Below are 57671 nucleotides of genomic sequence, written 5' to 3'. Positions count from 1 at the left end.
CAGCGGCCTCGACGTGATCGAGGCAATACGCGGCCGGCGCGACGACACAAGGATGATCGTGCTGACCGGCTACGGCAATATCGCCACCGCCGTGAACGCCGTGAAGCTCGGGGCGCTCGACTATCTCGCCAAGCCGGCGGATGCGGACGAGATTTTCGCCGCCCTCGTGCGGCGCGAGGGCGAGCGCGTCGAACTGCCGGAAAACCCGATGTCGGCCGATCGCGTCCGCTGGGAACATATCCAGCGGGTCTATGAAATGTGCGAGCGCAACGTCTCGGAGACGGCTCGGCGCCTCAACATGCATCGCCGCACGCTGCAGCGCATTCTGGCAAAACGCGCGCCGAAGTAGCTAATCCCGCGCGCCGCTGACGATGTCGCTGATCGACTGGCCGAGTTCACCATTGCGCTCGGCCGCCCATTCGGCAAGCATCAGCCGCTGCGCCGCGGTGCGTGCAAAGGCCTGGGTGACCGATTTGCGGGTCGCCGGCGCCAGGCGATGTTCCGGCGCTTCGCGCAGCATATGCGCGTCGTAGCCGTCGGAGAGCAGCAGTCCGCACTCCTGGGAGAAGATCTCTAGCGGCACGTGCGCGTGGGTGGCGAAGAACAATCGGTCGCAATGGAGGCGGTATTCGGGCCACTTGCGGTCGACGCGGAAGTCTTCGATCGACGTCTTGATCTCGACGATCCAGATCTCCCCCTTCGGGGAAATCGAAATCAGGTCCGCACGGCGGCCGCTGGCGAGCGTCAGTTCCGGCAGCACCGCGTGGCGCAATTCCAGGAACAATCGCTGTACGCCACGGCGCACCTTCAGCGCCCGCTCGGACTGACGCCCGTCGGAGAGCGGATTGTCGCCATGGATCGATAGGATCGTCATCGGCTATCCCAACCTCTCTTCCCCTTGTTGCAAAAAAACCATCGTCACGGAATTTGCACATTTCGGCCGAATTGCGGCGGCGCGATCTATTGCGCCATGCACGGCAATCGCAAATAAGCTGGCGGCCGGGCACCTCCCCCCGATTTCCTGATTCCCTTTTACGAGACCCCCATGCGCTTCCGCAACGCTCTCCTTTTGTGCAGTCTGGCGGCGACCGTCTTCATCGCCGGCTGCTCGCAAACGACGTCCACCGCAGGCTCTGCTCCCGAGGGCCAGAAGGTCGCGACAAATCAGATCTTTACCGGCAATTACGGCGCCGTCGAGGACCACGGCTATCCCTTGCCGGCCATTCCGATCAAGCGCCTTGACGAGCGCTTCCACCGCCAGATCGTCGATTACGACACCAAGGAGCGGCCGGGAACCATCGTCGTCAACACGCCGAACCGCTTCCTCTACTACGTGCTGCCGGGTGGCAAGGCGGTGCGCTACGGCATCGGTGTCGGCAAGGCCGGTTTTGCCTGGGAAGGCGAGGCCTATGTCGCCTGGAAACAGGAATGGCCGACCTGGCACCCGCCGAAGGAAATGGCCGAGCGCAAGCCGGAAGTCGCCAAATATGTCGAAGAGGGCATGGGTCCCGGCATCACCAATCCGCTCGGCGCCCGCGCCCTCTATCTCTTCAACGAGGAAGGCAGGGACACGCTCTTCCGCCTGCACGGCACGCCGGAATGGGCCTCGATCGGCACCGCAGCCTCCTCTGGCTGCATCCGCCTGATGAACCAGGACATCATCGATCTTTACTCGCGGGTCCGTCCTGGGCGGAGTGCACGCGTCGTCGTGCAGCAGTAACGGCTGGAAACGAGCGAGAGCTTAAACAAAGGGCCGCCGGTTTATGCCGGCGGCCCTTTCGTTTTGCTATCGCTGTGCCGCCTGCTTCGCCTTCAACTCCAGCCGCCGGCGATGCAGCACCGGTTCGGTGTAGCCGTTCGGCTGTTCCCGGCCCTGGAGCACCAGGTCCAGCGCCGCCTGGAAGGCAATCGAATCGTCGAATCGGCCGGCCATCGGGTGAAAGTTCGGATCGCCGGCATTCTGCCGGTCGACGATTTCCGCCATACGCTTCATGGTTTCGACGATCTGCGCCTCGCTGACGATGCCGTGGTGCAGCCAGTTGGCCATGTGCTGCGCCGAGATGCGCAGCGTCGCGCGGTCTTCCATCAGACCGACATTGTTGATGTCGGGAACTTTCGAACAGCCGACTCCCTGGTCGACCCAGCGCACGACATAGCCGAGAATCCCCTGGGCGTTGTTGTCGAGTTCGCGCTGGATTTCCTCTTCCGTCCAGTTCGGCCGTCCCGCCACGGGCACCGAGAGAATATCCGCGAGCTTGGCCCGCGGCCGGCTTTTCAGACCTGCCTGGACCTCGGCGACGTTGACGCGGTGATAATGCGTTGCATGCAGCGTCGCCGCCGTCGGCGAGGGAACCCAGGCGGTGTTGGCGCCGGCCTTCGGATGGGCGATCTTCTGCTCGAGCATCGCCGCCATCAGGTCGGGCATCGCCCACATGCCCTTGCCGATCTGGGCACGTCCGGAAAGCCCGCAGTCGAGGCCGATATCGACGTTCCAGTTCTCGTAGGCGCCGATCCAGGCGGCCTGCTTCATGTCGCCCTTGCGGATCATCGGCCCGGCCTCCATGGAGGTGTGGATCTCGTCGCCGGTGCGGTCGAGGAACCCGGTGTTGATGAAGACGACGCGCGCGCGGGCGGCGCGGATGCATTCCTTGAGGTTGACGGTGGTGCGTCGTTCCTCGTCCATGATCCCCATCTTGATCGTGTTTTCCGGAAGCCCAAGTGCGGCCTCGACGCGCGAAAAAATCTCGCAGGCGAACGCCACTTCCTCGGGCCCATGCATCTTCGGCTTGACCACATACATGGAGCCCGAGGGCGAGTTTGCCCGCCGGCCATTCGGGCCGATGTCGTGCAGCGCGATCAGTGCCGTCACCATGGCGTCCATCAGGCCTTCGGGCACCTCGCGGCCGTCCTGGTCGAGGATCGCCGGGTTGGTCATCAGATGCCCGACATTGCGCACGAGCATCAGCGAACGGCCCGGCAGCGTCAGCGTTGCCCCATCCGGCGCGGTGAAGACGCGGTCGGCGTTCAGGGTCCGGGTGAAGGTCCGGTCGCCCTTGGCGACCTCTTCCTCGAGGTCGCCCTTCATCAGCCCGAGCCAGTTGCGATAGACGACGACCTTGTCCTCGGCGTCGACGGCGGCGACCGAATCCTCGCAATCCATGATCGTGGTGATCGCCGATTCGAGGATGATGTCGGAAATCCCGGCCGCATCGGTCTGGCCGATCGGCGTCTTCGCATCGACGACGATGACGATGTGCAGATTGTTCTGGGTGAGAGCGATCTCGGAGGGCGCCGCTGCGGTGCCGGAATAGCCGGCGAACTGCGCCGTATTGCGAAGCGTCGTCCGGACGCCGGTCATCAAGGTCAGCGAGAGAGTCGACCCGTCGACCGCAAGCGCGGCGACGTCGCTCCAGCGGCCTGTCGCGAGCGGCGCGCTCGCATCGAGAAAGTCCCGGGCCCAGGCGATGACCTTGGCACCGCGCGCCGGATTATAGCCCTTGCCGCGCTCGGCCCCGTCCGTATCGGCAATGGCGTCGGTGCCGTAAAGTGCGTCATAGAGCGAGCCCCAGCGCGCATTGGCGGCGTTCAGCGCATAGCGGGCATTCATCACCGGCACGACGAGCTGCGGACCGGCAATGGTCGCGATCTCGGCATCGACATTGGCAGTCGAGACGGAGAAATCCGGTCCCTCCGGCAGGAGATAGCCGATCTCTTTGAGGAAGTTCTGGTAGGCCTCCATATCGACCGGCGCGCCATGCTCGCGATACCAGGCATCGAGCTTCGCCTGGAGTTCGTCACGCCGCGCGAGAAGGGCGCGGTTCTTCGGCGCGAGATCATGCACGAGAGCCGACAGGGCGGCGAAGAAACGGTCAGGATCGACACCGGTCCCCGGCATCGCCTCATCGACCAGAAAGCGGTGGAGGCCCGCATCGATCTTCAGATCATGTTTCTCAATGCGGTCCATGCGGCAGCTCCTGAATCACTCTATGCCCGAGTTCAAATAGATAGGAGCGGGATGCATGCGGAAAAGCAAATTCAGCTTTTCCCATCCGCTCACGCGCGCGGACAGTCTCTCATCAATGGGCTCCCTGTCAATTCGACAAGGATGCGAAGAATTATTTCCAAATCGGAAAAAAATAGTTGAATTGAGGCGGGGGATGCGGGCGGAAAACCGCACACACTTTTCCTCATCCCGCTCTATGTGCGATGCGCGGCCTGCCGCTTGCCGAAGCGATGAAGCGCGCCTCGACCAGCTTGCGCCCGCCCTCTACCTCCGGTGCATCGATCTCTTCCCAACTCGTCGCGGCAGGTTCCTCCGCGCCGTTGGCGCGTGCCGTCTGCAGCGCCATCACCTCGGCGCGGCGGCGGGCGGCACCGAAGGCCGCCTCCTGGTCGAGGAAGCGCTCGCTCGCGCCGGCGCCGTTGACGATGAAGATACCCTCCTCGGGTGTCGTGACGAAGACGGTAACAGTGGCGCGCACCTGGCCGACGACGGCGCCGACGGCATTGGCGACATCCGCCTCCGCCGGGATTGCCGCTTCCGTCGCCAGCATCGCTGCGATCGCCGGATAATAGACCGGCGCCGAGGCTCCAAGGCCGACGAGCGGCCGGTCGAGGCCGAGCGAGAAGCGGACGATACCGGGCTTGCGCTTCAATGCCCGGTCGACGGCAAGCGAAGCGGCCGGATCTATGGCGCCGGCGCCGTCCTCATGCAGGCAGGCCTGGAGAATCACTTCCGAGGACTGCCGCGTCAGCCGGTCGACGATCATTTGCGCCAGCATCTCGGCGGAGCGGGCAATCGGCTGGCCCGAGCCGTCCTTGGTTCGGGCGGCGATCTTCAAGCCGAGCAGCGCGGCCTCGCTGTTCCACTGCGACTGGCGACCGAGCACGTGCATCGCGTCGGACGGCGTGAGCGCGCAGATATGCACCAGCCCGCGGGCGACAAGCCGGTCGAGCGTCGCCTTCTGCGGCGTGCTGAGGATCAATTCGGCAAGCGCCACCGGCACCGTGCCGATCCGGTCGTAGAGCGCCTGCTCCTGCGGCTGCAGGCCGCTTGCGAGATGGTCGGGCAGGCCGGTGCGGACCGCAAGGCGGCCGTCGTGGCGCCCGGCATGAGTGGCACGCAAATGCTTGTCGAGCACCGAAATGACCGCATCGCCATGCAGCGCCGCCGCAAGGCTCAAGGGCAGGACGCGGCGGGGCCCAAGATCGATCTTCGCCTTGAGGCCGCGATCGTTGATCTTCACCTCCGAATCGCCGCCGAGGCCGTAGGTGCGCATCGCGACCGCCTCGACCATGGTGCGGAAGCCGCCGACGACGGCGCCATCCGCATCGAGCCGCGGGCGGCCGGCATCGAGGACGGCGACATCCGTCGTCGTGCCGCCGATATCGGAGACGACGGCATTTTCCAGCCCCGTGAGATAACGTGCGCCGACCAGGCTGGCGGCCGGCCCGGAGAGGATCGTCTCGATCGGCCGCAGCCGCGCCTCGGCGGCCGAGATCAGCGCGCCGTCGCCGCGCACCACCATCATCGGCACGTCGATGCCGCGCGCCTTCAGGAAATCTTCGCAAGAGCCGACCAGGCGGTCGATCATCGAAACCAGCCGGGCATTGAGAAGCGTCGTCAGCGCCCGGCGCGGACCGCCGAGCTTGGAAGAGAGTTCATGGCTGCAGGTGACCGGCAGGTGCGAGACTTCGCGGATGCGCTCGCGCACGCGTTTCTCGTGGTCCGGGTTGCGCACGGCGAAATAACCGGCGATCGCGAAGGACGATACTTCCGTGGCAAGCCTTGGCAGCGCCTCGTCGAGCATGCTCATGTCGAGCGGCGTCTCGCCGCCGTGGACGTTGTGGCCACCCGGAAGAAATATCACCGGATCCGAGCCCAGCGCCTCCTGCAGGCCGTCACGCTTCAGGTCCTCGGACCCGAAGCCGATCATCACCAGCCCGGCGCGGCCGCCCTGGCCCTCGACGAGAGCGTTGGTGGCGAGCGTCGTCGACAGCGAGACGAGGCTGATGACGGAGACCGGAACCTTGGCCTTCTCCAGGACGGCTTCCACCGCCCCGGAAATGCCTTCGGCAAGATCGTGCCGCGTCGTCAGGGCCTTGGCCTTGGCGACGACACCGGCCGCTTCGCTGAAAAGGACCGCGTCGGTATAGGTGCCGCCGGTGTCGATGCCGAGAAGAAGATGCGAGGTCAAGGTCTGCTCAGTCCGGTGTTGGAAATCGGGCGAGGCCCGGATGGGAAAGGATCGCTTGGTGATAGGGCATAATTCGGCGAAAGACCATCGTGGCGCGGCGACCTTTGCGCGTCGGATCAGTGCGGAATTCAGTTAGCAGCGAAGGGGGTGACGCTACCCCCCTCTGCCCTGCCGGGCATCTCCCCCAGAAGGAGGGAGATTAGCCAGATGCAAAGGCGCTGCCCGACAGCGAGCTCGCGAGCGCCGAACTCGCTAAATTGGTCGCGCTCAGCAGGATTGGTGGCACGAGACATTGCCGCTTGCCGATCTAGTGGGGGAGATGCCCGGCAGGGCAGAGGGGGGTGCCTCTCCCGGCATGACGCAGAGATTTTACCTCTCCCGCACCGATACCTTCATCGGAAGACCCCCTTTGGGCTGGGTCGTCAGCCTCTGCACCGGCCAGGGATGGGTCGCCTCGGTCAGGTCGAAGCGGAAGCGGTGCATCAGGACCGCAAGGGCGATCACTGCCTCCTGCAAGGCGAAGGTCGCGCCGATGCAGATGCGCGGGCCGGCGCCGAAGGGGAGATACTGGAAGCGGTTGATCTTGTCGCGGTTTTCGGGGAGGAAACGCTCGGGCATGAAGGCGCGCGGCTTCTGCCAGTAGAGCACATGGCGATGCAGCGTCCACGGCATGATCAGCACGGATATGCCCTTGCGGATCGGCACGCGCTCGCCTTGCGGCGAGGTCCACTCGTCCGCCTCGATCGCGGCCCGGTTGATCGAGGGGGCCGGTGGATAGAGGCGCAGCGCCTCCTCGAAGGCGGCGAGCACATGCGGCATCCGTTCAAGCCATTCGACCGGCTCGGCGCCGGTCGCCAGCACCGCGTCGATCTCTCTTTCCATCGTCTCGCGATAGGTCGGCATATTGGCAATGCAATAGAGGCACCAGGCGAGCGCCCGGGCAGTCGTCTCGTGGCCGGCGCCGATGAAGGTCAGGATGTTGTCCTCGATCTCGGACGTCGAAAGCCCCTCGGGACCCTCGAGCTGCAGCAGCAGCGTCAGGAAATCGTTCGGAACCGCGCCGGGCTCCGCCGCCATCAGCCGCCGGCGCTCTGCCATCGTCGCGGCGACGACGCCGCGAAAGCGATCGAGCACTTTCCGGCCGCCAATCCGGGTGAGACGCGGCACCCATGGAGGTGCCACGAGAAGATCCATCGGATCGACACGGCCCATCCGCTGCAGCAGTTCCTCGACATTGGCGGCGAACCCCTCCTTCTCGACGGCGATCTCGCCGGAGAAGAGCGTCTCTGCGAGGATCTCGAAGGTGAGTTCCGTCATGTCGACGGCGACATTGGTGGCGAAGGACTCGGAAGCGGCGCGCTCGTAGCGCCCGACGAAATGCTCCGAGACACGCAGCATCTGGCCGGCAAAGCCCTTCGCATGGCGGGGCGTGAAGACCGGCGCCATCGCCTTGCGCGACCGTTTCCACACCTCGCCTTCCGCCGTCAGTAATCCATCGCGAAGGATGGGGCGGAGGATCAGTCGCCGGACGTTCGACATTTCGTAGTTGGAAGCATTCTCGACGAGAATGTAGCGGATGAGACCCGGATCGTTGACGATCAATGTGCGCTGGTTGATGAACTTCGTTTCGATCCAGGGGAGCGCATAGGAGGGCTCGCCCCAGAGCTCGAGCGGGTTGCGCAGCACCGTGCGGATGATCTCCAGCCGCGAGGGAATGTGAGTGCGCGGGACGGGCGCGGGCGGCTCGAACGGCTCCGGTCGCGTGTCCATGATCATGCCTTTCCTGATGGCCTAACGTTTCAGGTTTTTACGGCGCAATCAAGAAGATGATTCACCTGAAGCAGGCGGGAATTGGCGGAATTTTCGCCCGCGATCAGAGCAGGGCCTCGAGCTCGGCGAGCTTGTCATTGACCAGCCAGCCATAATAGTTCTCTTCCGGCCAGTGAACCTCGCCGCCGGCATTCTTCGCCGCGAGCGCGGCGGCGCGCTCGTCCGGGCTGCCGACATTGTAGAGCGTCGCCGTCAGGCCGGGATTGTGGGAGATGTCCATGCCGGCGATCGATCGGTAAGCGTCGATGGAATGGCGGATCGAGGCGGCCATATAGGCGAGCGAGACGTCCGGATCGATGATCGCCTCATAGACGGCACCGGCATTGTTCTCATCGAGACGATCATAACGGGAGACGCGCGACACCATGTCGGTCAGCATCAGGGCCGTCAGCGGGTTGATCTGGCCGAGGCCGAAGGTCTGGCCGGCGAAAAAGGGCTGGAAGAAGACGGCGCTGAAGCGGTTGTTCGGGAAGGTCTGCCCGCCGACGGTGCGACCGCGGAACTCCTTCTCCCACACCCGCTCGCGGCAGCTCCATAGTGCATAGGAAGATTTCTCGCGGGCGCAGTCGGCGAACTGCGCACGCTTTACGAATTCATCGACGGATTCGCCGTCATAGCCGAAGTGGAAGCTGTTGCCGGCATAGGCGGCCGCCTTGACGTAATAGGCCTGCAGTCGGTCATAGGCATCGACATTGTAGGTGTGCTCGCCGACGATGGCGCCGATCATGTGGATCGGTGCGATGCCATAGGCGGCGGCGGTCGACTTGATCTTCGCCACGAGATTGCGGTCATTGGCGAGCAGTTCGCGTACCTTTTCGTACTTCGCGTCGAAGGAGGTCCGGCCTGCCTTGGTGCGGCGAAGCGAAGCGCCGGGAACCCGCGGCTGCTCTACATGCCGGTTGCCTTCCGGGACCATGCGGATTTCGGCCGCAGCCGGTTGCGCCGCGGAGAGGCAAAGCGTGGCGATAAGAAGCAGGCAGGCGGTCAGACGCACGATCAATTTTCCTGTGAAATTCGGGTCCCGATTCGTCCGGGCGCGGCCCCCTAGGGCAGAATCATGTCGGAATCATGCCCCGTTTCGACCGATCACTGATCGCTCTAGATAAAATGAGGGCGCCTGTCGAGTGACAGGCGCCCCACAAGGCGGTGATCGGCACGATTTGGCGCGCGACTGCAGCGCCGGCGTCACAGAATGTAGCGTGACAGGTCCGTGTTGGCGGCCAGATCTCCAACATGCTTGCGGACATAGTCGGCATCGATCATCAGCGTGTCGCCGCCTCGATCGGGCGCGTTGAAGGAGATCTCGTCGAGGACACGCTCCATCACCGTCTGCAGGCGCCGGGCGCCGATGTTCTCGACATTGGCGTTGAGCTGCACGGCGACCTCGGCGAGGGCGTCGATTGCATCCTCGGTGAAGTCGAGCGCCACGCCCTCGGTCTCCAGCAGCGCCTTGTATTGGCGGATGAGGCTCGCCTCGGTCTCCGTCAGAATGCGGCGGAAGTCCTCCTTGGTGAGCGCCCGCAGTTCGACCCGGATCGGCAGGCGGCCCTGCAGCTCGGGCAGCAGGTCCGACGGCTTCGACACGTGGAAGGCGCCGGAGGCGATGAAGAGGATGTGATCGGTCTTCACCGGCCCGTATTTCGTCGCGACCGTCGTACCCTCGACCAGCGGCAACAGGTCCCGCTGGACGCCCTCGCGCGAGACGCCGGCGCCCATGCCGCCGTCGCGGGCGGCGATCTTGTCGATCTCGTCAAGGAAGACAATGCCGTCGTTCTCCGCCGCCGCCATCGCCTCGCGCTGGATCTGCTCGTTGTCGAGCAGCTTGTCGGATTCGTCGTTGACGAGAAAGTCATAGGAATCCTTGACCGTCGTCTTGATTTTCTTCGTCCTGCCACCGAGCGCCTTGCCGAACATTTCGGAGAGGTTCAAGACGCCGATATTGGCGCCGGGCATGCCGGGGATCTCGAAGCCGCCCGGGGCGCCAGTTTCGGCCACGTCGATCTCGATCTCCTTGTCGTCGAGCTCGTTGGCCCTCAGCTTCTTGCGGAAGGAATCGCGGGTCGCCGGCGACGCCGTCGTGCCGACCAGCGCGTCGAGCACGCGCTCCTCGGCGTTCTGATGCGCCTTCGCCTTGACTTCGGTGCGCTTCTTCTCGCGCACCAGCGTAATGCCCACCTCGACGAGATCGCGGACGATCTGTTCGACGTCGCGCCCGACATAGCCGACCTCGGTAAACTTGGTGGCCTCCACCTTGACGAACGGCGCGCCGGCAAGCTTGGCGAGACGGCGGGAAATTTCCGTCTTGCCGACGCCGGTCGGGCCGATCATCAGGATGTTCTTCGGCATGACCTCGTCGCGCAGCTCGTCGCTGAGCTGCTGGCGGCGCCAGCGGTTGCGCAAGGCAATGGCGACGGCGCGCTTCGCGTCCTTCTGGCCGATGATGTAGCGGTCGAGCTCGGAAACGATCTCTCTCGGGGAAAAATTGGTCATGAAGTCCTCTCAAACTCGGTCCGCGTCAGTTCCATCAGCAGGGTGCGACCGGACTCGTCTATCCATTCGGCGAAGGGCACGAAACCGGCCTTCGCATAGGCTCTGACCGCTCGGCGGTTGCCGGCATCCGGATCGATGACGATGCGGGCGGCGCCCTTTTCGAACAGTCTTCCGGCAAAGGCCTTAAGCGCGAGGGCCGCGACGCCCTTGCCGGTCATTTCAGGGGGGCCGATGAAGATATCGACACCGGGCGTGTCGGACGACAGGTCCCTCGCCCAGGGTTCCTCGTCATATTGCGAGGGGGTCCAGGACTGAATGTAACCGGCCGGTTCGCCGCTCAGGCGGAAGATGAAGCCGTCGACCTCTCCGGTGGCGCAACCCTCGCGGATCAGTCCCAGTTCCACGTCCGGGTCGCCCCACCATTGTCGGACATGCGGCTCCGAAAGCCAGGCAAGGAGCATCGGCAGGTGGCGCTCGGCCACCGGCTCGAAGCTGACCTCTGCCCCGTCAGTCGGCATCCAGCGTCTCCATGACCACATTGTGGTTGGTATAGACGCAGATGTCTCCGGCGATCTGCAGGGCACGCCGGGCGATCTCCTCGGCCGACTTGTCGCTGTCCATCAGGGCGCGCGCCGCCGCGTAGGCGAAGTTTCCGCCGGAACCGATGGCGATCGTTCCGTGCTCGGGCTCGAGCACGTCGCCATTGCCGGTGATCGCCAGCGTCACCGACTTGTCGGCGACCAGCATCATCGCCTCGAGATTGCGCAGATATTTGTTGGTCCGCCAGTCCTTGGCGAGTTCGACGGCGGCCCGCATCAGCTGGTCGGGATACTGTTCGAGCTTCGCCTCGAGACGCTCCAGAAGCGTAAACGCGTCCGCCGTCGCGCCGGCAAAACCGGCGATCACGTCGCCCTTGGAGAGGCGCCGGACCTTGCGCGCATTGCCCTTCATGACTGTCTGGCCGAGGCTCACCTGACCGTCGCCCGCCATCACCACCTTGCCGTCCTTGCGCACCGTGATGATGGTGGTGGCATGCATCGTTCCGTAGGGATTGTGTTCGCTCATCAAATACCTGTCGGCCCCGGAGGCGAGGCGTTGCGGCTCAAGAAGAACCTGGTTGCTTGAGGCCTATGTAAGTCGGCTCTGCGCGATTGCAAATGGGCAGGAGAAATCACCGACAGCGGCCCCTTTCCATCCGGATCGCGCCCGCCGGCTGACGCCGATCGAATCTCCGTCGCAGTTCTGGATATTTCGCGCCCCGCCTGATATGGAGCGGCTCGGGAACGGACCGGTCGGCGGAAGGCTCGCCGCCCGCTCCGATCTATCGAGTGCAGACAGGAGAGCCTGATGGCAGACGTGACGCTGAGCCGCACCGGCCAGGTTTCGCGAAAGACGAATGAAACGGCCGTGTCCGTCTCCGTCAATATCGACGGCACGGGCGTGTCGAAGATTGCGACCGGCGTCGGCTTCTTCGATCACATGCTCGACCAGCTCGCGCGCCATTCGCTGATCGACATGGAGATCAAGACGGAGGGCGACCTCCATGTCGACGATCACCATACCGTCGAGGATACCGGCATCGCCATCGGCCAGGCGATCGCCAAGGCGCTCGGCGATCGCCGCGGCATCACCCGCTATGCCTCGCTCGATCTCGCCATGGATGAGACGATGACGCGCGCCGCCGTCGATGTCTCCGGCCGGCCGTTTCTCGTCTGGAACGTGACCTTCATCTCGCCGAAGATCGGCACCTTCGACACCGAGCTGGTGCGCGAATTCTTCCAGGCGCTCGCCCAGCACGCCGGCATCACGCTTCATGTGCAGAACATCTACGGCGCCAACAACCATCATATCGCCGAGACCTGCTTCAAATCCGTCGCCCGCGTGCTGCGCACGGCAACCGAAATCGACCCGCGCCAGGCTGGACGCGTTCCCTCGACGAAGGGCACGCTCGCCTGAGCCGGCCAAGACTGGCTGAAGACCATGGCCTCCTACCTGATCATGACCCCGCCCGGTGCCGCGGCCGACGACGAGAGGGCGCGGTTCATCGCCGACGGCTTTTCCTGGGCGGCGTTTTTCTTCCCGGCCCTCTGGCTGATCGCCAAGCGGGCCTGGCTCCTCGGAATCTCCGTTGCCGTTCTGCAAATTGTGTTCATCCTTCTGTCTGAGGTCCCCGGATGCTTCACCGCCGCGCTGATCATGCAGCTCGCGCTCAGCCTCCTGGTATCGCTGGAGGGGCCGCTTTTTGTCGCCCGAAAACTCGCGGCGGAAGATTGGACGCTTCGTTCGATCGTTCCGGCCCGCAACATCGAGACCGCCGAGGAGATCTACTTCTCGAACGCGACGGCGACGACGCACCACCAAAGCGCAACTCCGTTGCAGTCGAACGACTGGTCGAGCTCCGGACGGCCGGAAAGTGCCGCCGGACTGGGCTTCTTTGAATCCTATGGAGAGCGCTGATGCGGGTCGCCATCATTGACTACGGCTCGGGCAACCTGCGCTCGGCCACCAAAGCCTTCGAGCGGGCGGCGCGCGAAGCCGGCATCGACGCCGACATCGACCTGACCGACAGGCCGGAACGGGTGGCCTCGGCCGATCGGATCGTGCTGCCGGGCGTCGGCGCCTATGCCGATTGCCGCCGTGGCCTCGACGTCGTCGAGGGGATGGAAGAGGCGCTCAAGCAAGCGGTCGAAGCGGCCGGACGGCCCTTCCTCGGCATCTGCGTCGGCATGCAGCTCATGTCTTCGCGCGGCCTCGAAAAGACGATCACTGAAGGGTTCGGCTGGATTCCCGGCGATGTCGTGGAGATGACGCCCGCGGACGCGTCGCTGAAGATCCCGCAAATCGGCTGGAACACGCTGAGACTCCATCGGCCGCACGCGCTCTTCGAGGGCATTCCGACCGGGGAGACCGGGTTGCACGCCTATTTCGTGCATTCCTATCACCTCGCTGCGGAAAACCCCGAGCACATCATCGCCGAGACGGAGTATGGCGGGCCGGTGACGGCCTTCGTCGCAAGCGGCAACCGGGCCGGTGCGCAGTTCCACCCGGAAAAGAGCCAGACCCTCGGCCTCGCCCTCATCTCGAATTTCCTGCGTTGGAAGCCCTGAGGCTCCCGCCACCTGATCGGACGAACCAAATGATTCTCTTCCCCGCGATCGACCTCAAGGACGGCCAATGCGTGCGCCTGAAGCTCGGCGACATGGATCAGGCAACCGTCTACAATCCTGATCCCGCCGCCCAGGCCCGCGCCTTCGAGGAACAGGGCTTCGAATGGCTGCATGTCGTCGACCTGAACGGCGCCTTTGCCGGCGAGACGGTGAACGGGGCAGCGGTCGACGCCATCCTCAAGGCGACCAAGAACCCGGTGCAGCTCGGCGGCGGAATCCGCACCCTCGATCATATCGAGAACTGGCTTTCGCGCGGGTTGAAGCGCGTCATTCTCGGCACTGTCGCGGTGCGCGATCCGGCGCTGGTGATCGAGGCCTGCCGCAAGTTCCCCGGCCGGGTGGCGGTCGGTATCGACGCCAAGGGCGGCAAGGTGGCGGTCGAAGGCTGGGCGGAGGCCTCCGAACTCGGCGTGATCGAGCTTGCGAAGAAGTTCGAAGGCGCCGGCGTTTCGGCGATCATCTATACCGACATCGACCGCGACGGCATCCTGACCGGCATCAACTGGGATTCGACCCTGGAACTCGCCAACGCAGTTTCCATTCCGGTCATCGCCTCCGGCGGCCTCGCCTCGATGGACGACATCCGCCGGTTGACGCAGCCAGATGCCGCAAAGCTCGAAGGAGCGATCTCCGGCCGGGCGCTCTATGACGGGCGGATCGATCCGAAGGAAGCGCTAGACTTGATCCGCGCCGCGCGAAAGGGATGAGACCATGACCCTCAAAGCCCGCGTAATCCCATGCCTCGACGTCAAGGACGGCCGCGTCGTCAAGGGCGTCAATTTCGTCGACCTCATCGATGCCGGCGATCCGGTGGAAGCGGCAAAGGCCTATGACGCCGCCGGCGCCGACGAGCTCTGCTTCCTCGACATCACCGCCTCTTCCGACAATCGCGAGACGATCTTCGACGTCGTCGCCCGCACCGCCGAGCAATGCTTCATGCCGCTGACCGTCGGCGGCGGCGTGCGCCAGGTGGCGGATATCCGCAAGCTGCTGCTTGCCGGCGCCGACAAGGTGTCGATCAACACGGCGGCCGTGAAGAACCCGGATTTCGTCGCCGAGGCCGCCGACAAGTTCGGCAACCAGTGCATCGTCGTCGCCATCGACGCGAAGAAGGTCTCGGCTGCGGGCGAAATGGACCGCTGGGAGATCTTTACCCATGGCGGGCGGCAGCCGACCGGCATCGACGCGATAGAGTTCGCTCGGAAGGTCGTCGACCTCGGTGCCGGCGAAATCCTGCTGACCTCCATGGATCGCGACGGCACCAAGAGCGGCTACGACATCGCGCTGACGCGCGCCATCGCCGATGCGGTGCGGGCACCGGTCATCGCGTCCGGCGGCGTCGGAACGCTCGACCACATGGTCGACGGCATTCGCGACGGCCATGCGACGGCGGTGCTTGCCGCCTCCATCTTCCACTTCGGCACCTACAGCATCGGCGAGGCGAAGCGCTACATGGCCGAGCGCGGCATCGCCATGCGACTCGATTGAAGGAATTTCGTGATGAGCGAATTCACCCTTTCAGACCTCGAAAAGATCGTCGCATCGCGCGCCAAGGCGGCGCCGGAGGAGTCCTGGACGGCCAAGCTGGTGGCGGCCGGGCGGCCGAAGGCGGCGAAGAAACTCGGCGAAGAGGCGGTCGAGGCGGTGATCGCGGCGGTCACCGGCGACCGCAAGAATCTGATCGATGAGAGCGCCGATCTCCTCTATCATCTTATGGTCGTATTGAATATCGCCTCCGTCCCGTTGCAGGATGTGATGAGCGAACTGGCCAGGCGGACGAGCCAGTCCGGCCTGCAGGAGAAGGCAAACCGGCAGAATCCATGAGCATCGCCGCGAAAGACTTTGAATCGGCCGACATCCCCGGCAATCTCACGGGGGGTGAATTTTCCCCCTACCACGTCTTCTCCGCCGAGGAATGGTCGCGCTTTCGCGCCGATACGCCGCTGACGCTGACGGCCGAGGAGGTCAAGCGGCTGCGCTCGCTCAACGACCCGGTCGACCTCGGCGAGGTGCGTCGAATCTATCTGTCGCTGTCGCGGCTGCTCTCCGCCCATGTGGAAGCGTCGCAGATCCTCTTCCAGCAGCGCAAGCGGTTCCTCAGCATGTCGGACGAGACGAAGACCCCTTTCGTCATCGGCATTGCCGGCTCCGTCGCCGTCGGCAAGTCGACAACCGCCCGTATCCTCGCCGAACTCCTAGCGCGCTGGCCCTCGAGCCCGAAGGTCGATCTGATCACCACCGATGGCTTCCTCTATCCGAACGCGATCCTGCAGCGGGAAAACATGATGGATCGCAAGGGCTTCCCGGAGAGCTACGACATCGGCGCGCTGCTGCGCTTTCTCTCGGCGATCAAGGCCGGCCGGCCGAACGTCAAGGCGCCGACCTATTCGCACCTGACCTATGACGTCATTCCCGACCAATTCCAGGTCATCGACCGGCCGGACATCCTGATCTTCGAGGGGATCAACGTGCTGCAGTCACGCGACCTGCCGGCCGACGGCAAGATCGTCCCGATGGTTTCGGACTTCTTCGATTTTTCGATCTATATCGACGCCGAGGAAAGCCTGATCCACAACTGGTATGTGAGCCGCTTCATGCGGCTGCGCGAAACGGCCTTCCAGAATCCGCAATCCTTCTTCCATCGCTATTCAACGATCAGCGAGGACGCGGCGCGGGCGATCGCCGAGGGCCTCTGGCACAACATCAACCTGAAGAACCTGCATCAGAACATCCAGCCGACCAGGCCGCGTGCCGATCTGATCCTGCAGAAGGGCCCCAATCACCTGACGCAGACGGTGGCGCTGAGGAAGCTCTAAACCGTCACGACAGGTCGAAATAAGTTCCCCTCCCCAACAAGGGGGACGGGCTTTGCGCCCGCTGCCCCCGACCGCCATTTTCCCGGGGCTCGACCCCGCCGCAATGTTGCAGAGGGCGCGGCAGGTTAAGCCCTCCCCCTTGTGGGGAGGGGTTGGGGAGGGGTCTTGTCAAGAGCTCTATGGATTGACCCGCCGCAGCGTCAGATTGAGGCGGCCGCCGTTCTTCAATAGCGTCGAGGTGTTCGGATAGATGCGGTCGACGCCGTGAAAGGCCAGCCGTCCCTCGCCGCCGAGGACGACGATGTCGCCGCTTTCGAGCTTGAACGAGCTGGTCTGGCCGCCGCGCGTCCGGCCGCCGACGCGGAAAAGACAGCTATCGCCGAGCGAAATCGAGACGACGGCCGTTTCCAGGTCGCGCTCGTCCCGGTCCTGATGCAAACCCATCCGGGCCTCGGCGGAATAGAAGTTGACGAGACATGCCTCGGGCTGTTTGTCGCTCGCCGAAACCGCCCGCCAGATGTCGATCAGGGCATCGGGAATCGGCGGCCAGCGCTCGCCGGTGACCGGATGATGCGGCTGATAACGGTAGCCGCCGTCGCGATCGGTGACCCAGCCGAGCGAGCCGCAATTGGTCATCCGCACCGACATAGGCTTACCGGTTTTCGGCATTTCCGGAATATAGAGCGGCGCCGCGGCGACGACGTCGCGGATGGCCTCCACAAGCTCCTCCTGGCGCGACCGGTCGAGATAGCCGGGAATATGCCTGACGCCTTTCGGCAGCACCTGCATTGCGATACCCCTGTCGGTCAATATCGTGGCTCGTTCGCCCGCGGAGGGCCACGCGAAGCGCTCGATAGGATGTAGCGCCCGCTGTTCCTGAGGACTACCCGAAAGCTGCGATGTCTGGGCGGCCTCAATCGCCGGCCGGGCGGCCGCGCAGCTTCTTGATCTCGCCGCGGCCGGATTTCTCCTTTAGCCGCCGCTCGATCGAACCGCGCGTGGGCTTGGTCTTCTTGCGCGGCGGGGGCGGCGGTTCGGCGGCCTTCAGGATCAATTCCTTCAGGCGGTCGCGGGCGTCCTCGCGGTTGCGCTCCTGGCTGCGAAAGCGGCTGGCCTCGATCATCAGCACGCCGTCCTTCGAAACCCGGCGGCCGGCAAGCTTCAGGGCATTGGCCTTGACGCGATCGGACATCGATGGCGAGGCCTGGATGTCGAAGAAGAGCTGGACGGCGGTCGACACCTTGTTGACGTTCTGGCCGCCGGGGCCGCCGGCCAGCACGAATTGCTCCGTCAGCTCCCAGCCGGCAATAACGATGTTTTCGCTGATGTAAAGCGGTTCGCTGGCCATGTCTGCTCCTTACCGGTCTATCGCACAGAGTCGTGCGTTTGAGAACGGCTCGGAGACAAAACGTGAAACCCGGCCACAAGGACCGGGTTTCACGTGAATCATGGCCAAGAGTCTTATTCAGCGGCGAGCCTGGTGCCGGGAGCCGCATCGCGCACGCTGCCGTCGACATGGCTCTCGAACTTGGCGAAGTTGGCGATGAACATGTCGACCAGCCGGCGGGCCTGGGCATCATAGGCCGAACCGTCAGCCCAGGTGGAACGCGGGTCGAGAATGCGGTCGTCGACGCCAGGCACCGCGACCGGCACCGCGAAGCCGAAATTCGCGTCCGTGCGGAAGGAGGCGCTGTTCAGCGACCCGTCGAGCGCGGCCGAAAGAAGGGCGCGCGTCACCTTGATCGGCATGCGGCTGCCTGTGCCATAGGCGCCGCCAGTCCAGCCGGTGTTGACGAGCCAGCAGGTGACGCCGTTCCTGGCGATCAGGTCTTTGAGCAGGTTGCCGTATTCGGACGGATGGCGCGGCATGAAGGGAGCGCCGAAGCAGGTCGAGAAGGTCGCCTCCGGTTCGGTCACGCCCTTTTCCGTGCCGGCCACCTTGGCGGTGTAGCCGGACAGGAAGTGGTACATGGCCTGTTCCGGCGTCAGCTTGGCGATCGGCGGCAGGACGCCGAAGGCATCCGCCGTCAGCATGATGATCGTGCGCGGCTGCGGCGCCGTGCCGGTCTCGCTGGCATTCGGAATGAAGTCGAGCGGATAGGCGATGCGGGTGTTTTCCGTCAACGAGCCATTGTCGAAGTCGGGTGCGCGCCGCTCGTCGAGAACGACGTTTTCCATCACCGTGCCGAAGCGCCGCGTCGTCGCGAAAATCTCCGGCTCGGCCGCTTCCGACAGGCGGATCGCCTTGGCGTAGCAACCGCCCTCGAAATTGAAGACGCCCGTTTCGCCCCAGCCATGCTCGTCATCGCCGATCAGCGTGCGGTTCGGATCGGCCGAAAGCGTCGTCTTGCCGGTGCCGGAGAGGCCGAAGAAGATCGCCGTGTCGCCGGCCGGGCCGACATTCGCCGAGCAGTGCATCGGCATGACGTCCTTCTTCGGCAGCAGATAGTTGAGCACGGTGAAGACCGATTTCTTCATCTCGCCGGCATAGGACGTGCCGCCGATCAGCACGAGGCCCTTGGTCAGGTCGCAGGCAATGATCGTCTCGCTGCGGCAGCCATGGCGCGCCGGATCGGCCTTGAAGCTCGGCAGATCGATGATCGTCAGCTTCGGCAGGAACGTCGCCAGCGCCTGGCGCGGCGGACGGATCAAGAGATTGCGGATGAACAACGAATGCCAGGCATATTCGGTGACGACACGCGTCGGCAGAGCATTCTCTGCATCGGCACCGCCGACGAGGTCTTGCACATAGAGCGACATGCCCTTGGCATGCGCCAGCATGTCCTGGCGCAGAAGCTCGAATTTCTCCGGCGAGATGGCGCTGTTGTTATCCCACCAGATCTGATCGGTTGTCGCCGCATCGCGCACGACATACTTGTCCTTGGGCGAGCGGCCGGTGTGCTGACCGGTGCGGGCGCAGAGCGCCCCATGGGACGTCAATTGCGCCTCGCTGCGGCGAAGGGCTTCCTCATAAAGCTCCGCTGCCTCGAAGTTGTAGCGAACGACCGAGAGGTCGGAAAAACCGATCGTTTCCAATCCGTTCGAGGGGTTGCGGGTGCCGAGTTGCTCCATGGTCAAGCTTCCTTCGTCTCTGGCCAATGGCGTTGAATTTCCTTGGAACATACCGGCTCGGTTTGCTCAAGACAAGATAGCTAAGCCTAAAAGAATAATGATATCAGTATATTAATCGATTTAAAGAATATTATGCGTTTTTTAATCGGTTGAACCGCGACTTGCTGATGTCAATTCGGGACGTTCCCCGCAGGCCGTGCCGGTCCGCGCTTTTTGCGCTTCGCCACAATTTGTTCCACCTTTATACTCAAGTAACGCAGCCGTGACTCGCGCGGCCGCCGCTTCGAAGAGCGGATGCCGGCGCCGGACCCATAAAGACGGAGTTGAAACACGATGCAGACCATCGCGCTTGTCGATGACGACCGCAACATCCTGACATCGGTATCCATCGCGCTGGAAGCCGAGGGCTACAAGGTCGAAACCTATACCGATGGCGCTTCCGCGCTCGAGGGCCTTTTGGCGCGCCCGCCGCATCTGGCGATCTTCGATATCAAGATGCCGCGCATGGACGGCATGGAACTCCTGCGGCGGCTCCGGCAGAAGTCCGACCTGCCGGTGATCTTCCTAACGTCGAAGGACGAGGAGATCGACGAGCTCTTCGGCTTGAAGATGGGCGCCGACGATTTCATCACGAAACCCTTCTCGCAGCGGCTGCTGGTCGAGCGCGTCAAGGCGATCCTGCGCCGCGCACCGGCCCGCGACGCTGCAGCAGCCGGGGCCGTTGGCCTCGCCAAGACCGCCGATGCGCCGTCGCGCTCGCTGGAGCGCGGGCAGCTGGTGATGGACCAGGAGCGGCACACCTGCACCTGGAAGAGCGAACCTGTCACGCTCACCGTCACCGAATTTCTCATCCTGCATTCGCTGGCGCAGCGCCCCGGCGTGGTGAAGAGCCGCGACGCGCTGATGGATGCCGCCTATGACGAGCAGGTCTATGTGGACGACCGGACGATCGACAGCCACATCAAGCGGCTTCGCAAGAAGTTCAAGATGGTCGACGGCGACTTCGATATGATCGAGACGCTCTACGGCGTCGGCTATCGCTTCCGAGAGACCGCCTGAGGGCGGGGCTTGCCTTCGCGTCGAATGTGGATCATTGAGAACCGGCGCGGCGGCCGAACGCGGTTCTGGATCGCGCCAAGCCGCCTCGAGCGGTTCTGAATCGCAAGTTGCGACCATTTCCGCCAGGGCCGTCGGCTTTGCCGCCAGATGTTTGACCTCAAGCCGTAACTTCGGCGCTCCGATCGCGGCAACGGCGGGCGGACGGCCGGGGATGCGGTGAGGGGCGGCAGGTCGGCCCTGGCCGGCCCCGCAAAACGAAACGGACGGCGAAATTCGTCGCGGGAGCAAGAAGACTTGGTAGAAGTCTTGCAGGGCGAGATCGAAGATTCGGACGGGCGGTCGTCGGCGCTGCGCGGGAAGCGTCGATGGGCGCATCCGTTCACGCTGATCCGGCGGCTGTTCGGCAATGCGGTCTTCTCCAGCCTGACGCGGCGCATCGTCTTCTTCAACCTCGTCGCACTCGTCGTCCTGGTCGGCGGCATCATGTATCTGAACCAGTTCCGCGAGGGCTTGATCGACGCCCGCGTCGAAAGCCTGCTGACCCAGGGCGAAATCATCGCCGGCGCCATCTCCGCCTCGGCCTCGGTCGACACGAACTCGATCACCATCGATCCGCAGAAACTGCTCGAACTGCAGGCCGGCGAGAGCATCACCCCGCTGCCGAGCGACGAGGATCTGGAATTCCCGATCATCCAGGAGCGGGTCGCGCCGGTTCTCAGGCGCTTGATCTCGCCGACGCGGACGCGCGCCCGCCTGTTCGATGCCGACGCCGATCTTCTGCTCGATTCGCGCCACCTCTATAGCGGCGGCCAGGTGCTCCGTTTCGACCTGCCGCCGGTCGATCCTGAGACGTCGAGCTTTTCGGAGAAGTTCAGCACCTGGTTCAACCGCCTGCTGCAGCCGGGCGACCTGCCGCTCTACAGGGAGCCGCCCGGCGGCAACGGCTCCATCTATCCGGAGGTGATGAACGCGCTGACCGGCGTACGTGGCGCCGTCGTGCGCGTTACCGAAAAGGGCGAGCTGATCGTGTCCGTGGCAGTACCGGTGCAACGCTTCCGCGCGGTGCTCGGGGTGCTGCTGCTCTCCACCCAGGCGGGCGACATCGACAAGATCGTCCATGCGGAACGCCTGGCGATCATCCGCGTCTTCGGCGTCGCAGCGCTCGTCAACGTCATTCTGTCGCTGCTCCTGTCATCGACCATCGCCAATCCCTTGCGCAGACTGTCGGCCGCGGCCATACGCGTGCGTCGCGGCGGCGCCAAGGAGCGCGAGGAAATCCCGGACTTCTCCTCCCGTCAGGACGAGATTGGCAATCTCTCGGTGGCGCTGCGGGAAATGACGACGGCACTCTACGATCGTATCGCGGCGATCGAGAACTTCGCCGCCGATGTCAGCCACGAGCTCAAGAATCCGCTCACCTCGCTCCGGAGCGCCGTCGAGACCCTGCCGCTGGCGCGCAACGAGGACTCGAAAAAGCGGCTGCTCGATATCATCCAGCACGACGTCCGGCGCCTCGACCGGCTGATCAGCGACATTTCCGACGCTTCGCGGCTCGATGCCGAACTGGCGCGCAGCGACGCGAAGAAGATCGACCTGGAAACGCTGCTGGGCGACCTGGTCGACATTTCCCGGCAGATCCGCGGCAAGAAGAAGCCCGTGCTCTTCGACCTGGTCGTCGACCGCAAGGACAATCCGAAGGCAAATTTCATCGTCAGCGGCTATGAGCTGCGCATTGGACAGATCATCACCAATCTCATCGAGAACGCCCGCTCCTTCGTGCCGGAGCCAAACGGCCGGATCGTCTTGCGGCTCACCCGTTCGCGATCGCGCTGCCTCGTCTATGTCGAGGACAACGGCCCCGGCATCCAGGCGGAAGACATCGACCGGATTTTCGAGCGCTTCTATACCGACCGGCCGGAGGGTGAGGATTTCGGCCAGAATTCCGGCCTTGGCCTGTCCATTTCGCGCCAGATCGCCGAGGCGCATGGCGGCACACTCAAGGCGGAAAACATCGTCGACAGAAGTGGAGCGGTAACCGGCGCCCGCTTCATCCTTTCCCTTCCCGCCGAGCCGCACGCGTGAACGGCCCGGCCTGCAACATTCACGGCACCGCGATCGTGCTCGGCACGACCGGCTTTCTCATCACCGGCCCTTCCGGATCAGGAAAGTCCGCCCTGGCGCTCGCCTGCATCTCCGAGGTCAGGCGCCGCGGCCGCTTCGCGGCCCTCGTCGCCGACGACAGGGTGGACCTGACGCTCGCAAACGGGCGGATCGTGGCGCGCTGCCCGCCAGCGATCCGCGGCCTGATCGAGGTCCGCGGCAGCGGCATAGCGGAGGTCGAAACCCTCTCCGCCTGCGTGCTCGACTGGGCGATCCTGCCGGTGCGCGCGCCTTTCGATCCGCGCCTGCCGCCCGAACAGGAGGAACTGCAGCTGGAGATTGGAAGGAGCCTGCCGATGCTGCGCGCTCCGATTGAAGCCATGCTCTCGCCGATGGATGCCCTTGCGGCGCTCTTGCCTGAAAAATTAGTCCTTTAGCCTTATAGGGAGGCAGGGCGACTGCTTTTTCGGCATTTTTGGCTTGCACTTCGGCTTTTCCTTGCCAAGATGGCCGCCCCAATAGGTGGACGAAATTGCTGCATTGCGATATCTGACCATCGACGAGTTGCACTGCAGTTGGAGCAAAGATACCCATGATCGGACTTGTGCTTGTCACTCATGGCAAGCTGGCGGATGAGTTTCGGCTTGCTTTGGAGCATGTCGTCGGTCCGCAAAGAGCTATCGAGACGGTGTGCATCGGCCCCGAGGACGACATGGACCAGCGGCGTCAGGATATCCTCGACGCTGTCGAAAGTGCCGACGAAGGCAACGGCGTCATCATCCTGACCGACATGTTCGGCGGCACGCCCTCCAATCTCGCCATTTCCGTGATGCGCAGCGGCATCGTCGAAGTGATCGCCGGCGTCAACCTGCCGATGCTGATCAAGCTCGCGGGCGTCCGCGGCGAAAGCGACATGGACAAGGCCCTCGTCGAGGCGTCCGAGGCGGGCCGCAAATACATCAACGTCGCCAGCCGGGTCCTGAGCGGAAAATAATGGACCACCTCTCCGAAACGGCGCTGACGCGCGAACTGCTGATCGTCAACAAGCGCGGCCTGCATGCACGGGCCTCGGCGAAATTCGTGCAGACGGTCGAGGCTTACGACGCCGAGATCACGGTCTCGAAGGACGGCATGACCGTCGGCGGAACTTCGATCATGGGGCTGATGATGCTGGCCGCCAGCACCGGATGCACGGTCTTCGTCACCGCAAGCGGCAACCAAGCCGAGGAGGCGCTCAACGCCCTCGACGCGCTGGTGCGCGACAAGTTCGGCGAGGAAATGTGAGCCGCTGCCGCGGCGCGGACACGCACCTTCCCGATTATATAAAGATATAAAGACCTCTTTATATGGCGGTTGCCCTATCCGGCGATTCCTGATAGACCGGGCGCACTCTCCCGATGCATTGCGTGCAAGGGAGGCATCGTCTGCCGCCGGACTCTGTGGGGACCGACGCGGCCCAAGAGATCCAGCCTGGAGAACTCCATGACCGCCACTCAGGACTATATTGTCGCCGACATCGGGCTTGCCGGCTTCGGCCGCAAGGAAATTGACATCGCCGAAACGGAAATGCCGGGCCTGATGGCCTGCCGCGAGGAGTTCGGCGCATCGAAGCCGCTGAAGGGCGCGCGCATCACCGGCTCGCTGCACATGACAATCCAGACGGCCGTGCTGATCGAGACACTGGTTGCGCTTGGCGCGGAAGTCCGCTGGGCCTCCTGCAACATCTTCTCGACGCAGGACCACGCGGCAGCGGCGATCGCCGCAAGCGGCGTTCCGGTCTTTGCCGTCAAGGGCGAGACACTCGAGGAATATTGGGCCTATACGGACAAGATCTTCCAGTGGGCCGATGGCGGCTTCTCCAACATGATCCTCGACGATGGCGGCGACGCCACCATGTACATCCTGCTCGGCGCCCGTGCCGAAGCCGGCGAGAACGTGCTTTCGAACCCCGGTTCGGAAGAGGAGGAAATCCTTTTCGCCCAGATCAAGAAGCGGCTTGCCGGCTCGCCGGGCTGGTTCACCAAGCAACGCGACGCCATCAAGGGCGTGACGGAAGAGACGACCACCGGTGTCAACCGCCTCTACCAGCTCCAGGCCAAGGGCCTGCTGCCCTTCCCGGCGATCAACGTCAACGACAGCGTCACCAAGTCGAAGTTCGACAACAAATACGGCTGCAAGGAATCGCTCGTCGACGGCATCCGCCGCGGCACCGACGTGATGATGGCCGGCAAGGTCGCCGTGGTGTGCGGCTATGGCGACGTCGGCAAGGGCTCGGCCGCCTCGCTGCAGGGCGCCGGCGCCCGCGTCAAGGTCACCGAAATCGACCCGATCTGCGCATTGCAGGCCGCCATGGACGGCTATGAAGTGGTGCAGCTCGAGGACGTCGTCTCGACCGCCGACATCTTCATCACCACCACCGGAAACAAGGACGTCATCCGCATCGAGCATATGCGCGAGATGAAGGACATGGCGATCGTCGGCAATATCGGCCACTTCGACAACGAGATCCAGGTTTCCGCCCTCAGGAACCTCAAGTGGACGAACGTCAAGCCGCAGGTCGACCTGATCGAGTTCCCGAAGGGCAACCGGCTGATCCTGCTTTCGGAAGGCCGCCTCCTGAACCTCGGCAATGCCACCGGCCATCCGTCCTTCGTGATGTCGGCCTCCTTCTCCAACCAGGTGCTGGCGCAGATCGAGCTCTTCACCAAGGGCGGCAACTACAAGAACGAGGTCTATATCCTGCCGAAGCAGCTCGACGAAAAGGTCGCGCGCCTGCATCTCGCCAAGCTCGGCGCAAGGCTGACGGAGCTTTCGGAAGAGCAGGCCGACTATATCGGCGTGAAGCCGCAGGGCCCGTTCAAGGCCGAACACTACCGGTACTAATCCTTACCCGGGCAATCCACAACATCTTGTGGCCGCGATCTTGACAAGAGATCGCGGCCGCTTTTTTGGGCGCTGCACTTTCCGGCGAATCTTCAAAGAAGTATTGTTTAACTCATTGATTCGTGACGCTGGAGGGGCTGACGGCGTTGCGGGCGGGGATGTCTTGTCGGACAGCGGCAAACAGACGGAGACAGACCGGGGATGCAATCGGAACGGACGCAAACCCTCTTCGAGGGTTTCGGGCATGGCGACGCAAGGTCGGCGGCACCTTGCGGATCAACGGGGTCGGCGCCATGAAGACGGAACAATCCAGATTTTTCGGCGGCAGGGCTTCCGCACTGGTTCGGCGGCTGCTCGCCGGCACGACGCTTCTCGCGGCGACCGATGCGGCCGCCCAGGCTTCCGCTCCGGTTGCCAGATCGATTTTCGGCACCTCCGAAGTGGTGACCTTCTCCGTCCTGATCGGCGTGATCTCCGCCGCGATGCTCTCTGCGATCTGGCTCATCCGCCAGCGCGGCAATATCGAAGCGGAGAACCGTGCCCTGCGCGCCGATCTTTCGGACGCCAACCAGCGGATTTCACGCTTCCAGGCGCTCATTGCCGACAAGAACCGGCGAATCGTCGTCTGGGACGGGCTGGCGGAGCGGCCGGAATTCCTCGGACAGCTTCCGCTCGAGACCGGCGCGCCGCAGGACGACCGCGATTTTCTCGCCTTCGGGCGCTGGATCAAGCCGCAGTCGGCAGGCCAGCTGGAAAAGGCGATCGAAGCCTTGCGTGCCCAGGCGCAAAGCTTCGACCTGGTGCTGGAGACGCAGCGCAACGAGGTGCTGGAGGCACAGGGCCGCGTTTCCGGCGGACGGGCCTTCGTGCGCTTCGTCGCGCTCAACAATCTGAGGGCCGAGCTCGCCGAACTGAAGCTCGAGCGCGACCAGCTGCATGCCTCGCTCTCGACATTCCGCACGCTTCTCGATGCGATCGACCTGCCGGTCTGGCAGCGCGGCGCCGACGGCAAGCTCGAATGGGTCAACGAGGCCTATGCCGAGGCGGTCGACGCGCGCAGCCCGGCGGCGGCGACGGCCGAGGCGCGTGAATTGCTCGCAACGGCGGCGCGCGAAAAGATCCGCGCCGTCTCGACCTTCGAAACCCCGTATCGCGACAAGGTCTCGACCGTCGTCAAGGGCAACCGGACCTTCTTCGATGTGGTCGACGCCCGCACCCCGGCCGGGTCGGCGGGCATCGCCGTCGACGTTTCCGGCATCGAGGCGGTGCGCGAGGAACTGGCGCGGACGCTCAAGAGCCACGCCGAAACGCTCGACCATCTGGCGACGCCGGTGGCGATCTTCGACGGCAATCAGCGCCTGCAATTCTACAACCAGGCCTTCCAGCGTCTCTGGGAGCTGGACATGGGCTTCTTGGAACGCAAGCCTGACAATGGCGAAGTGCTCGACCGGCTGAGGGCCGGCGGCAAGCTGCCGGAGCCGCTGAACTGGAAACAGTGGAAGGCGAACGCACTTTCGGTCTACCAGGCGCTCGACACGCAGTCCGACCTCTGGCACCTGCCGAACGGGCAGACGCTCCGCGTCTTCGCGACTGCGCGGCCGCAGGGCGGCGCCACCTGGGTCTTCGAGAACCTGACGGAAAAGGTCGATCTCGAAACCCGCTACAACACGCTGGTCCAGGTCCAGGGCGAAACGATCGATCATCTTGCTGAAGGCGTCGCCGTGTTCGGGCCCGACGGGCGCATCCGGCTATCGAACCCGGCCTTCCGAGCGATCTGGGGCATCAGCGAGGCGGAGGCCAAGCCCGGGACCCACATCCGTGCCGTCGAGCAGGCATGCCTTCCCTCCTACGAGCAGCCGGACGGCTGGAAGCGCTTCGCCCATATCATCACCAGCTTCGACGACGAGCGGCCGTCGAGTCGCGGCGTCCTCGAGCTGCGCACCGGGCTGATCCTCGACTATGCCGTCATTCCGCTGCCCAATGCCCAGACGATGCTGACCTTCGTCAACATTACCGACAGCGTCAGGGTCGAGCGGGCGCTGACGGAAAAGAACGAGGCGCTGCGCAAGGCCGATGCGCTGAAGAACGATTTCGTCCACCACGTCTCCTACGAGCTGCGCTCGCCGCTGACCAACATCATCGGCTTTGCCGATCTGTTGAAGACGCCGGCTTTCGGCGAGCTCAACGAGCGCCAAGCGGAATATGTCGACCATATCGCCACCTCCTCCTCGCTGTTGCTGACGATTGTCAACGACATCCTCGACCTCGCGACGGTGGATGCCGGCATCGTCGAGCTCGACATGTCCGAGGTGAACCTTATCGACCTGCTCGACGATGTTGCACAGCAGATGGCCGAACGGCTCGTCGAGAGCGGCGCGTCGCTGAGGATCGACGCCCCCGACAATCTCGGCCGCATCACGGCCGACCAGCAGCGCCTGAAGCAGGTCTTCATCAAGCTCCTGACCAACGCCGCCAATTTCGCGCCCGAAGGCAGCACCATCGACCTCCAATGCCGGCGCGAAGGTAACGACTTCGTCTTTTCCGTCACCGATACCGGACCGGGCATTCCGCAGGACGTGCTCAACACCGTGTTCAACCGCTTCGAGAGCTACGGCCAGCGCGGCGGCGCCGGACTGGGCCTGTCCATCGTCGAAAGCTTCGTCAGCCTGCATCACGGCACCGTTTCGATCCGCAGCAAGGAACGCGAGGGGACGGAAGTCACCTGCCGCATTCCTTCCGCCGACATGCCGAAGATCATCGCGGCGGAATAGATGAAGTCACTCGAACGCCTGCTGCAGGACGAGGCCGCGACGATCGAGCTCGGCGAGGACCTCGCACTTGCCTTGAAGGCCGGCGACTGCGTCGGGCTTTCGGGCGATCTCGGCGCGGGGAAGTCGACCTTCGCACGCGCCTTCCTCCGGGCAATGGCCGACGACGCTTCGCTCGAGGTGCCGAGCCCGACCTTTACGCTCGTTCAGAGCTATGAGCTGCGTATTCCCGTCGCCCATTTCGATCTCTATCGCCTCGCCGACGCTTCCGAGCTCGACGAGCTCGGCTTCGACGAGGCGCTCTCAGAGGGCATCTGCCTGGTCGAATGGCCGGAGAAGGCCGAGGAGGCGCTGCCGGCGAACCGGATCACGCTCGCCTTGACGCATGAAGGTGATGGGCGTCGCGTCCGCATCACCGGGCCGGAGGCGGCCGTCGAGCGGATTGCCCGCTCCCTCGCGATCCGGGCTTTTCTCAAAGAGGTCGGCCATCCCGGCGCGAGGCGCCGGCACCTGAGCGGCGACGCCTCGGTGCGGGCCTATGAGCGGATCCATACGGCCGATGGTGAGCCGGCGAAAATCCTGATGGACGCGGCGAAGCACAAGCCCGGCCCGATCCTCCAGGATGGCAAATACTATCAGCAGCTCGCCCATATCGCCGAGGACGTCGTTCCCTTCGTCGCCATCTCGACGCTGTTGCGCAAGCGTGGCTTTGCGGCACCGGCAATCTACGCGCGCGATCTCGACCAGGGCTTGCTGCTTATAGAGGATCTGGGCTCGGAGGGGATTCTCGACGCCGAAGGCCGGCCCGTTGCAGAGCGGTACATGGAGGGCGCGCGGCTGCTTGCCCGCCTTCATGTCGCCCCGGCCGAGCGCGACATCGCGGTCGCCAACGGCATCGTCCACCACGTTCCGGACTTCGATCGCACGGCGATGAAGATCGAAACGAGCCTCCTGATCGACTGGTACCTGCCGTGGAAACGCGGACTACCTGCCTCCGAGGCCGAGCGGAACGACTACTTCGCCATCTGGGACCGGCTGATCGACAGTCTCGGCTCGGCCGAAAAAAACCTGCTGCTGCGCGATTTCCATTCGCCCAACATCCTGTGGCGGCCGGAACGCGAAGGTCTCGATCGCATCGGCATTATCGATTTCCAGGATGCGATGATCGGGCCGACGTCCTACGACGTCGCTTCGCTGGTGCAGGACGCGCGCGTCACGATCGGTCCCGAACTCGCCGACCGGCTGCTTAGCGCCTACAGGGCCGAACGCAAGCTGCACGGCGCCTTCGACGAGGATTCCTTCCTGCGCGACTGGCACATCATGGCGGCGCAACGCAATTGCAAGCTCGCCGGCATCTGGGTGCGGCTGAAAGAGCGCGACGGCAAGCCCGGCTATCTGAAGCACATGCCGCGCACCTTGACCTATCTGCAGCATGCACTGACACATGAAGTGCTGACACCCTTGCGCGATTGGTGCATTAAGGCTGGAATCCTGGCTAGCGAATCAGCCAACTGACAGGAAATCATGCCCATCACCAATGCCATGGTGCTTGCGGCCGGACTGGGCACCCGCCTGCGGCCAATCACCGACACACTGCCAAAGCCGCTCGTCCGGATCGCCGGCAAGCCGATGATCGACTATGTTCTGGACCTGCTCGCGGTCGCCGGCGTGACCAGGGCGGCGGTGAACGTCCACCACTTCGCCGACAAGATGGAAGACCATCTCAGCCGGCGCGAGACACCGCGCATCCTGATTTCCGACGAGCGCGATGCGCTGATGAATTCCGGCGGCGGCCTTGCCAAGGGTCTGAAGCTGCTCGACGACGGGCCCGTACTGGTAATGAATGCCGATCTCTTCTGGGTCGGCGAGAAGGCCGGGCAACCCTGCAACCTGCAGCGGCTCGCCACGTTCTTCGACGCCGGGCGCATGGACATGGCGCTGCTCTGCGTGCGGCTCGAGGACACGACCGGGCACAACGGCAAGAAGGATTTTTCGCTCTCGAAGGATGGGCGGCTGCAGCGCTACGAAGAAGGCATGGAAAATCCGGTCGTATATGCCGGCGCGATCGCCATGGACTCGCGGCTTTTCGCCGATGCGCCCAGCGACGCATTCAATCTCAACATCTATTTCGACCGAGCGATCGCCAGGGAACGGCTGTTCGGCCTGATGCTCGATGGCCAGTGGCTGACCGTCGGCACGCCTGAGGCGATCGGCGAGGCGGAGGCGTTGGTCCGGCGCTTCGAACCGGGAGGATAAGGTGCCCGGCGCCACCACGAACGTCTTCACGATTCCTACCGGCCTGCCTTTCCTGAAGACGCTGGCGGAAAAACTCCTGGACGGGGTGCTGACGCCGGACTTCCGATACGAACCGGCCGATCCGCTGGCGCTCGCCGGCGTGACGATCTTCGTGCCGACGCGGCGTGCGGCCCGTGTCCTGCGCTCGGAATTCGTCGATCTGCTCGGCGGCCGCTCGGCGATCCTGCCGGTGATCCGGCCCCTCGGCGAGACGGACGACGACAGCGGCTTCTTCGACGCCGAGATGCCGGCGATCCTCGATCTTGCGCCGCCGCTTTCCGGCACGGCGCGGCTGATCGAGCTCGGCCGCCTCATTCTCGCCTGGCGCAACCGCCTACCGCAGGTGGTCCTCGACATCCATGCCGAAAGTCCGCTGATCGCACCGGCAAGCCCGGCCGACGCCATCTGGCTGGCGCGCAATCTCGCCGAACTCATCGATGCGATCGAGACGGAGGAGCTCGACTGGGAGGCGCTCGACGGGCTCGATGCTGGCGAACATGCGCTCTGGTGGCAATTGACGCTTGCCTTCCTGAAGATCGCCCGGACCTATTGGCCGGAACGGCTCAACGAGCTCAAGCACTCCTCGCCGGCGCGCCATCGCAACGCTATGCTCAGGCCCGAAACGCAGCGGATCGCCGCCGGCAAGGCAAGCGGACCGATCATCATCGCCGGCTCGACGGGCTCGATTCCGGCGACGGCAGCGCTGATCGCCGCAGTGAAGGCGCTGCCGAACGGCACGATCGTGCTCCCCGGCCTGGACCTCATGATGAGCGACACGGAATGGGAGTTGATTGGCAAGGAAGCCGAACGTGGCCCAAGGGGTCCGGCAAGCCGCACGCATCCGCAATACGGGTTGCACCGCCTGCTGAAACGCGTGCGTATCGATCGTCGCGACGTGCCGGTGCTGGGATCGCTCGACGACGATCTCGGCGATCGCGCCCTGGTCGTGTCGCGGGCGCTGCTGCCGGCCGAGGCCACCGACGGCTGGACTGAGGCCCGCGAGACCTTCGAGCCGGAGACGCTCTCCGCGGCCTTCGCGGACGTGGCGCTGATCGAAGCGGCGAACGAGCGCGAGGAGGCGACCGCGATTGCCATTGCGCTGAGGCTGGCACTCGAAGGCGACGAGGAGAGCCAGGCAGCGCTGATCACGCCCGATCGCGGCCTTGCGCGGCGGGTGGGCGCCGAGCTCGCCCGCTTCGGCATCGAAGCCGATGATTCCGCCGGCGTTCCGCTCTCGGCAACGGCGGCGGGTGGGATTACCCGGCTGCTGCTGGAGGCGACCCTCAGGCCCGACGATCCGGTGGCTTTGGTCGCGCTGCTCAAGCATCCGCTCGCCCGGCTCGGACAGACGGCGGAAGTCGCACGCCGTGCCGCCGACGTGCTGGAGCTCGTGGCGCTTCGCGGCGGCACCGACATATCCGACATTTCCGCTCTCGAACTCGGGATCGATAGGGCGCTCGCCCGGCAGCGCACCGAGCGGCACCCGAGGCCGTGGCGCGGCGGCATCGACCCGAAGGATGTCGATCTCGCGCGGGCACTCGCCCGACGACTTTCCGCGGCCGTCGGGCCGTTGACGAGTACCATTTCCGGCAGCCCGGAAAGCGGTCGCCAGCACACGACAGCCCTGACGCTCGCCGATTGGGCGGAGCGCACGGGCCGCGCGCTGGAAGCCGTCGCCATCGACGAACGCGGCAGCCTCGGCGGGCTCTGGGGTTCGGAAGCCGGCGAAGCATTGGCGACGCTTCTGCGCGGCATCATCGAGACCGACGGGCAGATGGAGGCCGACGGGCGGCAATGGTGCGACATCGTCGAGGCGCTTGCCGCCAGCGAAGCGGTGAAACCTCGATCCATGCGGCACCCGCGCGTCTTCATCTTCGGCGCTCTTGAATCGCGTCTGCAGAGCGTCGATCTCGTGGTGCTCGGCGGGATGAACGAAGGCACCTGGCCGGCGCAGACCTCGAACGACCCTTTCCTGTCTCGGACAATGAAATCGGGTATCGGCCTCGAACCGCCAGAGCGGCGCATCGGCCAGCTCGCCCATGACTTCCAGATGGCCTGCGGAACGCGCCGCCTCATCCTTTCCCGCTCCATGCGCCAGGGCTCGGCGCCGACGGTCGCCTCGCGCTGGCTGCAGCGGCTGCAGGCGCTCGGCGGCAAAACGTTGACCGAGCAGCTCAAGGCGAATGGCGCGAGCTATCTTCACTGGATGCGCATCCTCGACGACGGCGAGCGCCAACCACTCAGCGAGCGGCCGCAGCCGAAGCCGCCGGCCGACATGCAGCCGCGCAAATATTCCTTCAGCGAAGTGACCAAGCTGCGCCGCGACCCCTATTCCATCTATGCGCGCCGCATCTTGCGGCTGGAGCCGATCGACCCCTTCAATCGCGATCCGAGTGCTGTCGAACGCGGCCTGCTTTACCACCGCATCGTCGACCGCTTCGTCAAAGGTGGCTTCGATCCCGCCTCTAGCGAGGGGCAGGCGGCAATGGCGCGGCTGATCCGCGAGGCCTTCGACGAGGAGAACCTGCCGACGCACATCGACACGATCTGGCGACCGCGCTTCGAAGCGGTCGCAAGGGCGTTTCTTTCCTGGGAGCGGGAGCGCCGGACCGGCATCGTCAGGTCTTTCACGGAAGTCCCCGCAGCCATGGAGATCGGCATCTCGGATATCAGGCTGACCGGCATAGCCGACCGCCTCGACCGGCTGGCCAACGGCACCGTCGACATCATCGACTACAAGACCGGCTCCAGCCCTTCAGCGAAGGAGGCACGGGCCCTGCTCGACCCGCAGCTCTCCCTCGAAGCGGCCGCCCTCAAGGCGGGTGCTTTTGCGACCATCGGACCGGCGCGGCCGGATTCGCTGCGCTATGTCCGCCTGAAGCCTGGCAGCCGCTTTGCCGTCGATACGGTCAACAACGAGAACAGCAAGTCGAGGGAGACCAAGACCGCCGAGCAGCTGGCGGAAGAAGCGCTTTCCGAACTCAGGAAGCTGCTCGCGGCGCTGACCAGCGGCCGCTACGGTTTCGCCTCCCGCCTGATCGTCCAGAAGGAACGGGACTATGGCGGCGAATACGATCACCTGGCGCGCGTCGCCGAATGGGCGACCGCTGACGGCGAGGACGACGATGAGGAATGAGGCTTTCGGCCCGGAGGAGAGGACGCCCAAGGCGTGGCTCGACTGGACCACCGAGCGGCAATCGCTTGCCTCGGATCCGGCGCGCTCGGCCTGGGTTTCGGCCAATGCCGGCTCGGGCAAGACGCATGTGCTGACGCAGCGCGTCATTCGGCTGCTGCTTTCCGGCTGCCGCCCTTCCGCCATTCTCTGCCTGACCTATACGAAGGCAGCCGCCTCGGAGATGTCGAACCGCATCTTCGAGCGTCTCGCCGAATGGGCGACGCTCGATGATGCCGCTCTGGAAAAGCGCATAGAGACGATCGAGGGCACGCGACCCTCCCTCGCCAAGATTGAGGAGGCGCGGCGGCTCTTTGCCAAGGCGCTCGAAACGCCGGGCGGGTTGAAGATCCAGACGATTCACGCCTTCTCGGAAGCGCTGCTCCATCAGTTTCCACTCGAGGCGAACGTGGCGGGACACTTTTCCGTCCTCGACGATCGGGCCGCGGCGGTGCTGCTTTCCGATGCGCGCCGCGCCCTGCTGACGGCCACCGCCGCCGAGGACGAGAGCGAGCTTGCAGATGCCTTCGCCACCGTCCTCGACCTCGCCGACGATACCGGCCTTGAAAAGCTGTTGGAGGCGATCGTGGCGAACCGCGCGGCGATCCAGGCCTTTCTCGATAGCGCCGCCGTAAAAGGCGGGCGGGAGAAGCACCTGCGAGCCGCGCTCGGTCTTGCGTCGGGGGAGACGGCCGCGAGCGTGATGGCCGGAGCCTGGCCGCTTGCCGGCCTCAACGGCGCGGCGCTTCAGCGCTATATCGAGCTCGCGCTGAGCCTTGGCGGAGTGAAACCCGGGGAGATCGCAGAGGGCTTGAAGGCGGCCCGCGAGGCCGCCGATGCGGAGGAGCGCTTTGCCGGGCTTCTCGGCGTGTTTTTCAACGGCGGCGGCAAGCCGAAGGCGGATTCGGCCTTCTTCAACAAGGCAATGCTGGCGCAGGCGCCTGAACTGGCGCCGCTCATCGAAGAGGCGCGCAAGCACATCACAACCTGCGCCGACCGGCTCAGCATCGTCCGGATGTACGAGGCGACGCGCGCGGCGCTGATCCTCGCCGAACGGCTCAACAGGGACTACGAAGACCTCAAGAAGCGGCGCAGCCAACTCGATTTCGAGGACCTGATCAACCGCACGGCTGCGCTGCTTTCTCGCAGCGATGTCGGCGCCTGGGTCCATTACAAGCTCGACCAGGGCATCGACCACATTCTCATCGACGAGGCCCAGGACACGAGCCCCGCCCAATGGACAATCATCCAGGCGCTCGCCGCCGATTTCTTCGCCGGCGAAACAGCGCGCGCCAACGAGCGGACGATCTTTGCGGTCGGGGACGAAAAGCAGTCGATCTACTCCTTCCAGGGCGCGCGTCCCGAGCGATTCTCGCGCGAAAGCATCCAGACCGAACGGCGGGTGCGCGCCGGAAGCAAGTATTTCAGCCCCATCCGGCTGCAGCTCTCCTTCCGTTCGACGGTCGACGTGCTTTCCGCCGTCGACACGGTCTTTGCCAATCCGGGCAATGCGAAGGGCTTGAGCGCCCGCAGCGAGGCGATCGTGCACGCCTCGAACCGGATCGGACACCCCGGCGCCGTCGACATCTGGGACATCATCGCGCCCGAGCCGGTGAGCTCCGAAGAGGATTGGACGGCGCCCTTCGATGCGACGCCGGAGCGGGCTCCGGTGAACATTCTTGCCCGGCGCATCGCGGCCGTGCTCGAGGACTGGATCGGCAAGGAGACGGTGATCGAAAAGGGCGCCCGACGCCCGATGCGACCCGGCGACGTCATCGTGCTGGTGCGCAAGCGCGACGCCTTCGTCAATGCCCTGACGCGTGCACTCAAGCGCCGCGGCAATATTCCGGTCGCAGGCGCCGACCGGCTCGTGCTCACCAACCATATCGCCATCCAGGATCTCCTGGCGCTCGGCCGTTTCGTGCTGCTGCCCGAGGACGATCTGTCGCTCGCGGCGCTGCTGAAGAGCCCGCTCGTCGATCTCGGCGAGGACGATGTCTTCGAACTCGCGGCACGCCGGGCCGAGGGCGAAAGTCTCTGGCGACGGCTGCAACAGCTCGGCGCCGAGGAATCAAGCCGATATCATCGGGTCGTGCGGATGCTCGCCGGCTATGGCGAGCTTGCCCGCAACCTGCTGCCGCACGACTTCTATGCCCGCGTGCTCGGCGCCAATGGCGGCCGGCGCGCCTTCCTGGCGCGGCTTGGCAGCGAGGTAAGCGATATCCTCGACGAATTCCTGACCTTTGCGCTCGACCATGAGCGGAGCGGGCTGCCCGGCCTGCAGGCCTTCGTCTCGACGCTCGAGATCGAGGCGCCGACGGTCAAGCGCGAGCAGGACAAGGAACGCGACGAGGTTCGCGTCATGACCGTGCACGCCGCCAAGGGCCTCGAGGCACCGGTCGTCTTTCTGGTCGACGGCGGCGGCGAAGCATTCGTCCGTCAGCAGGTCTCGGACCTCCGCTTCCTGGAGAAGCCCCAGGCGGACGGCTCGATGCTCGGGGTGCCCGTCTGGCGCGCTCCCGGCTCGGCGTCGAATTCGCTGATCGCCGCCGACAACGAGCGGCTGAAGCGCCTGGCCGAGGAAGAATATCGCCGCCTCCTCTATGTCGGCATGACGCGCGCGGCGGACCGGCTGATCGTCTGCGGCTATCGCGGCCAGCGGCAGAACCTCGATACCTGGCATGCGATGGTTCAAGGCACATTAGCGCATGATCCGAAGGGCCGGGCGACGCCGATGGTCTTTTCAGCCGGCGGCGAGGAATGGACGGGCCATGCCTGGCGCGAAGCGCGTGTGCCGGTCGCCGTCCCGGTACGCGAGGACTCGGAGAGCAAGCCTCCGGCGACGGCATCCAGCCTGCCGCGGGCACTCTTCACCCCCTTGCCGCCGCAGCGCCGGCTGCCGCGACCGCTCGCCCCTTCGGGAACGAGCGTGGCGATCGACGATCCGGAGCAAGAGACGATCGTCGGCTCGGCTCTCTTTGCGGCACAGACAGCGCCGAAGTTCTCGATGCTGCGCGGTGCGATCCTGCATCGGCTGCTGCAGGTGCTGCCGACGATCGACGGCGCCGAGCGCCGGGACGCGGCGGAGCGTTACCTCAGCCGGGCCGTGCCACGCTGGCCGGAGACGGAGCGGCAGGCACTTAGCCGTGCCGTGATGGAGGTGCTCGAGCATCCGGATTTGCAGCCGCTCTTCGGCGAACAGAGCCGCGCAGAAGTCTCCGTCATGGGAACGCTCAAGCTCGGCAGTCAGGAATTCGCCGTATCCGGCCGGCTCGACCGCCTGGCGGTTGCCGGCGACACCGTGACGATCGCCGATTACAAGACCAATCGCCAAGTGCCGGCCTCGGTCGCCGAAATTCCGACCGTCTACCGGCGGCAGCTCGCAATCTACCGCGAACTCTTGAGGCCGCTCTATCCCGGCAAGCAATTCCGTTGCGTGCTGATCTTCACCGAAGGCCCGGCCGTGTGGGTGCTTCCCGACCCAATGCTGGACGGGAGCCTTGAAGAGCTCGCGACAAAGTGAGATACACGATATTGAAAATCCAGCGGCGAGGCCTCACATGAGGCACAATATCTGGACAATGCCATTCCGAAGGAGCAGCCGATGGCAACTGTGAAAGTCGATGCGTCCAATTTTCAAAAAGAAGTGCTGAATTCCGCCGAGCCGGTCGTCGTCGACTTCTGGGCCGAATGGTGCGGTCCGTGCAAAATGATTGCCCCCAGCCTCGAAGAGATCGCCACCGAACTCGCCGGCAAGGTCAAGGTCGCCAAGCTCAATATCGATGAAAACCCGGAACTGGCCGCTCAATACGGGGTCCGCTCGATCCCGACGCTCGCCATGTTCAAGGCTGGCGAAGTCGCCGACATCAAGGTCGGCGCCGCGCCGAAGACCGCGCTCAGCTCGTGGATTTCCAACGCGGTCTAAGCCGCGAATTGATTGACGATTGATAATGAAAAGCCCGGCTATGTCCGGGCTTTCTACTTGCCTTCTGACGACACGCACCGCCTTCAATCGCCCCTCACCCAAACCCTCTCCCCGCAGGCGGGGCGAGGGGACGGAGAGCGCGCGGCAAAAACCCTTCTCCCCGTCAAAAACGGGGAGAAGGTCGCGGCAGCGGGATGAGGGGCGAATGCAGTCTGACGATTACCGCGGCGGCGTGCCATTCTCCGAAAGCACGTCGCCGACGAGGTAGAGCGAACCGCCGATCAGGATGCGCGGCGGCACGGGGTCCTCTTCGGTGAGCTCGGCGATGAGCCCGAGTGCTTCGGCGACCGATGATGCGGCGTTTACCTCGAGACCGGCTGAGGCCGCATCGGCGGCCAGCGCCACCGGGTCAAGCCCCGCATCCGAGCCGTGGATCGGAACGGTGAAGACCTGTTCGGCGAGATCGAGGAAGGCCTTGAAGTAGCCGACGGGATCCTTGGTGTTGATCATGCCGATGATCAAGAACAACGGCCGCGGATCGCGCTCCTCGAAGGTCGCCATGGCTTCGGCGATCACCTGGCCGGCGCCGGGATTGTGGCCGCCGTCGACCCAGATTTCGGCGGCCGGCGGCCCGTAGTGTGAGAGCTTGCCGCCGGCAAGACGCTGCAGCCGGCCCGGCCATTCGACCCCGGCCAGGCCCTTCTCGATCGCCGCCTCCGGCACGTCGAAACCGGCCGCCCGGACGGCGCGGATCGCCGCCGCCGCATTGGCATATTGATGCCGGCCCGGCAGGCGGGGCAGCGGCAGGTCGGCAAGGCCGTTCTCGTCCTGAAAGATCAGCCTGCCGAATTCCTCATGCGCCATGAAATCTTGGCCGTAGACGGACATCGGGGAGCCGAGCCGCTCGGCCGTTTCGACCAGCACCTCGCGCACGCCGTCTTCTTCCTGATGGCCGATCACCACCGGGCAGCCGCGCTTCATGATTCCGGCCTTCTCGGCGGCGATCAGTTCCACCCGGTCGCCGAGATAGGCCTGGTGATCGAGCGAGATCGGCATGATGACAGAGACCGCCGGCCGGGCAATGACATTCGTCGCGTCGAAGCGGCCGCCGAGGCCGACCTCGATGACCGCGACATCGGCCGGATGCTCCGCGAAAAGCAAGAAGGTGACGGCCGTCAGGATCTCGAAGACGGTGATCTTCTGGCCGGCATTGGCTTCCGCCACGCGCCGGACAGCATCGGCCAGCACCGGGTCGCTGACGAGCGCACCCTTGCCGCCCTTGACGCCGAGCCGATATCTCTCGTGCCAGTTCACCAGATGCGGCGACGTGTGCACATGGACGCTGAGGCCTGCAGCCTCGAGGATCGCCCGCGAAAACGCGGTGACGGAGCCTTTGCCGTTGGTGCCGGCGACGTGGATGATCGGCGGCAGGCGGTCCTGCGGGTTGCCAAGCGCGGCCAGCAGCCGCGTGATTCTGTCGAGCGACAGGTCGAATCCCTTGGGATGCAGAGCCAGAAGTTTTTCAATCTCCTGCGCCGCCTCGCTGACCTGTGCCGCCGCCATGTTCTTGCCTCAAAAAATTGACGCTGCCAGATGATTCCTAAACGGAATTGCAGCGAATCAAAACATTTACAGCAACGTTTGCGCGCCCCGGAAAGGCGCACAAGTCTAGAGAATCAAATAAGAGCTGGTGCGGCGGCCTAGGCCCGGGCTGCGAGCGGCAAGGGCGAAACCTGGGAGCCGCTCTCGCGCCTTGCGGCCTCCGCCGGCTTCTTCATCAGGATCTTCAGCAGGCGCGAAAGCGTCGCCGGCAGGTCGTGGCGCTTGACGACCATATCGACCATGCCGTGCTCCAGGAGGTACTCCGAGGTCTGGAAGCCATCCGGGAGCTTTTCGCGGAGCGTCTGCTCGATCACCCGCTTGCCGGCAAAGCCGATCTCCGCACCCGGTTCGGCCAGGTGGATGTCGCCCAGCATCGCATAGGATGCCGTGACACCGCCGGTGGTGGGGTTGGTCAGCACGACGATATAGGGTAGGCCCGCTTCCTTCAGCAGATTGACCGCAACCGTGGTGCGCGGAAGCTGCATCAGCGACAGGATGCCTTCCTGCATGCGGGCGCCGCCGGAAGCCGGGAACATCACCAGCGGGCACTTCTCGGCAATCGCCTTCTCGAAGGCCCTGATGATCGCCTCGCCGGCCGCCATACCGAGCGAACCGCCGATGAAGTTGAACTCATGGACGACGGCGACCAGCTTGACGCCCTGGACGAGGCCGAGGCCGGCGACGATCGTGTCCTCGAGCTCGGTCTTGGCCCGGCTGTCGCGCAGGCGGTCGAGATATTTCTTCGAATCGCGGAACTTCAGCGGATCCTGCGCCACCTTCGGCTGCGGCAGGGTTTCGTAGATTCCGCCATCGAAGAGATCCTTCAGCCGGGCCTTTGCCGGCATCTTCATGTGATGGCCAGACTGCGGGATGACCCACTTGTTCTCTTCGAGATCGCGATGGAACACCATCTCGCCGGTTTCAGGGCACTTGATCCAGAGGTTCTCCGGAACTTCCCTGCGGCCGAGCATCGAATTGATCTTCGGCCGAACGTAGTTTGTGATCCAGTTCACTTAAGTAGACTCCTGAAGATGTCCTTCGGCTTCTGCGCGCCAATATGGGCGATTATTCGGCTGCCGCAAGGCGCGCCGCCCGCACCCCGGCCGAAAGCCCTCGAACCAAAGCTTCCACACCCGGCACCGTCGCGTCGGTAGCCTGACCGCTTTCCGTCAGGCTCGAGGCGATCTGGTTGACGATCGCGGTCCCCACCACGACACCATCGGCGGAAGCGCCGATCACCCGCGCATGCTCGGCGGTCTTGACGCCGAAGCCGACGCAGACGGGCAGCTTCGTATGCGACTTGATCCGCGCCACCGCGCCGGCAATCAGCGACGGATCCGGCAGAGAGGAACCGGTGATGCCGGTCATCGAGACGTAATAGACAAAACCGGAGGTGTTTTCGAGAACCTTGGGCAGACGGCGGTCGTCGGTCGTTGGCGTCGCCAGACGGATGAAGCTGATGCCCTTCTTCAGCGCCGGGGTGCAGAGCTCGTCGTCCATTTCCGGCGGCAGATCGACGACGATCAGCCCGTCGACACCCGCCTCGACGGCGTCATCCAGGAAGCGCTCGACGCCGTAGATGTAGATCGGATTGTAATAGCCCATCAGCACGATCGGGGTGCGCTGATCCTCAGTCCGGAAGCGGCGGGCGAGGTCGAGCGTCTTGGCAAGCGTCTGCCCGGCTTTAAGCGCGCGCTGGCCAGCAAGCTGGATCGCCGGGCCGTCGGCCATCGGATCGGAAAAGGGCACGCCGAGTTCGATCACGTCGGCGCCCGCCTTCGGCAGCGCCTGCATGATCGCCAGCGACGTTTCGAAATCGGGATCGCCGCCCATGAAATAGGTGACAAGGACCGGGCGACCTTCCGCCGCGACGTCGGCGAACCTCTGCTCCATGCGTGCGGTCATACTCGTTACTGCCCCATTCCCAGAATTTTGCCGACGGTGAAGATGTCCTTGTCGCCGCGACCGGAGAGATTCATCAGGATGATCTCGTCCTTGCCCATTGTCGGCGCCCGCTTGATGACCTCGGCCAGCGCATGCGATGGCTCGAGCGCCGGAATGATGCCTTCGAGCCGCGTCAGCGTCTGGAAGGCTTCGAGCGCTTCATGATCCATGATCGGCACATATTCGACCCGGCCGATATCGTTGAGCCAGGCATGCTCCGGACCGATGCCGGGATAATCGAGGCCCGCCGAGATGGAGTGGCCTTCCTTGATCTGGCCGTCGCCGTCCTGCAGCAGATAGGTGCGGTTGCCGTGCAGCACGCCCGGCGAGCCGGCGGTGATCGAGGCGCAGTGCTCGTCGCCATCAAGTCCCTTGCCGCCCGCTTCGACGCCGACGATCCGAACATCCTCGTCATCGAGGAAGGGATGGAAGATGCCGATCGCGTTCGAGCCGCCGCCGACCGCCGCAATGACGAGGTCCGGCAAGCGGCCTTCGGCGGCAAGAATCTGCTCTTTCGCCTCCTGGCCGATGACCGCCTGGAAGTCGCGGACCATCTCCGGATAGGGATGCGGGCCGGCGGCCGTGCCGATCAGGTAATAGGTGCTGTCGACATTCGTCACCCAGTCGCGCAGCGCCTCGTTCATGGCGTCCTTCAGCGTGCCGTTGCCGGCGGTCACGGGCTTCACCTCGGCACCGAGAAGCTTCATGCGAAAGACGTTCGGCGCCTGGCGCTCGACGTCGGTGGCGCCCATGTAGACGACGCAGGGAAGACCGAAGCGGGCGGCGACGGTCGCCGAAGCGACGCCGTGTTGGCCGGCACCGGTCTCGGCGATGATGCGGGTCTTGCCCATTCGCTTGGCGAGCAGGATCTGGCCTATGCAATTGTTGATCTTGTGCGAGCCGGTGTGGTTCAGCTCCTCGCGCTTGAAATAGATCTTGGCGCCGCCGAGCTCAGCCGTCAGGCGCTCGGCGAAATAGAGCGGGCTCGGCCGGCCGATATAGTGAGCACCGAGCCTATCGAGCTCGGCCTTGAAGGCCGCGTCGTTCTTGGCCTTGTTCCACTCGTCCTTGAGGTCGAGGATCAGCGGCATCAGAGTCTCGGCGACGAAACGGCCGCCGAAAATACCGAACCGGCCGTCCTCGTCCGGTCCAGCCCTGAAGGAGTTCGGTTCTAGCGGCTGATTCACGTCCTGCTCCCTGATCGTGGCACTACGGCTTCGGCGCGTCGGACACCGCCGAAAAATGCATCCATGAGCTTCAAATCCTTGACACCCGGGGCGCTCTCCACCCCGGAGGATATATCGACGGCGCTGGCGCCGGTCAGCGCAAGAGCCTCGCCGATATTTTCCGCATTCAGTCCACCGGAAAGCATGTAATCGACGCTCCCGTCAAGCGCGTCGAGCAGCCTCCAGTCGAAAGAGACACCATTGCCTCCGGGTAGTTCGGACCCGGCCGGCGGCTTAGCATCGAGAAGGAAGCGATCGACGATGCCGACATAGGCATCGATCCTTTCGAGATCCGAGGCATCGCGGATCGACAGCGCCTTCATGATCGGCAGGCCGTAGATCGCCTTGATCGTCAGAACCCTGTCCGGATCTTCGGAGCCGTGAAGCTGCAGGATGTCGGGCTTCAGCGCGGACACGATCTCGTCGAGATCGTCATTGTCGGCATTCACGGTGACGGCGACGATCTTCGCGCGGCCGCGAACGCGTTCGGCCACCCGGCCGGCGTCGTCAGGCTCGATGTTGCGCGGACTCTTGGGAAAGAAGATGAAGCCGATATGGGTGGCCCCGAGCGCCACGGCATGCTCCGCCGCCTCCGCGGTCTTCAGTCCACATATTTTCACTTCCGTTTTCATGGCAAGCGACCTTGCACGAAATACCGTCCGAGTCGAGCAAAACCGTTGCTCTGCAGCGCGTCATCCTAAGAGACTTTGGCCGGGCGTTTTCAGTCGGGCTGACTTCAGTTTCGGCGGTTGTCCGCACCGTCCAGTCCCCCTCTCGTCACCATCGGCCAAACTCAACCGTGAACTTAGCCGAAATCGATGGAGTGCAGCATGGTGCCGTTGCGCTTCAGCCAGCGCCTGGCCTCGTTGGTATCCGCGCAGAGCCTTTCGCACAGCGCCCAGAAATCGGGGCCGTGGTTCATCTCCTCAAGATGGGCGACCTCGTGGGCGGCGAGATAGGCGATCACCTTCGGCGGCGCCATGGCAATGCGCCAGGAAAAGCTCAAGTCACCTTCGGCGGAGCAGGAGCCCCAGCGGCTGCGGGTGTCCTTGAGGCTCAACGAGCGGACGCGGCGGCCGATTCGGCCGGCATAGACGGCGACGAGGCGCTCCAATTCGAGGCGCGCCTCCTTCTTCAGGTAGTCGGCAATCCGCCGGCGCAGGTGCTCCTCCGCGCCGCCGACCCGCAACACCGCCTCATCGTCGACGATGACGGGCTCTGTAAGGCCGCGAATCCGGCCGGTCCTCTCGATGCGATGGGCGACGCCGCGGATGAAGATGGTTCCGCCGTCTTTGAGCTCGCTTTCGCCGGAGAAGCGCGCGAGTTTGGTCATCAGCCAGCCCTGATGGCGGCTGAGAAATGCGCTGACCTCGCGCTCCGGCAGACCTTCGGGAACGGTGAGTTTCAGGGCGCGCCCGCCGGGCTCGATGCGCAAGGTCATCCGTGTCGCGCGTGCGTTCTGGCGGATGGTCAAGGGAAGACGCTTGCCGGCCACCTCGATGTCACGCGTGATATCGGGGCGCGTTTCACTGCCGCGGCGGCGCTTGAAGGAGGGAAACATGAGGCCTTTCTAGCCGATTCGCCGTCCGCTGGCAGCTGCCTACTGCATGTGTCCTTAGATCGACCTCGATTTATGGATACATGCAGCAATTCAAAGTGCTACAGCGACCTTTGCGGCGTCTGATAAGACGCGCGGCGCTGTAGTCCCGGCGTTTCATGTGAAACGCCGGGATGCCATTCCTGTCAATCAGGCGGTCTCTGGTGCCGGGCCGGGGCGGCCGTTCTTGCGCTCGCGCATGAAGCGGTCGAATTCCTCCTGGTCCTTGGCGCGCCGGAGCTCGCGGACATAGGCGTCGAATTCCTCGCGCATCTCGTCCAGCTTGCGGCGTTCCTCGTCGAGACGCGCAAGTTCCGCCTCGCGCCAGTCGTCGAAGGCGACATTGCCGGTCCGATGGTGGGCCCAATGGCCACGATTGCTCCGGCGGAAGCCGGCGCACATGCGGTCCACGCTGTCGTTGGCGTCCTTCTTGAAGGTCTTCAGCTTGTCGCCGAAGAGGATGTAAGCGAGCATCGCCAGGCCGAGCGGCCAGAACACCACGAAACCGAGCACCATCAATGCAATGGTCGCAGGCGTCCAGTCCGGACGGATCAATGCAGATTGGTTCATCTTCAGTATTCCTCGCAGTCAGCGGACCGCCCGTTGCGGCCCGATGAAAACGATGTGGGAAAGGCAGGAGATGACTGCAAGATGCGCCGGATGGGAATCGGACAAACCCTTGATCCTGCGGCAGCAAATCGCCGCCTCAGGATGCTTTAGGCCGCGGTCGAAAAGCCCGCGTCAGGTGGAGCTAGGCCGATTTGCCCCCCTTGATGATCTGCTTCACTGGCCTCGAGTGGCGCGAATGCTCGCGCTGGAAGGCGACGATGCGCGGTGCGATCTCGCCGCGGAAGCGAGAGCCGTTGAAGACGCCGTAGTGCCCGACGTCCGGCTGCATGTAGTGCTGACGCATGTGCTCCGGAATGTTGGTGCAGATCGTCTGCGCCGCCTGGGTTTGGCCGACGCCGGAAATGTCGTCGTTCTCGCCCTCGACCGTCAGCAGCGCCACCTTGCGGATCGCCGTCGGATCGACGCGCTTGCCGCGATGCATCATTTCTCCCTTCGGCAAGGCATGCTGTATGAACACCACCTGCACTGTCTGCAGGTAGAATTCCGCGGTGAGATCCATGACCGCGAGATATTCGTCGTAGAAGTCGCGGTGCTTGTCGGCGGCATCGCCATCGTTCTTGACGAGATGGGCGAAGAACTCCTTGTGGGCGACCAGATGGCGGTCGAGATTCATCGACATGAAGCCCGAAAGCTGCAGGAAGCCCGGATAGACCATGCGCATGAAGCCCGGTTGCGGCCATGGCACCGGCATGATGACATTGTCGCGGAACCAGTCGACCGGCCGTTGCTCGGCCAGCTGATTGACGGCGGTCGGGTTGATGCGGGTATCGATCGGTCCACCCATCAGCGTCATCGACGCGGGCGAGAGCGGGTCGTTCTCCGCCTCCATCAAAGCGACCGCGGCGAGAACCGGCACGGCCGGCTGGCAGACGCCGATCACATGGGTATCGGGTCCGAGGTGATGCAGGATCTGGATGACGTAGTCGATGTAATCGTCGAGATCGAAAGTGCCTTCGCTGAGCGGCACCATGCGGGCATCCAGCCAGTCCGTGATGTAGATGTCCGAATGCGGCAGAAGCGCTTCGACCGTGCCGCGCAGCAAAGTCGAGTAGTGGCCGGACATGGGTGCAACGAGCAGCACCTTCGGGTCCGGCGTCCTTCCCTTCGGCAGCGACCGTTCGAAATGGATGAGGTTGCAGAAGGGCGCCCGCCAGACGATCTTCTCGCGGACCGGCACAGGCTGGCCGTCGACGACCGTCTCGGGCAGGCCGAATTCCGGCTTACCATAGCGCCGCGTGGCGCGTTCGAAGACTTCCAGCCCTGCCGCCGCGGCGCGGCCGAAATAGGTGTGCGAGACCGGGTTCATCGGATTCTTGAAGGCCAGCCGCATGGCGTCCGCCGCCGTGCGCCATGGGGCCATCATGGCATGGTTCATTTCGTAGAGCTGGTAGAACATGGGACGCGTACCCCTTGTTTCAATCGATCCGGCGCCGCTCCCAGGTCCGACGCAAGCCTTGCGAGTGTTTGTCTTGGTGGTCCGCAATCGCTTTCAGACTACCACTTTTCTTGTGCAGTGCAACAAACAGTACCCCCTCGTTTTTAGGGCAAGTTCCGAGGGAATTCATATTACTAATTTATTGAGATAACATTGCGCGGGCCTGTCGCGCTATGACGTTCGTACCTCAGGCCGCGGAAATTCCGTAAAAACGGGCTGCCGTCCCCAGGAAAATCGCCTGTCGCTCCGCTTCCGTGCAGCTTGCGGTCAACGCTTGAGCAGCGGCAAACCACTCGGCGTAGTCGGCATCGAGCAATACAACCGGCCAATCGCTGCCGAACATCACCCGGTCGGCACCAAACATGTCGAGAAGATGGACGGCATAGGGCCGCAAGCGCTCGACCGACCAGCGTCCGCCGGCTTCCGTCACAAGTCCAGAGAGCTTGACGTACACATTCGGGCGGCGGGCGAGCGCCGCCATGTCGCTTCGCCAGGGTTCGAGCCGGCCTTCGTCAATGAACGGCTTGGCGCCGTGATCGACGACGATGGCGAGATCCGGCAGGCGGTCGGCGAGGGCGGCGACGACCGGCAGATGGCGCGGCTGGATGAGCGCGTCGAAACGGAGGTCCAGCTGCGGCAGCATTTCGAGTATGGCGATCGCTTCCGGCCGCAGGATCCAGGCAGTTTCATCGATGCTCTGCAGCATCGGCCGGATGCCCTTGAACTTCGGATGTGTTTTCAGTCGCCGAAGCTCGGAGCGGGCGTCGGCCGCTATAATATCGACCCAGCCGACCACCGCCGCGACCGTCTCCTCGCGCGCGGCGATTTCGAGCAGGAACCCGGTCTCGGCGACATTCGGCGCCGCCTGGACGAGAACCGTCCGGTTGATGCCTGCGGCGCTGAGATGAGGCCTCAGATCGTCAGGTCCGAAGTCGCGGAAGATCGGTTCGAGATCTGGGCCAGGCCAGTCATTGTGGCCGAGACCGAGCGTCCAGTAGTGCTGGTGGGCGTCGATGAAGCTCATGCGGCAGCGACCGTAACGATTGCCTTCACAAGGCCGGCCTTGTCATGCGCCCAACGCGGCAGGTCGTCGACGCATCGGTCGAGGGTCGTCCTGTGGGTGATGAGCTTGTCCACCGCCACCAGGCCCGTGCCGATCGAGGCGATGACGTGGTCGAAATCTTCCCGCGTCGCATTGCGGCTCGCCACCAGCGTCATCTCGCGCTTGTGGAATTCCGGATCGGAGAAGCGGATGTCGTTCTTCACCACGCTGACGAAGACGAGCGTCCCGCCATGGGCGACATGGGCAAAGGACCGTTCCATCGACGCGGCATTGCCGGTGGCGTCGAAGACGACGTCGAAACCGTCACCATCCGTGGCTTCGGCAATTGCCCTTTCCAGTCCCTCACCGGCGAGGAGGCCGCCCGAAAAGCCGAGCTCGTCCACGGCGAAAGCCAGCCGCTCGGCACTGGTATCGAGAAGCGCCACCTCGTGCCCGGTGATCCGCGAAAAGATCGCCGTTCCGAGGCCGATCGGGCCGGCGCCGATCACCAGGGAGCGGGCACCGGGCGCCACGCCGGATCGTCTCACCGCATGGGCGCCGATCGCCAGGAATTCCACCGTCGCGGCGGCTTCGGGAGAAAGACCGGTCGCCGGATAGAGGTTCTTCTCCGGCATGAGGATTTCTTCGCAGAAGGCGCCGTCGGTGTGGACGCCGAGAACCCGGATCGCCGTGCAGCAATTGGGCTTCCCCCTCCGGCAGGCAATGCAGGTCCCGCAGGAGATATAGGGATTGACGACCACCAGCGTTCCGGGGGCGAGTCGGGAAGCCGTGTCGGCCTCAAGGACGGTCGCGGAAATCTCGTGGCCCATGACGCGCGGATATTCGAGGAAGGGGTGCTTGCCTTCGAAGATATGATAGTCGGTGCCGCAAATGCCGACGCTGTTGACCGCGAGGCGGGCCCAACCCTCAGGCGGCGGCGCCGGCCGGGGCCGATCGGCGACTTCCAAACGACCGGGCTCCGCACAAACGACAGCCTTCATGACGCTTCCCCCATGTCGATTGCCAATGACCAGTTCGCGCCGTTCAACGCGAGCCCCGGCGCCGGAGCTGGTCGAAATAGACGATCACGATGATCAGCACGCCGGTAATGATGCGTTGCCAGAAGGAGTTGACGTTCAACAGATTGGCGCCGTTGTTGATCGTCGCCAGGATGAAGGCGCCGAGCAGCGGCCCGTGCACCGAGCCGACGGCGCCGAAAAGGCTGGTGCCGCCGATGACCGACGAGGCGATCGCCTGCAATTCCCAGCCTTCGGCCTGCGTGGCGTTGCCGATGCCGATGCGCGAGGCGAGCAGCAGGCCGACAAAGGCGGCGCAAGTCGAAGAGAGAATATAGGCGAGATAGATCGTCCGGTTGACATTGACGCCGGAAAGACGCGCCGCTTCGCTGTTCGAGCCGACGGCGAAAAGATAGCGGCCGAAGCGGCTCAGATGCAGGAAGACATAGGCGGGGACGGCGACAAAGATGACCATCCAGAACAGGCTCGGAACGCCGAGGAAATCGGCACGCGAGAAATTGGTGAAGGCCTCGTTGGTGATCGAGATTGTCGAACCGTTGGTGATCAGGAGGCCGATGCCGCGCAGCGACGTCAGCGTCGCAAGCGTGATGATGAAGGGCGGCAGGCCCATGCGGACGATGCCGAAGGCGTGAAAGGCGCCGATCAGCACGCCGATCAAGAGCGTCGCGACAAGCGCCAGCCAGAGCGGTACGCCGGCGGCCAGCAGCCAGGCGACGATGACGCTGGTGAAGCCAACGACCGCGCCGACCGACAGATCGATGCCGGCGGTGATGATCACGAAGGTCTGGCCGACAGCCAGGATCGCCGTCATCGCCCCCTGGCGCAGGAGGTTGCTGATATTGTTGGGGGTCCAGAAGGCGCTCGTCGCCAGGCCAAGGAGCAGCCAGAGGACGACCAGCAGTCCGAGGAGCGTCAGTCCGAACAGGATGCTGACCCCTCGCTTCGGCGTCGGTCCTGTGCTGCTTTCTACCGTTTCCACACTCATTCTGCCCTCCCTGCAGTCCTTCCAATTCTCGGATCGATCACGCGTTAATCGCCTGCGCCAAGACATCCTCGTGGCTGGCGGCGCGGTAATCATGGCTCGCCACCAGCCGCCCTTGACGGAACACGTGCAGGCGGTCGGCAAGCTCGTAGACTTCCGGCAGGTAGGAGGAGATCAGGATGATCCCCGCCCCCTTTTCCAGCAGCCGTGCAAACAGCCTGTAGATTTCCGCCTTGGTGCCGACGTCGACGCCGACGGTCGGCTCGTCGAAGATGAAGAGTTTCGCGCCGTGGCTCAGCCATTTGCCGATGACGATCTTCTGCTGGTTGCCGCCGGACATGGCGGAGGCCAGCACCCGCCGCGACGGCGTCTTGATCTGCAGATCGCGGATCTGGCGATCGGCATTGGCGGCCTCCTCGGCCCGGTTAATCGTCAGCCCGCGCGTCAAACGGCGAAAGACCGGCAGGTTGATGTTGAGGCCGATCGGCAGGTTGAGGCAAAGGCCCTGGTCGCGGCGGCTTTCCGGCGCGAGCGCGATGCCGAGCTCCATCGCCCTGCGCTCGTTGTCGATTTCGACCTTGCGGCCCTGCCAGTACACCTCTCCGGCGGTGAGGGGATGGCGGCCATAGAGGCCGAGCGCGAATTCGCTGCGCCCGGCGCCGATCAGACCGTAGAGCCCGACGATCTCGCCGGCGCGGACCGAAAGCGATATGTCGCTGAAGCCCGGTCCGGAGAGGCCGCGCGCTTCGACGATCGTCTCCCCGAAGGCGAATTGTTCCTTGTGATAGATCTGCTCGATGGTGCGGTTGATCATCAGCGCGATCAGTTCCGCCTCGTTCGTCTCCGAGATGTCGCGGGTGCCGACATGGGTGCCGTCGCGCAACACCGAAACGCGGTCGGCAAGCTCGAAGACTTCTTCCAGCCGGTGGCTGATATAGACGATGGTGACGCCTTCGCCCTGCAGCCGGCGAATGAGACGGAAAAGCTGAGCGGATTCCTGCCGGGTCAGATAGGCGGTCGGTTCGTCGAAGATCAGGAAGCGGGTGCCGCGCATGGCGGCGCGGGCGGTCGCGACCAACTGCTGCTGGCCGATCGTCAGGCTGCCGAGCGTCGCATTGGCCGGCAAGTTGAAGCCGAGATCGTTGAGGACGCCCTGGGCGGCATCGGTCATGGCGCGCTTGCGCATCAGGCCGTTGCTGTTCATCTCGTCGCCGAGGAACATATTGGCCGCCACGCTCAAATGCGGGCAGAGCACCACCTCCTGGTGGACGGCGTTGATGCCGCGGCTGATCGCCTCCGTGGGTGTCGAAAGCTGCACCGGCTCGCCTTGCCAGAACACATCGCCGGCAGTTCGCGGGATGACGCCGGTCAGGAGCTTGATCAGTGTCGACTTGCCGGCGCCGTTTTCGCCGACGATCGCGTGGATCTCGCCGGAGAGGAAAGTAATCGTGGCGGGCTTCAGCGCCTGGACGGCGCCGTAGTTCTTCTGCAGGCCGCGCAGTTCCAGGATCGGCTTGCCCTTCGCAACGGCCGCCTCGAGCTCGCCCTCGTGGCGCTGGCTCACCTCTTGAAGCCCTGTCATGGTACCCTCCTCACTTGCCGGTCAGCGACGGCCGGCTCCTCCGGCCGGCCGTCGCTGCGATCTCAACGGGTCAGTTGACCTTCGGGTTCAGGAGCGCATCGATCTTCGGCTCGGCCATGTTGGCCTTGGTGACAAGGTTCGCGCCGGTATCGACATTGGCCTCGACCTTTTCGCCCTTAGAGACTGCAAGCGCCGTCTTCACGCCATCATACCCCATGCGATAGGGGTCCTGCACGACGAGGCCGGCGAGCACGCCTTCCTTGAGGAAACCGACGGTCTTTTCATCGCTGTCGAAGCCGATGACCTTGATCTTGTCGCCGAGCTTGTTTTCGGCAATCGCCTGGCCGGCTCCCTGCGCCATGATCAGGTTGGAGGCGAAGACGCCGACGAGGTTGGGATTGGCGGTTATCAGGTCCGTCATGATGTTCAGGCCGGTCGTCGCCTGGCCATCGGCGTATTTATCCGCGACAACCTTCAGGCCCGGATACTTGGTCTTGATCTGGTCGAGGAAGCCTTCGCGGCGCTGGTCGAGCGAACCGACGCCCGGCAGGCTGGTGATGATGGCGACCTCGCCCTCTTCCTTGCCGGTCGCTTCCTTGATCGCCGCGGCGAGCCCATCGGCGGCGATGCGGCCGCCCTGGACGTTGTCGGTCGTCAGGAACGACGAGAACGCCTTCGAATCCGCTCCGGAGTCGATACCGATGACCGGTACCGCCTTGGCGGCCTCGTCGATCGGCTTGCCAAGCGCCTTGAACTCGGTCGGGGCGATGACGACGGCGGCCGGCGCGCCGGCGACGGCATTCTCGAGGATGCTGATCTGGCCGTTGATGTCGGATTCGGATTGCGCCCCGAGTTCCGGAACGTTGACGCCGAGGTCCTTGCCGGCGGCACGTGCGCCCGCGAGCACGATCTGCCAGTAGAAGGAGGTCGTGTCCTTGACGATGATCGGAATGGTCACGTCCTGCGCGAAGGACGGCATCGGCGCCATGGCGGCGAAGAAGGCTGCGCCGGCAAGCGCGCTGAAGGCGCGGCGGGACACAATGCGTCTGGAAATGCTCATTAGGTTTCTCCTCTCAATTCACACCTAGTTCCGTTATCGAGATCGATCCGCCAGGTGTTTGCGTATCGTCTTTTATCAATAAAAAACATTTTGGGACGCTAGCCCAGGCACGGCGAATTGGCAAGCCCATTTGATCGAATCTCTTCACTCGCGTTCCTCCAACACGCAAGAAGGATCAGCCGCCGCTTTCGGCAGCGAGCATGACAGTCAGACCCGCACGGCCTCCGTTCCAAGCGCGGGCGCTACGAGGGTGAAGGGGTCGAAGGCGGCAAAATCCGCCGCCGCTATCGTTCTTCGGACCAATTCGATGTTGCGCTCGAGGCTCGAAGGCTTGGCGGTGCCAAGCAGAACCGAGGCGACCTGGGCATTGGCAAGCGGGAACTGTAGCGCCGGTGCTGCAAGCGGCAGACCACGCTCACCGGCGATCCGTTCCATCGCCGCGACCTTCTCTCTGACCTCCTCCGTGGCCGGCATATAATCGAAATGCGCGCCCGCCACCGGACCGGTGGCGAGGATGCCGGAATTGAATACACCGCCAACGACGAGCGAGGTCCCTTTCTTCTCGCAGAGCGGAATGAGTTCGGCGACCGCGGATCGGTCGAGAAGCGTGTAGCGGCCGGCAAGCAGGATGCAGTCGATATCCGCATGGCGCATTACGTCGAGGCAGACCGGCACCTCGTTGACGCCCAGTCCATAGGCTGAAATGGCGCCGCTCGATTTGAGCGCCTCCAGCGCCTTAAGGCCGGAATCGAGCAATTGCCGGAGATAGACGGCATTCCTCGCTGCCCCATGGGTATAGCCACCGATATCGTGAACGTAGAGAATGTCGATGCGGTTTAGGCCGAGGCGGGCATAGCTCATCTCCACCGAGCGCATGATCGCGTCATAGCCATAGTCGTAGGTGACGTCGAAATTCAGCGCCTTGACGTAGGAATAATCCGGGACCTTATCTTCTGGCACCGGATGCAGCAGGCGGCCGACCTTGGTGGAGAGCACGTAGCTCTCGCGCGGCTTGTCGCGCAGGAAATCGCCGGTCCGCCGCTCGGCAAGTCCGAGCCCATAATACGGCGCCGTGTCGAAATAGCGGATCCCTGCGTCCCAAGCGGCATCGAGCGTCGCCATCGCCGCCTCGCGCGTGCATTCGCGATAGAGGCCGCCGAGCCCGGCGGTGCCGAAACTGTATTCGGTGACCGCCAGATCGGTTCGACCGATAATTCTCGTCTGCATTCCTTGTCTCCTCCCTCCAAAGGATGCGCTCTTCTCACAGACGGCGCATTTGCCCCCTCACCCAATCCTCTCCCGCAGGCGGGGAGAGGGAGTCCGAGCGGCCGTCGCGAGTCCCTTCGCCCCGCCTGCGGGGAGAAGGTGGCCGGCAGGCCGGATGAGGGGCCCTTCCAAATCCGCCTAAAGCGTCGCCCCCAGATGCCAGGGGACGAACTCATTGTCGCCGTAGCCGAAAAGTTCGCTCTTGGTCTTACGCCCCGACGCCGTATCGATGATCAAATCGAAAATCTGGCGGCCGAGACCGGCTATCGTCGCCTCGCCGGAGGCGATCACGCCGCAATCGATATCCATGTCCTCTTCCATCGCCCGGTAGAGCGCCGTGTTGCTGGTCAGCTTAATCGACGGCGCGGGCCGACAGCCGAAGCAGCTGCCGCGGCCGGTGGTAAAGGCGATGACGTTGGCGCCGCCTGCAACCTGGCCCGTCGCCGACACCGGGTCGTAGCCGGGCGTATCCATGAAGACGAGGCCATGCTCGGTCACCCGCTCCGCGTAATTGTAGACAGCCGTCAACGGCGAACGGCCTCCTTTGGCCACGGCGCCGAGCGACTTTTCTAAGATGGTGGTCAGGCCGCCGCGCTTGTTACCCGGCGAAGGATTGTTGTCGAGCGAGGCGCCGTGCATCTCGACATAATTTTCCCACCAGGAGATCAGCCCGTCGAGCTTCACCGCCACCGCCTCGTTGACGGCCCGGCTGCGCAAGAGATGCTCGGCCCCATAGATCTCCGAGGTCTCCGACAGGATCGCCGTGCCGCCGGCACCGGCGAGAATATCGACGGCAGCGCCGAGCGCCGGGTTCGCCGTGACACCGGAAAGGCCGTCAGAGCCGCCGCATTGCAACCCGACGATGATCTCACTCACCGGGATCGGCACCCGCCTTGCGGTTGCCACTTCCTTGGCGATTTCCTCGAGAACGCCGAGCGCGCGCTCGACCGAGCGGCGCGAGCCGCCGGCCTCCTGAATGTTGAAATGCCGCTTTTCCGCGCCCGAACCGCTCTGGCCGTAGAGCGTCAGCTGGTTGACCTCGCAGCCGAGCCCGACCATCAGCGCGCCGCCGAAATTGGCGTGGCGGGCATAGCCGGCGAGCGTCCGGTGCAGGTTCTTCATGCCGTCGCCGGAAGACGACATGCCGCAGCCTTGGTCGTGCACGATCGGCACGAAGCCGTCGATGGCCTCGTAGCGCGGCAGGATGCGCCGGTTGGCCTCCTCGGCGATGGCGCGACAGACAGTGGTGGAACAGTTCACGCTGGCGATGATGCCGATATAGTTTCGGGTTGCCGCGCGCCCGTCAGCCCGGCGATAGCCGAGGAAGGTGCGCGCCTTGTCGGCCGCACTTGCGGCTTCCGGCGGCACCGGCGCGCCGATCGACAGCCGATCCTGGTCGAAGGCGAGATTGTGCGAATGCACATGCTCGCCGGCGGCGATGTCGCGCGTGGCGCGGCCGATCGCCTGGGCATATTTGACGACCGGCTCGCCGGCCGGGATCGGCCGGATCGCCGCCTTGTGGCCGGCCTCGATGCGCGCCGCGGACTTTTGCCCTCCGGGTAAAGTCTCGCCGGGCTCGATCGCCACCGTGGCAACGGCGACATTATCCTCCGGCGAAAGAAGGATCGAAGACGGTGCGGACAATCTCAGGCTCTCCCGGAACGGTTTTCACGGGATGGCTCCCGTGTCCTCTTGTTTGTCTTTTATCTACAATAGACAGATTTTCGTCAATGGGTATTATGACTCTCGTAGAAAACGAGGATGCCGATGCTCTCATGCGATGGGGGCATGGAAAAGGCAGGAATAAGCAGGTCTCGGCTAATTCTTGATTGACCCCGAGACAAACCGGCGCTGCCGGGCTAGATGGGCGCATGACCGCTGCGTCGAAACAATTCTAATCGGCCGGATCATTCCATGGCAAAGCAGAACACCGTCTTCAAGGATGCCTTCAACCGCTGCCTCACGCTGCTTTCGGAAACATCAGCGCTGCCTTCCGAACCGGAGCTCGGCCAGGCGCTCGGGGTGAGCCGCACGACGGTCCGGGCCATCCTGTCGCGTTGCGAAGAGGTCAAGCTCATCAGCTGGGACAAGCGCCAGAAGATCGTGCTGAGGCGCCCGGAACCTTCCGATTATTTCCCGACCGAGGAAACCGATTCGCTTGCCGAGCGCATCGAGCGCAGCTTCATGCGCCGGATTCTGGCGGGCGGTGCGGAGCCCGGCATGCAGATCAACGAGCTTGAGCTGGCGCGGGAGATCGGCACAGGCACGACGAGCGTGCGCGAATTCCTGATCCGCTTCAGCCGCTTCGGCCTGATCGAGAAGCGGCCGAACAGCCATTGGGTGCTCAAAGGCTTTACCCGCGAATTCGCGCTTGAGCTAACGGAAGTGCGCGAGATGTTCGAGCTCCGCTCGGCCGCTCGCTTCGTTTCCCTGCCGGAGAACGACCCGGCCTGGACCGAGCTGAAGCAGATCGAGGCACTGCATCGCGATATTCTCGCCGATATCGACGACCGCTACAGGGAATTCTCCGAGCTCGACGAGCGCTTCCACCTCCTGGTGCACAAATCGTCGAGCAACCGCTTCATCGTCGATTTCTACGACATCATCGCGATCGTCTTCCACTACCATTATCAATGGAACAAATCGAATGCGCGCGAGCGCAATGCACGGGCGCTGGAGGAGCATCTCGCCTATATCGCCGCCCTTCAGTCGCGGGACCCGAAGCAGGCGGAACAGGCATGCCGCCGGCATCTGAAATCGGCGCGCGAGACCCTGCTTCAGTCGATACCATAGATCAGTAGCCGGATTCGGTCCGCGCAGGCTCGACCTCTCCGAGGTATTCCCGGCGCAACTGCTCAGTGGCACTGACGAGCAGGGTCACGTCGGTGCCGATCGCCATGAAGTCGGCGCCGAGAGCGCGATAGTCGCGCGCCTGCACCGGATCGAGCGTCAGGATACCGCGCGCCTTGCCGGCTTTATGGATCCGCGCGAAGCCATCGACGATCGCGTCCCGGACATCCGGGTGGGCGGGATTGCCGAGATGTCCCATGTCGGCGGCAAGGTCTGACGGACCGATGAACAGGCCATCGACGCCGTCGAGCGCGGCGATCTCGTCAATCGCGGCCAAGCCTGCCCGGCTCTCGATCTGCAGGATGAGGCAGATCTCGTCATTGGCGTTCTGCAGGTAATCCGTGATGCGCCCGAAATTCGTGGCCCGCCCAAGGGCGGCGCCAACGCCGCGGATGCCGTGCGGCGGATAGCGGACGGCGCGGACGAGCTGCCGCGCCTGCGCTACGGTGTCGACCATCGGGATGAGCAACGTCTGCACCCCGGTGTCGAGAACCTGCTTGATCAAGGCCGTATCGCCGACGGGCAGCCGCACGATCGGATGACTGCCGCGGCCGGCAATCGCGCGATACTGCGCGGCAAGCAGCGGCAGGTCGTTGGGCGCATGTTCGCCGTCGATCAGCAGCCAGTCATAGCCGCTGCCGGCCACGACTTCGGCAGCATAGGGGCTGGCAAGCGCCACCCACAGGCCGAGCTGGAAACGGCTTGCACGGATCGCGGCTTTGAAGGGGTTCTTGGGGGCCGGCATGAACGCTCTCCTCTGACGAAGACCAACGTCTTATCCACAAATGAAAAAACCGGCCAGAATTTTCCGGCCGGTTCGCTTCGATAGAGTTGCTGCCTCGCCTCAGGCGATGCCGCCCAGGCAGACATATTTGATTTCCATGAATTCCTCGATGCCGTATTTCGAGCCCTCGCGGCCGAGGCCGGAGAGTTTGACGCCGCCGAAGGGGGCTTCCGCCGTCGAGATCAGCCCCGTGTTGACGCCGACCATGCCGTATTCGAGGGCTTCGGCGACGCGGAAGACGCGGGCCAGGTCATTGGCATAGAAATAGGAGGCAAGGCCGAATTCGGTGTCGTTGGCCTGATGGATGACGTCCGCCTCGTCCTTGAAGCGGAAGAGCGGTGCGACCGGACCGAAGGTCTCCTCGCGCGCCACGGCCATTGCCTGGGTGACGTCCGCCAGCACCGTCGCCTCATAGAAGCTGCCGCCGAGCGCATGGCGCCTGCCGCCCTGGATGACGCGGGCACCCTTGCCGACGGCGTCGGCCACGTGCTCCTCGACCTTGGCGAGCGCCGGCTCGTCGATCAGCGGACCGAGGATGACGCCCTCTTCCATGCCGTTGCCGGTCTTCAGCTTGGCGACCGCGGCAGCGAGCTTTTCCGAGAAGATTTCGTAGACGCCGTCCTGGACATAGAGGCGGTTAGCGCAGACGCAGGTCTGGCCGTTGTTGCGGAACTTGGCGATCAGCGCGCCTTCGACCGCGGCGTCGAGATCGGCATCATCAAAGACGATGAAGGGCGCGTTGCCGCCGAGCTCGAGTCCGAGCTTCTTGATCGTTGCGGCGCTCTGGCGATAGAGCTCGGCGCCGACTTCGGTGGAGCCGGTGAAGGTCAGCTTGCGCACCGTCGGGTTCGAGGTCATCT

The 57671-nt window shown here is 64.2% G+C and carries 50 protein-coding genes (2 of these 50 only partly in view); 22 read left to right on the top strand and 28 right to left on the bottom strand.

Annotated elements, in window-relative coordinates:
• Positions 1–349 carry the 3' portion of an ActR/PrrA/RegA family redox response regulator transcription factor gene (locus SS05631_RS17965; protein WP_037418585.1) on the top strand. Its footprint begins 233 nt before the window's first position, so only the last 349 of its 582 coding nucleotides appear in the window; its start codon lies off the left edge, out of view; it ends in the stop codon at positions 347–349.
• Here SS05631_RS17965 and SS05631_RS17960 read toward each other — a convergent pair whose 3' ends face one another.
• Positions 350–874, bottom strand: a complete 525-nt coding sequence (locus tag SS05631_RS17960) for an MmcB family DNA repair protein (protein ID WP_037418582.1) — start codon at positions 872–874, stop codon at positions 350–352. It lies immediately after the preceding gene.
• 171 nt (positions 875–1045) lie between these two features.
• Between SS05631_RS17960 and SS05631_RS17955 the strand changes: the two genes are divergently transcribed.
• Positions 1046–1720 carry a L,D-transpeptidase gene (locus SS05631_RS17955; protein WP_095678028.1) on the top strand — a complete coding sequence of 225 codons (675 nt, stop codon included), beginning with the start codon at positions 1046–1048 and terminating at the stop codon, positions 1718–1720.
• 66 nt (positions 1721–1786) lie between these two features.
• On the opposite strand, the gene SS05631_RS17950 is transcribed toward SS05631_RS17955, so the two are convergent.
• The 7 genes from SS05631_RS17950 to hslV form a co-directional block, all read right to left on the bottom strand.
• The gene (locus SS05631_RS17950; protein WP_037418576.1) at positions 1787–3964 is read right to left on the bottom strand and encodes a malate synthase G; all 2178 of its coding nucleotides are present in this window, start codon (positions 3962–3964) and stop codon (positions 1787–1789) included.
• 223 nt (positions 3965–4187) lie between these two features.
• Positions 4188–6197 carry a hydantoinase/oxoprolinase family protein gene (locus SS05631_RS17945; RefSeq protein WP_037418573.1) on the bottom strand — a complete coding sequence of 670 codons (2010 nt, stop codon included), beginning with the start codon at positions 6195–6197 and terminating at the stop codon, positions 4188–4190.
• Positions 6198–6566: 369 nt separating this feature from the next.
• Entirely contained in the window at positions 6567–7967 is a 1401-nt protein-coding gene (locus tag SS05631_RS17940) for a cytochrome P450 (protein ID WP_037418613.1), read from the bottom strand.
• 103 nt (positions 7968–8070) lie between these two features.
• On the bottom strand, positions 8071–9021 hold the full coding sequence (locus SS05631_RS17935; protein ID WP_083854013.1) for a DUF1402 family protein: 951 nt from the start codon (positions 9019–9021) through the stop codon (positions 8071–8073).
• A gap of 191 nt (positions 9022–9212) precedes the next feature.
• Entirely contained in the window at positions 9213–10517 is a 1305-nt protein-coding gene (hslU, locus tag SS05631_RS17930) for an ATP-dependent protease ATPase subunit HslU (RefSeq protein WP_037418570.1), read from the bottom strand.
• On the bottom strand, positions 10514–11035 hold the full coding sequence (locus SS05631_RS17925; RefSeq protein ID WP_037418567.1) for a GNAT family N-acetyltransferase: 522 nt from the start codon (positions 11033–11035) through the stop codon (positions 10514–10516). The genes hslU and SS05631_RS17925 overlap by 4 nt, the downstream gene beginning before the upstream one ends.
• Positions 11025–11582 (bottom strand): ATP-dependent protease subunit HslV, encoded by a 558-nt coding sequence (gene hslV / locus SS05631_RS17920; RefSeq protein ID WP_050988249.1) that lies wholly within the window; start codon positions 11580–11582, stop codon positions 11025–11027. The genes SS05631_RS17925 and hslV overlap by 11 nt, the downstream gene beginning before the upstream one ends.
• A 282-nt stretch (positions 11583–11864) precedes the next feature.
• Between hslV and hisB the strand changes: the two genes are divergently transcribed.
• The 7 genes from hisB to coaA are packed head-to-tail and all read left to right on the top strand — an operon-like array spanning position 11865 to position 16500.
• Positions 11865–12473 carry an imidazoleglycerol-phosphate dehydratase HisB gene (gene hisB / locus SS05631_RS17915; protein ID WP_037418564.1) on the top strand — a complete coding sequence of 203 codons (609 nt, stop codon included), beginning with the start codon at positions 11865–11867 and terminating at the stop codon, positions 12471–12473.
• Positions 12474–12497: 24 nt separating this feature from the next.
• Entirely contained in the window at positions 12498–12974 is a 477-nt protein-coding gene (locus SS05631_RS17910; protein WP_037418561.1) for a DUF2628 domain-containing protein, read from the top strand.
• Entirely contained in the window at positions 12974–13624 is a 651-nt protein-coding gene (gene hisH, locus SS05631_RS17905; protein WP_037418558.1) for an imidazole glycerol phosphate synthase subunit HisH, read from the top strand. Before SS05631_RS17910 ends, hisH begins: the two co-directional genes overlap by 1 nt.
• 29 nt (positions 13625–13653) lie before the next feature.
• Entirely contained in the window at positions 13654–14391 is a 738-nt protein-coding gene (hisA, locus tag SS05631_RS17900) for a 1-(5-phosphoribosyl)-5-[(5-phosphoribosylamino)methylideneamino]imidazole-4-carboxamide isomerase (RefSeq protein ID WP_037418556.1), read from the top strand.
• Positions 14392–14395: 4 nt separating this feature from the next.
• Positions 14396–15172: an imidazole glycerol phosphate synthase subunit HisF gene (gene hisF, locus SS05631_RS17895; RefSeq protein WP_037418553.1), complete on the top strand. Its 777-nt coding sequence runs from the start codon at positions 14396–14398 to the stop codon at positions 15170–15172.
• Positions 15173–15184: 12 nt separating this feature from the next.
• Positions 15185–15508, top strand: coding sequence for a phosphoribosyl-ATP diphosphatase (locus SS05631_RS17890; protein WP_037418551.1), 324 nt, complete (start codon positions 15185–15187; stop codon positions 15506–15508).
• Complete coding sequence (gene coaA / locus SS05631_RS17885) at positions 15505–16500, top strand: type I pantothenate kinase (RefSeq protein WP_037418549.1); 996 nt, start codon at positions 15505–15507, stop codon at positions 16498–16500. The genes SS05631_RS17890 and coaA overlap by 4 nt, the downstream gene beginning before the upstream one ends.
• Positions 16501–16677: 177 nt before the next feature.
• On the opposite strand, the gene SS05631_RS17880 is transcribed toward coaA, so the two are convergent.
• The 3 genes from SS05631_RS17880 to SS05631_RS17870 form a co-directional block, all read right to left on the bottom strand.
• Complete coding sequence (locus SS05631_RS17880; RefSeq protein WP_037418546.1) at positions 16678–17289, bottom strand: alpha-ketoglutarate-dependent dioxygenase AlkB; 612 nt, start codon at positions 17287–17289, stop codon at positions 16678–16680.
• Positions 17290–17413: 124 nt separating this feature from the next.
• The gene (gene arfB / locus SS05631_RS17875; protein ID WP_037418543.1) at positions 17414–17848 is read right to left on the bottom strand and encodes an alternative ribosome rescue aminoacyl-tRNA hydrolase ArfB; all 435 of its coding nucleotides are present in this window, start codon (positions 17846–17848) and stop codon (positions 17414–17416) included.
• A 113-nt stretch (positions 17849–17961) separates the two neighbouring features.
• The gene (locus SS05631_RS17870) at positions 17962–19572 is read right to left on the bottom strand and encodes a phosphoenolpyruvate carboxykinase (RefSeq protein ID WP_037418540.1); all 1611 of its coding nucleotides are present in this window, start codon (positions 19570–19572) and stop codon (positions 17962–17964) included.
• A 333-nt stretch (positions 19573–19905) separates the two neighbouring features.
• On the opposite strand from SS05631_RS17870, the gene chvI reads away from it, so the two are divergent.
• The 12 genes from chvI to trxA all read left to right on the top strand — a co-directional run bounded on the left by chvI (position 19906) and on the right by trxA (position 37774).
• Positions 19906–20631 carry a two-component system response regulator ChvI gene (chvI, locus tag SS05631_RS17865; RefSeq protein ID WP_037418537.1) on the top strand — a complete coding sequence of 242 codons (726 nt, stop codon included), beginning with the start codon at positions 19906–19908 and terminating at the stop codon, positions 20629–20631.
• 348 nt (positions 20632–20979) lie between these two features.
• Positions 20980–22713 carry a sensor histidine kinase gene (locus tag SS05631_RS17860; RefSeq protein ID WP_234819770.1) on the top strand — a complete coding sequence of 578 codons (1734 nt, stop codon included), beginning with the start codon at positions 20980–20982 and terminating at the stop codon, positions 22711–22713.
• Positions 22710–23168, top strand: a complete 459-nt coding sequence (locus tag SS05631_RS17855; RefSeq protein ID WP_037418532.1) for a serine kinase — start codon at positions 22710–22712, stop codon at positions 23166–23168. Before SS05631_RS17860 ends, SS05631_RS17855 begins: the two co-directional genes overlap by 4 nt.
• Positions 23169–23323: 155 nt before the next feature.
• Positions 23324–23725: a PTS sugar transporter subunit IIA gene (locus SS05631_RS17850; RefSeq protein WP_037418529.1), complete on the top strand. Its 402-nt coding sequence runs from the start codon at positions 23324–23326 to the stop codon at positions 23723–23725.
• Positions 23725–24015: an HPr family phosphocarrier protein gene (locus tag SS05631_RS17845; protein ID WP_037418526.1), complete on the top strand. Its 291-nt coding sequence runs from the start codon at positions 23725–23727 to the stop codon at positions 24013–24015. The genes SS05631_RS17850 and SS05631_RS17845 overlap by 1 nt, the downstream gene beginning before the upstream one ends.
• Before the next feature lie 198 nt (positions 24016–24213).
• Positions 24214–25614, top strand: coding sequence for an adenosylhomocysteinase (gene ahcY, locus SS05631_RS17840; RefSeq protein WP_037418523.1), 1401 nt, complete (start codon positions 24214–24216; stop codon positions 25612–25614).
• Positions 25615–25907: 293 nt separating this feature from the next.
• Complete coding sequence (locus tag SS05631_RS17835; protein WP_037418602.1) at positions 25908–28385, top strand: PAS domain-containing sensor histidine kinase; 2478 nt, start codon at positions 25908–25910, stop codon at positions 28383–28385.
• On the top strand, positions 28386–29897 hold the full coding sequence (tsaE, locus tag SS05631_RS17830) for a tRNA (adenosine(37)-N6)-threonylcarbamoyltransferase complex ATPase subunit type 1 TsaE (RefSeq protein WP_037418520.1): 1512 nt from the start codon (positions 28386–28388) through the stop codon (positions 29895–29897).
• Positions 29898–29906: 9 nt separating this feature from the next.
• Positions 29907–30638, top strand: a complete 732-nt coding sequence (locus SS05631_RS17825) for a nucleotidyltransferase family protein (protein ID WP_037418517.1) — start codon at positions 29907–29909, stop codon at positions 30636–30638.
• A gap of 1 nt (position 30639) precedes the next feature.
• A complete protein-coding gene (addB, locus tag SS05631_RS17820; protein WP_037418515.1) occupies positions 30640–33813 on the top strand; it encodes a double-strand break repair protein AddB in 3174 nt (1057 codons plus the stop codon).
• Positions 33803–37372 (top strand): double-strand break repair helicase AddA, encoded by a 3570-nt coding sequence (gene addA, locus SS05631_RS17815; RefSeq protein WP_037418599.1) that lies wholly within the window; start codon positions 33803–33805, stop codon positions 37370–37372. Before addB ends, addA begins: the two co-directional genes overlap by 11 nt.
• Positions 37373–37453: 81 nt before the next feature.
• Positions 37454–37774 carry a thioredoxin gene (gene trxA / locus SS05631_RS17810; protein ID WP_018236119.1) on the top strand — a complete coding sequence of 107 codons (321 nt, stop codon included), beginning with the start codon at positions 37454–37456 and terminating at the stop codon, positions 37772–37774.
• A 219-nt stretch (positions 37775–37993) separates the two neighbouring features.
• Here the strand turns inward: trxA and SS05631_RS17805 are convergent, their stop codons facing one another.
• From SS05631_RS17805 to SS05631_RS17735, 15 genes are all read right to left on the bottom strand, one after another.
• Positions 37994–39337 (bottom strand): folylpolyglutamate synthase/dihydrofolate synthase family protein, encoded by a 1344-nt coding sequence (locus tag SS05631_RS17805; protein WP_037418513.1) that lies wholly within the window; start codon positions 39335–39337, stop codon positions 37994–37996.
• A gap of 137 nt (positions 39338–39474) precedes the next feature.
• Complete coding sequence (gene accD / locus SS05631_RS17800; RefSeq protein ID WP_037418511.1) at positions 39475–40389, bottom strand: acetyl-CoA carboxylase, carboxyltransferase subunit beta; 915 nt, start codon at positions 40387–40389, stop codon at positions 39475–39477.
• Between the two features lie 52 nt (positions 40390–40441).
• Positions 40442–41281, bottom strand: coding sequence for a tryptophan synthase subunit alpha (gene trpA / locus SS05631_RS17795; protein WP_037418509.1), 840 nt, complete (start codon positions 41279–41281; stop codon positions 40442–40444).
• A gap of 5 nt (positions 41282–41286) precedes the next feature.
• Complete coding sequence (gene trpB, locus SS05631_RS17790; RefSeq protein ID WP_037418507.1) at positions 41287–42507, bottom strand: tryptophan synthase subunit beta; 1221 nt, start codon at positions 42505–42507, stop codon at positions 41287–41289.
• Positions 42504–43178: a phosphoribosylanthranilate isomerase gene (locus SS05631_RS17785; RefSeq protein ID WP_037418504.1), complete on the bottom strand. Its 675-nt coding sequence runs from the start codon at positions 43176–43178 to the stop codon at positions 42504–42506. The genes trpB and SS05631_RS17785 overlap by 4 nt, the downstream gene beginning before the upstream one ends.
• A gap of 173 nt (positions 43179–43351) precedes the next feature.
• The gene (locus SS05631_RS17780; RefSeq protein WP_037418501.1) at positions 43352–44107 is read right to left on the bottom strand and encodes a M48 family metallopeptidase; all 756 of its coding nucleotides are present in this window, start codon (positions 44105–44107) and stop codon (positions 43352–43354) included.
• A gap of 186 nt (positions 44108–44293) precedes the next feature.
• Positions 44294–44713 carry a DUF2852 domain-containing protein gene (locus tag SS05631_RS17775; RefSeq protein WP_037418497.1) on the bottom strand — a complete coding sequence of 140 codons (420 nt, stop codon included), beginning with the start codon at positions 44711–44713 and terminating at the stop codon, positions 44294–44296.
• A 181-nt stretch (positions 44714–44894) separates the two neighbouring features.
• On the bottom strand, positions 44895–46169 hold the full coding sequence (phaZ, locus tag SS05631_RS17770; protein WP_037418495.1) for a polyhydroxyalkanoate depolymerase: 1275 nt from the start codon (positions 46167–46169) through the stop codon (positions 44895–44897).
• Between the two features lie 226 nt (positions 46170–46395).
• Positions 46396–47232 carry an amidohydrolase family protein gene (locus SS05631_RS17765; protein WP_037418492.1) on the bottom strand — a complete coding sequence of 279 codons (837 nt, stop codon included), beginning with the start codon at positions 47230–47232 and terminating at the stop codon, positions 46396–46398.
• Positions 47229–48251: a zinc-binding alcohol dehydrogenase family protein gene (locus SS05631_RS17760; RefSeq protein ID WP_037418490.1), complete on the bottom strand. Its 1023-nt coding sequence runs from the start codon at positions 48249–48251 to the stop codon at positions 47229–47231. Before SS05631_RS17760 ends, SS05631_RS17765 begins: the two co-directional genes overlap by 4 nt.
• Positions 48252–48294: 43 nt before the next feature.
• A complete protein-coding gene (locus SS05631_RS17755; protein WP_037418488.1) occupies positions 48295–49272 on the bottom strand; it encodes an ABC transporter permease in 978 nt (325 codons plus the stop codon).
• 37 nt (positions 49273–49309) lie between these two features.
• A complete protein-coding gene (locus tag SS05631_RS17750; protein WP_037418486.1) occupies positions 49310–50851 on the bottom strand; it encodes a sugar ABC transporter ATP-binding protein in 1542 nt (513 codons plus the stop codon).
• A 70-nt stretch (positions 50852–50921) separates the two neighbouring features.
• The gene (locus SS05631_RS17745; RefSeq protein ID WP_037418484.1) at positions 50922–51911 is read right to left on the bottom strand and encodes an ABC transporter substrate-binding protein; all 990 of its coding nucleotides are present in this window, start codon (positions 51909–51911) and stop codon (positions 50922–50924) included.
• A gap of 207 nt (positions 51912–52118) precedes the next feature.
• The gene (locus SS05631_RS17740) at positions 52119–53138 is read right to left on the bottom strand and encodes an aldo/keto reductase (RefSeq protein ID WP_037418481.1); all 1020 of its coding nucleotides are present in this window, start codon (positions 53136–53138) and stop codon (positions 52119–52121) included.
• 177 nt (positions 53139–53315) lie between these two features.
• Complete coding sequence (locus tag SS05631_RS17735; protein WP_037418479.1) at positions 53316–54821, bottom strand: altronate dehydratase family protein; 1506 nt, start codon at positions 54819–54821, stop codon at positions 53316–53318.
• Between the two features lie 270 nt (positions 54822–55091).
• Between SS05631_RS17735 and SS05631_RS17730 the strand changes: the two genes are divergently transcribed.
• Positions 55092–55970, top strand: coding sequence for a GntR family transcriptional regulator (locus tag SS05631_RS17730; RefSeq protein ID WP_037418476.1), 879 nt, complete (start codon positions 55092–55094; stop codon positions 55968–55970).
• Position 55971: 1 nt separating this feature from the next.
• On the opposite strand, the gene SS05631_RS17725 is transcribed toward SS05631_RS17730, so the two are convergent.
• Complete coding sequence (locus SS05631_RS17725; protein ID WP_037418474.1) at positions 55972–56772, bottom strand: HpcH/HpaI aldolase/citrate lyase family protein; 801 nt, start codon at positions 56770–56772, stop codon at positions 55972–55974.
• A gap of 99 nt (positions 56773–56871) precedes the next feature.
• Positions 56872–57671, bottom strand: partial view of an NADP-dependent succinate-semialdehyde dehydrogenase gene (gabD, locus tag SS05631_RS17720; RefSeq protein WP_095678027.1) — the 3' portion only. Its footprint extends 655 nt past the window's final position; 800 of the gene's 1455 nt are visible here — the last part of the coding sequence; its start codon lies beyond the right edge, outside the window; its stop codon occupies positions 56872–56874.

Source organism: Sinorhizobium sp. CCBAU 05631 (genome assembly GCF_002288505.1).
GTDB lineage: Bacteria > Pseudomonadota > Alphaproteobacteria > Rhizobiales > Rhizobiaceae > Sinorhizobium > Sinorhizobium fredii_C.
Note: the sequence above shows the minus strand (reverse complement) of the source record. Positions and strands in the feature narration are given on the sequence as shown.

Excerpts from the sequence above, each read along its gene's own strand:
- SS05631_RS17850 (WP_037418529.1), top strand. The coding sequence starts at position 23,324 with ATGATCGGACTTGTGCTTGTCACTCATGGCAAGCTGGCGGATGAGTTT.
- chvI (WP_037418537.1), top strand. The coding sequence starts at position 19,906 with ATGCAGACCATCGCGCTTGTCGATGACGACCGCAACATCCTGACATCG.
- SS05631_RS17835 (WP_037418602.1), top strand. The coding sequence starts at position 25,908 with ATGAAGACGGAACAATCCAGATTTTTCGGCGGCAGGGCTTCCGCACTG.
- SS05631_RS17755 (WP_037418488.1), bottom strand. The coding sequence starts at position 49,272 with ATGAGTGTGGAAACGGTAGAAAGCAGCACAGGACCGACGCCGAAGCGA.
- SS05631_RS17940 (WP_037418613.1), bottom strand. The coding sequence starts at position 7,967 with ATGGACACGCGACCGGAGCCGTTCGAGCCGCCCGCGCCCGTCCCGCGC.
- SS05631_RS17805 (WP_037418513.1), bottom strand. The coding sequence starts at position 39,337 with ATGGCGGCGGCACAGGTCAGCGAGGCGGCGCAGGAGATTGAAAAACTT.
- SS05631_RS17825 (WP_037418517.1), top strand. The coding sequence starts at position 29,907 with ATGCCCATCACCAATGCCATGGTGCTTGCGGCCGGACTGGGCACCCGC.
- coaA (WP_037418549.1), top strand. The coding sequence starts at position 15,505 with ATGAGCATCGCCGCGAAAGACTTTGAATCGGCCGACATCCCCGGCAAT.
- SS05631_RS17785 (WP_037418504.1), bottom strand. The coding sequence starts at position 43,178 with ATGAAAACGGAAGTGAAAATATGTGGACTGAAGACCGCGGAGGCGGCG.
- ahcY (WP_037418523.1), top strand. The coding sequence starts at position 24,214 with ATGACCGCCACTCAGGACTATATTGTCGCCGACATCGGGCTTGCCGGC.
- SS05631_RS17845 (WP_037418526.1), top strand. The coding sequence starts at position 23,725 with ATGGACCACCTCTCCGAAACGGCGCTGACGCGCGAACTGCTGATCGTC.
- hslU (WP_037418570.1), bottom strand. The coding sequence starts at position 10,517 with ATGACCAATTTTTCCCCGAGAGAGATCGTTTCCGAGCTCGACCGCTAC.
- arfB (WP_037418543.1), bottom strand. The coding sequence starts at position 17,848 with ATGGCCAGCGAACCGCTTTACATCAGCGAAAACATCGTTATTGCCGGC.
- SS05631_RS17775 (WP_037418497.1), bottom strand. The coding sequence starts at position 44,713 with ATGAACCAATCTGCATTGATCCGTCCGGACTGGACGCCTGCGACCATT.
- hisH (WP_037418558.1), top strand. The coding sequence starts at position 12,974 with ATGCGGGTCGCCATCATTGACTACGGCTCGGGCAACCTGCGCTCGGCC.
- trpA (WP_037418509.1), bottom strand. The coding sequence starts at position 41,281 with ATGACCGCACGCATGGAGCAGAGGTTCGCCGACGTCGCGGCGGAAGGT.
- SS05631_RS17760 (WP_037418490.1), bottom strand. The coding sequence starts at position 48,251 with ATGAAGGCTGTCGTTTGTGCGGAGCCCGGTCGTTTGGAAGTCGCCGAT.
- SS05631_RS17740 (WP_037418481.1), bottom strand. The coding sequence starts at position 53,138 with ATGCAGACGAGAATTATCGGTCGAACCGATCTGGCGGTCACCGAATAC.
- trxA (WP_018236119.1), top strand. The coding sequence starts at position 37,454 with ATGGCAACTGTGAAAGTCGATGCGTCCAATTTTCAAAAAGAAGTGCTG.
- SS05631_RS17925 (WP_037418567.1), bottom strand. The coding sequence starts at position 11,035 with ATGCCGACTGACGGGGCAGAGGTCAGCTTCGAGCCGGTGGCCGAGCGC.
- SS05631_RS17870 (WP_037418540.1), bottom strand. The coding sequence starts at position 19,572 with ATGGAGCAACTCGGCACCCGCAACCCCTCGAACGGATTGGAAACGATC.
- SS05631_RS17780 (WP_037418501.1), bottom strand. The coding sequence starts at position 44,107 with ATGTTTCCCTCCTTCAAGCGCCGCCGCGGCAGTGAAACGCGCCCCGAT.
- SS05631_RS17745 (WP_037418484.1), bottom strand. The coding sequence starts at position 51,911 with ATGAGCATTTCCAGACGCATTGTGTCCCGCCGCGCCTTCAGCGCGCTT.
- SS05631_RS17950 (WP_037418576.1), bottom strand. The coding sequence starts at position 3,964 with ATGGACCGCATTGAGAAACATGATCTGAAGATCGATGCGGGCCTCCAC.
- tsaE (WP_037418520.1), top strand. The coding sequence starts at position 28,386 with ATGAAGTCACTCGAACGCCTGCTGCAGGACGAGGCCGCGACGATCGAG.
- hslV (WP_050988249.1), bottom strand. The coding sequence starts at position 11,582 with ATGAGCGAACACAATCCCTACGGAACGATGCATGCCACCACCATCATC.
- SS05631_RS17960 (WP_037418582.1), bottom strand. The coding sequence starts at position 874 with ATGACGATCCTATCGATCCATGGCGACAATCCGCTCTCCGACGGGCGT.
- addA (WP_037418599.1), top strand. The coding sequence starts at position 33,803 with ATGAGGAATGAGGCTTTCGGCCCGGAGGAGAGGACGCCCAAGGCGTGG.
- SS05631_RS17730 (WP_037418476.1), top strand. The coding sequence starts at position 55,092 with ATGGCAAAGCAGAACACCGTCTTCAAGGATGCCTTCAACCGCTGCCTC.
- phaZ (WP_037418495.1), bottom strand. The coding sequence starts at position 46,169 with ATGTTCTACCAGCTCTACGAAATGAACCATGCCATGATGGCCCCATGG.
- SS05631_RS17955 (WP_095678028.1), top strand. The coding sequence starts at position 1,046 with ATGCGCTTCCGCAACGCTCTCCTTTTGTGCAGTCTGGCGGCGACCGTC.
- hisB (WP_037418564.1), top strand. The coding sequence starts at position 11,865 with ATGGCAGACGTGACGCTGAGCCGCACCGGCCAGGTTTCGCGAAAGACG.
- SS05631_RS17880 (WP_037418546.1), bottom strand. The coding sequence starts at position 17,289 with ATGCAGGTGCTGCCGAAAGGCGTCAGGCATATTCCCGGCTATCTCGAC.
- SS05631_RS17750 (WP_037418486.1), bottom strand. The coding sequence starts at position 50,851 with ATGACAGGGCTTCAAGAGGTGAGCCAGCGCCACGAGGGCGAGCTCGAG.
- SS05631_RS17890 (WP_037418551.1), top strand. The coding sequence starts at position 15,185 with ATGAGCGAATTCACCCTTTCAGACCTCGAAAAGATCGTCGCATCGCGC.
- hisA (WP_037418556.1), top strand. The coding sequence starts at position 13,654 with ATGATTCTCTTCCCCGCGATCGACCTCAAGGACGGCCAATGCGTGCGC.
- hisF (WP_037418553.1), top strand. The coding sequence starts at position 14,396 with ATGACCCTCAAAGCCCGCGTAATCCCATGCCTCGACGTCAAGGACGGC.
- SS05631_RS17765 (WP_037418492.1), bottom strand. The coding sequence starts at position 47,232 with ATGAGCTTCATCGACGCCCACCAGCACTACTGGACGCTCGGTCTCGGC.
- SS05631_RS17910 (WP_037418561.1), top strand. The coding sequence starts at position 12,498 with ATGGCCTCCTACCTGATCATGACCCCGCCCGGTGCCGCGGCCGACGAC.
- SS05631_RS17725 (WP_037418474.1), bottom strand. The coding sequence starts at position 56,772 with ATGCCGGCCCCCAAGAACCCCTTCAAAGCCGCGATCCGTGCAAGCCGT.